The sequence below is a fragment of the Streptomyces sp. NPDC048644 genome, from assembly GCF_043199105.1.
Taxonomy (GTDB): Bacteria; Actinomycetota; Actinomycetes; order Streptomycetales; family Streptomycetaceae; genus Streptomyces.
Genome location: NZ_JBICVO010000017.1, coordinates 56,204 through 112,505, shown reverse-complemented (window position 1 = coordinate 112,505; position 56,302 = coordinate 56,204). Strand labels below are relative to the sequence as shown.

Below are 56,302 nucleotides of genomic sequence, written 5' to 3'. Positions count from 1 at the left end.
GCCGCGTTCGCGTTCGTAGAAGTCCATGCCGAGCCGCTGGAGCTGGGCGAAGGCGCGGACCCGCAGGCCGAACAGGACGCGTTCGCCGGCCCGTCGGGTGATCCGGCCCTGGAGGGTGAAGGCGGCCCAGGCGATGGCCACCGCGAGAGCGGCCAGCAGGGCGGACACGGTCAGTGCGGTGCCGTCGTGGGCGCTCACGCCGTCGTCGAGGCCGCGGCGTACCAGCAGGGGCAGGGCGACCCCGGCTGCGGTGTCGACGGCGAGCAGGGCGAGGCCGAGCAGCAGTGGCAGCCGTACCGGGCGCAGCAGCCGGCGCAGCGAGATGTGCGGGTCGGGGGCGCGCAGCGGGCCGGGGGCGAGGTCCGGGTCGTGGTCGGGGGCGCCGGCCAGGCCCGCGGGGTCCTGGTCCTGTTGTTCGGGCCAGAGTTCGGGGGTGACGCCCTCGTCGGTGTGCTGCCGGGTGCGGGTGCGTTCGTCGACGGAGCCGCCGGTGCCGGCCAGCAGTTCGCGGAAGACGGCGCAGCGGGCGGTGAGTTCGTCCTGGGTTCCGCAGTCGACGAGGCGTCCGGCGTCGAGTACGGCGATGCGGTCGGCGAGGGCGAGGGTGGCGCGGCGGTGGGCGATCAGGACGGTGGTGCGGTCTTCGGCGACGGCGGCCAGGGTGGCCTGGACGGCGGCTTCGGTGGCCGGGTCGACGGCGGATGTGGCGTCGTCGAGCACCAGGACGCGCGGGGCGGACAGCAGGGCGCGGGCGAGGGCGATGCGCTGGCGCTGTCCGCCGGAGAGTGCGAGGCCGCGCTCGCCGGTCTCGGTGGCGTAGCCGTCGCGCAGTTCGCTGATGAAGGCGTGGGCCCCGGCGGCTTCGGCGGCGGCGCGTACCTCGTCGTCGGTGGCGTCGGGGCGGCCGTAGGCGATGTTGTCGCGGATCGAGCAGGAGAAGAGGAACGGGTCCTCGAAGAGGGTGCCGACGGCGGAGCGCAGCGAGGCGAGTTGAAGACCGGTGAGGTCGGTGGCCTCCCCGGGTCTGCCGAGGCGGACGCTGCCTGACTGGGGGTCGTAGAAGCGGCTGAGCAGCAGCGAGACGGTGGATTTGCCGGATCCTGGCGGTCCGACGACGGCGAGGGTCTCGCCGGCCCGCACGGTCAGGGACAGCTCGCGCAGGACGGGGTCGCTGGGGGTGTAGCCGAACGTCACGTCGCGCAGTTCGATCTCCAGCGGCCCGTCCGGCACCGGCAGCGCGTCGGGTGCGTCGGTGACGTCGGGCCTGGCGTCGATGAGTTCGTTGACGCGTTCGGCGGCGGCGCGGGCCTGCTGGGCGGTGACGGTGAAGTTGGCGAGCAGCCTGGCGGGGCCTGCCAGCAGCGTCAGGTAGCCGGCGAAGGCGAGGAAGGTGCCGACGTCGATGCTGCCGCGCAGCGCGAGCCAGCCGCCGAACGCGAGGATGCCGACCTGTCCCGCGGCGGGCAGCGCGGCCATCGTCGCGGTGGCGGTGGCCTGGAGGCGGGAGACGGTGATGCGGTGGGCGAAGAGGCGGCGGGCGGCGGCGGTGAGCCGGTCCGTCTCGCGCTCCTCCTGGCCGAATCCCTTGACGACGCGGACGCCGGTGACGGTCTCTTCGACGTGTTCGGCGAGTGCGGCGGCCTGCGCCTGCGCGCCGCGGGTGGCCGGAACCAGGCGGGTGCGGCTGCGGGCCGCGGTGAACGCGAGGGTGGGGACGACGGTCAGTGCGACCAGGGTCAGCGGCGCGGAAAGCCAGAGCATGGCGCAGGCCGAGACCAGGAAGAGGGCACCGACGCCGATCGGGATGGGGAGCATGCCGAGCAGGACCTGGACCTGTTGCAGGTCGCTGTTGGCGCGGGAGACGACCTGGCCGGTGCGCAGGGCGTCCTGCTGGACACCGTCGTACTGCTGCACCGCGCCGAAGACCTGGGTGCGCAGCCGGTGCTGGACGGCGAGGGCGAGTTTGCCGGCGGCGAACCTGCGGGTGAACTCGGCCCCGAACTGGACGAGGGCGAGGGCGGCGAGCAGGGCGACGAGCGGGCCGATGCGGTCGGTGTGGCCTTGGACGGCGTCGTTCACCGCGAGGCCGGCGAGCAGCGGTCCGAAGGCTTCGAGCCCGGTGCCGAAGACGGAGCTGAGGAGGACGGCGGTCAGGAGCAGGGGGTGGCGGCGGCAGGCGGCGGCGAGCCTGCGTATCCAGCCGGGTGGCGTTGCTGATCCGGTAAGCACGAACTTAGCTTAGGCTAAGCTAAGTAGTGATTGTTCCGGGGCGACCCGATTCCGTCGGACGAGACGGGCGAAATCCCGGCCACCCTCAGGCCGCGAATGACTTTTGACGGCACATCAGAGATGGGGAACTATGCGTGTCCTGTTCGCCGGGCCGCCCTTCTTCGGGCTGCTCTACCCGATGGTTCCGCTGGCCCAGGCGCTCCGCTCGGCCGGCCACGACGTGCTCGTGGCCACCTGCGGAGCCGCGGTGGGACACACCGCACGGGCCGGCCTGCCCGCCGTCGACTGCGCGCCCGGCATCGACCCGGACGCGCTCTACGCGCAGTTGGAGAAGGACCGCCGCGGCAAGAAGCCGCCGTCGCCAGGCGAGCCCGGCAAGCCCGCGCGGGGCCAGGGCTTCTCCTTCTTCAGCGACGAGATGGCCGACCGGATGACGGAGATCGCCGGCCACTGGCGCCCCGACCTGGTCGTGCACACCCCCAACGGCGTCGTCGGGCAGCTCGTCGCCGCGAAGCTCGGCATCCCGTCCGTCCTGCACGCCGTCGGCTTCGGCCACACCTCCGCGCACGTCGGCATGATGAACAACGCCCTCGCCGACGCCTACGACCGGCACGGCCTGAAGGGCCCGAACCCCGTCGCCGCCTGGCTCGACGTCACCCCGCCCGGCATGAGCCGCACCACCGAACCCGACCGCTGGTTCCAGCGCTACGTGCCGTACAACGGCGGCGCCGAACTGCCCGGTTGGCTGTACGCGCCGACCGCACGCCCGCGGATAGCCGTCACGCTCGGCACCGTGCGCCCGGTCGTCGACGGCGTCTCGCCCGTGCAGTGGGTGGTCGACGCGGCCCGCGCCACCGACGCCGAGTTCGTCCTCGCGCTGGGCGGCGCCGACCTCAGCGGCCTCGGCCCGCTGCCCGGCAATATCCGCCCGGTGGACTGGGTGCCGCTCAACGCGCTGCTGGCGGCGAGCGACGCCGTCATCCACCACGGCGGCGCCGGCACCACCCTGACCGCGCTGGACTCCGGACTGCCGCAGATCGTCCTCGGCGAGGGCGCCGACCGCCCGGCCAACGCGGCAGCCGTCCGCGACCGCGGCTGCGGACTGGTACCCGAAGGCACAGGCGACCTCACCCCCGCACTCGTCGAACGGCTGCTGACCGACGACGGGCTGCGCACCGAAGCCCGCGCGGCAGCCGCCGAGATGGCCGCCATGCCCAGCCCCGCCGACCTCGTCCCGCGCCTGGTCGAGCTGGCCCGCCGCCACGGGAACTCCGGATGAGCGGCGCCGCACCCGGCGCGCCCGCGCGGCCGGCGGCCGACAGCACCCGGCCGCTCCCCCGGCCCGCCGAAAGCCCCCGCCTCACCCGCCTCGCCGACCGTCTCGCGGCGGCAGGACCCGACGCACACGACGCCCTGGTGGCCGAGTTCTGGGCGGCGGTCGAGGAGAGCGGTACGCCGCTGGTCGAGCCGCTGGACGGCGACCCGGGCCACCGCGCCGTCACCTTCCTGTGGCGCGGCCACCGCGCCACCCGCCAGGTCCTGCTGCTCGCCAACCGCCTCATGGACCGCGACCACCTCGCAGGATCGCTGCTCGACCGGCTGCCGGACACCGACATCTGGTACCGCACCTACCGGCTGCGCGCCGACCACCGGGGCTCGTACCGGATGGTCGCCGACATCTCGACGGGGCCGCAGCCCGCCCCCCCTGCCGCCGTACAGGACCGGCTGCGCGCGCTCACCTCGCACGCGGTGCCCGACCCGCTCAACCGCCTGTCCCTCAACGGCCGTTGGCAGGAGGCCGGTAGCTCCTTGTTCGAGCTGGACCAGGCGCCCGCGCAGCCGTGGCGCGAGGCACGCCCCGGAGTGCCGCGTGGCACCGTCGAGCGGCACACGCTGCCCAGCGCCGCGCTCGGCGCCGACCGCCCCGTCCAGGTCTACCTGCCGCCCGGCGGCGCCACGGCCGCGCTCGACGTGCTGGTGCTGTGCGACGGCGACATGTGGTTCGGCGGCCTGGACACCCGGCACACCCTGGACGCGCTGATCGCCGACGGCGCCGTCCCGCCGCTCGCCGTGCTCGCACCGGAGTCGGTGGACCGCGCGACCCGGTGGCGTGAGCTGGGCGCCCGCGACCCCTATGTCGCGTTCCTGGCCGACGAGTTGCTGCCCTGGGCCGCGGCACGCTGGCCGCTGACCGCCGACCCCGCCCGTACCGTCGTCGCGGGCCAGAGCCTGGGCGGCATGGCCGCGCTGTACGCCTGCTTCCTGCGTCCTGAACGGTTCGGGAACGCGCTGGCCCAGTCGCCTTCGCTGTGGTGGCGGCCCGGACTGCCGCACCAGGTGCCCAAGCAGTCGGCCGGCGGCACACCGTGGCTGGCGCAGCACTTCGCCGACGCCGAGAAGCGGGACATCCGCGTCCACCTGGACGTGGGCCTGCACGAAGGCGCCATGGTCGACCACAGCCGTGCCCTCCACGACGTCCTGCGCCGCCGCGGCTACCCGGTCACCCGCACCGAGTTCAACGGCGGGCACGACTACGCCTGCTGGCGCGGCGGCCTGGCCGACGGCCTGGTGTCCTTCCTCGGTCACTGACCCACCGGCCTCAAACGTCCCTCCCCCGGGCCGGACCACCCGGCCCCCTCCCCTCTCCCCCTCCCCCTCCCCTCTCACCTCAAGGAGCCTCCCGTGTCCCGCCTTTCCCCCTCCCGCAGACCCGCCCGCCGCGCCGCCGTGGTGCTGCCCGTGACGGCGCTCGCCGGAGCCCTCGTGCTGACCGGCTGCGGCAGCGACGAGGGCTCGTCGAAGAACGCGTCGTCCGCCACCCGCAGCGTGACCGACGCGCTCGGCAAGAAGGTCACCGTGCCGACGGCGCCCAAGAAGGTCGTCACGCTCAGCGAGCCGACGCTCGACGCGTCGCTGGCCCTCGGCGTGGAGCCGATCGGCGCCACCGCGGGCCGCGGCCAGAAGGGCGTGTCGGCCTACCTCGCCAAGAAGGCGGACAAGGCCCAGATCGTCGCCAGCGTCGCCGAGCCCGACCTGGAGAAGCTGGCCTCGCTCCAGCCCGACCTGATCCTGCTCGACGAGACCGTCGGCTCCAAGCGGGTCATCGACAAGCTCCAGGGCATCGCCCCCACCGTGCTCACCGCCAAGCTCAACGAGGACTGGAAGACGGCCTTCACGGCCACCGCCGACGCCCTCAACAAGAAGGCGGACGCCCAGAAGTGGCTGGACCGCTTCGACCAGGACGTGGCCGCGGCCAAGTCCTCCCTCAAGGGCAACGCCGGCGCGGTGACCAGCGTCGTCCGCTGGCAGGACGGCGCCCCCTCGGTCGTCGGCAAGGGCAAGGGCCACGTCGGCTCCACCCTCTCCGCGCTCGGCCTCGAACGGCCCGCGAACCAGCAGGGCGAGAGCGTCGGGCACAGCGAGCCGGTCAGCCTGGAGAAGCTCGCCACGATCGACGGCGACTGGCTGTTCTTCGGCGCCCTCGGCGACAAGGCGTCCGGCGAGCAGGCGTACCAGGAGGCCCGCAAGGTACCCAACTTCGGCAAGCTGAAGGCCGAGAAGGACCACCACGTGGTGGTCGTCGAAGGCGCCGCCTGGAACAGCTCCGGCGGCCCGATCGCCGCACAGAAGGTGCTCGACGACATCAAGTCGGCCATGGCGAAGTAACACCGTCCGGCCGGGCCGCCGCCCTCACCGCGCGGCCCGGCCGGGTGCACGAAGGGGCCCCGCGCGAGATGCGCGGGGCCCCTTGCGTCGAACCGGTCCCGTCAGTCCCCCGCCTGCGCCCCCGCCTCCTGCGTCCCGCGGACGGCCGCGGCCCGCAGGTCCTTCTTGGAGATCTTTCCGATGGCGGTCTGCGGGAACTCCTCGACGAACTCGACCCGGTCGGGCACCTTGTACGCGGCCAGGCCACGGCCGCGGATGAACGCCTTGAGCGCGGCCGGCTTCAACGGCTCGGCGCCGGCGCGCAGGATGACGTAGGCGCGGGTGCGCTCGCCGAGGTAGGGGTCGGCCTCCGCGACGAGGTTGGCGTCGTGCACGGCCGGGTGGGCGAGCAGATGGTTCTCGACCTCCTCGGCCGCGATCTTCTCGCCGCCGCGGTTGATCTGGTCCTTGGCCCGCCCCGCCACCACCAGGTGGCCGGTCGGGGTCAGCCGGACGATGTCGCCGGTGCGGTAGAAGCCGTCGGCGGTGAAGGCGGTGGCGTTGTGCTCGGGCGCCCGCCAGTAGCCGCGGATGGTGTACGGGCCGCGGGTCAGCAGATGGCCGGGCGCGCCGGGCGGCACGTCGTTGTCCTCGTCGTCGACGACCCGGATCTCGTCGTCCGGCGAGATGGGGCGCCCCTGGGTGGTGACGATGGTCTCCTCGGGGTCGTCCAGGCGCGTGTAGTTGACCAGGCCCTCGGCCATCCCGAAGACCTGCTGCAGGGTGCAGCCGAGCGCCGGGCGCACCCGCCGCGCCGCTTCCTCACTGAACTTCGCGCCGCCCACCAGCAGGACGTCGAGGCTGCTGAGGTCGTACGTCGTCGACGGCGCGGCCTCCGTCCACACCAGCGCCAGCGGCGGCACCACGCCGGTGAGGGTGACACCCTCCTGCTCGATGAGCGGGAAGGCGACGTCGGGGCTTGGCTGCGGGCAGAGCACCACGCGGGCGCCCGCGTACAGCGCGCCGAGCGTGCCGGGCGATGACAGCGGGAAGTTGTGCGCGGCGGGCAGCACGCAGAGGTAGACGCTGTGTGCGTCGACGCCGCAGAGCTGGTTGGAGCCGCGCACCGAGTACAGGTAGTCGTCGTGGGTGCGCGGGATCAGCTTGGGGATGCCCGTGCTGCCGCCGGAGAGCTGGAGGAACGCCAGGTCGTGCGGGGCGGGCCCGGGGAGCGGCACCGGGTCGCGGGGCACGTCGGCCAGCGCTTCGAAGGGGCCGGGGTCGCCGCCGGTCACGAACACCGCGCCGAGGCCGGGGACTTCGGCACGGACCTTCGCGGCCAGTTCGCGGTAGTCGTATCCACCGTGCTCGGCGGGGATGACGTAGGCGGCGGCCTCGGTGAAGGCGCAGAAGTAGGTGATCTCGGTCTCGCGGTGCGCGGGCAGCGCGAAGACCGGGAGTGCGCCGATCCGGAAGAGGGCGAAGACGACCTCGAAGAACTCGGCGGTGTTGGGGAGTTGGACCACGACGCGGTCGCCGGGGGCGATGCCGCGCGCGACGAAGCCGGCCGCGAGCCGGTCGGCCCGTTCGTCCAGCTCGGCGTAGGTCCAGCGGGATCCGGCGGCCGGGTCGACGAGCGCTGTGCGGTCCGGGTGGGCGGCGGCGCGCTCGCGCAGCATCTGCCCGAAGGTCTCGCCGCGCCACCAGCCGGCGGCGCGGTACCGCTCGGCGTATGCGGCGGGCCACGACGGGGTGGGGGTGTGGCTCACAGCTCGGCTCCCACCGCGTGCAGGAAGGTGCGGAACTTCGCGGCCGTCTCGTCGATTTCCGCCGCGGGCTCCGAAGCGGCCACGATGCCGGCGCCTGCGTACAGCCGCAGCGCCTTCTCCTCGGCTTCCGCGCAGCGGATCGTCACCACCCACTCGCCGTCGCCGCGGGCGTCGCCCCAGCCCACCATGCCGGTGAAGAAGCCGCGGTCGAACGGCTCGGTCTCACCGATGACCTGACGTGCGGTCTGGGTGGGGGTGCCGCAGACCGCGGGGGTGGGGTGCAGCGCGCAGGCCAGTTCCAGCGCGGAGGCGTCCGGCGCGGCGAGGGTGCCCTGGACGGTGGTCGACAGGTGCCACATGGCGGCGGTGCGGATCAGCGTGGGGCGGGCGGGCACCTGCATCGTCGTGCAGTACGGGGCCAGCGCCTGCTGCACCGCGTCCACCACGACCGCGTGTTCGTGCAGGTCCTTGGCCGACTGGAGCAGCGCGGCGGCGCGGCGTACGTCCTCGGCGAGGTCGGCGCTGCGCGGCGCGGAGCCGGCCAGCGGGTTGGCGACGACGCGGTTGCCGTGCCGGGAGACGAGGAGTTCGGGGCTGGCCCCGATGAGGGTGCGTCCCGGCGCCGTGGGCAGGGCGAAGGTGTGGCCGGACGGGTCGCGGCGGGCCAGCCGCTGGAGCATCGCGGGGATGTCGAGCGGTTCGGGTGCGCTCAGTTCCAGGGTGCGGGCCAGCACGACCTTGCTGAACTCGCCGCGCCACATGCGCTCGACGGCGGAGGCGACGCCGGCGCCGTACGTCTCGGGCGCGGGGCGCGGGCGGATCCGCCAGTCGGTGCCGGACGGCGCGTCGGCGGGGAGCGCGATGAGCGGGTCGGCGGAGAGCGGCGGTCCGCTGCGCATCTCGTCGGCTATCACGAGGGCCGCGGGGGCGGTGTGGTCGAAGGGGGTGGCCCCGATGGCGACCGGTTCGCTGCACCCGGCGGCGCGCGCCGCTTCCAGCGAGTCCGCCACCCGCTGGGGCAACGGTCTCTCGTCATGGGATATTTCGCGGTGCACTCCGCGGGCCAGGAGGGTGCGGGTGGGGGTGGCCAGGAAGCGGTCGCCCGGCGCGTAGGCGTCCAGGAGTCCGGTGGCGGCTCCCACGGCGGGGTGCGCCGGACCGGTCGGCGGGATGTGCGGGGCGACGTGGGGTGCGGTCGGCACGGGGGCTCCTTTTCTGCGAAGTTCCCGCCAGGGGAACCGGCTTGGACGAGTGACGGCAGCGGGACGCAGCGAGCCGCCGGACCGTGCCGCCCCTCGGCTACGGGCATGCCGAGGTGCGCGCACGGGCCGGCGGCCCCGCCGGGCCCGGATCGGACCGAACAAAACCCGCCAGAAGAATTAGGTTAGCCTAACCTAATCGCAAATGGCGGATCAAGGGCAGGTCAATCGCCGTCCTCTCGGGTACCGGTTCATCAACTCCTGGGGAAATGGGGGGTGTTGGTGACACCGCGGCCGGTCCGTGCGCATCGGGCCTGCGGTGTCACCGCAGCGCGTGGCGGCGTCAGGGGCGCGCCCGCCGGGCGGCCACCCCCTCGATGAGGCGGCGCCGCTGGGCCGCGGACCCGGCCAGCTCGGCGCCGGTCAGGGCCAGCGCGGTGGCGCCGTCGAGCACCGCCAGGTCGGCGCCCGGACTCTTCCCGTACGCGGCGAACCCGGGGGTGTGCTGCTTGGCGCCGCCGGTGTCGTAGCCGATCGTGGGGTGGATCGCCGGCAGCAGCCGCGAGACGTTGCCCATGTCCGTCGAGGCCAGCGTCTCCCCCTGCCGCGAGGCCACCGACCGGCCCAGGGTGCCGGCCGCCCTGACGTACGCGTCCGTCAGGTACGGTTCCTGGCACAGCTCGGCGAAGTCCCGGCCGCGCACCCGCAGTTCCAGCTCGGCTCCGGTGGCGAGCGCGCCCGCCTCGAAACAGGCCCGCGCCTTCTGCCGCACCCGGGCCAGCTCCTCCAGCGTCGGGGCCCTGACCTCGTAGCGGGCGCCGGTGCGCGCCGGTATGACGTTCACGGCCTGGCCGCCGTCGGTGACGACGCCGTGCACCACGGCGCCGGGCGGCAGTTGCTGGCGCAGCAGTCCGAGCGCGGTGTGCGCGAGGGTCATCGCGTCCAGGGCGTTGACGCCTTCCCAGGGGGCGACCGCCGCGTGTGCCGGTGTCCCCCGGTAGGTGATGTCCCAGGCGCCGATGGCCAGCGACGAGGCGCCCACGGTGTCGTCCGGCGCAGCGTGCACCATCATCGCCGCGGCGACGTCGTCGAAGACCCCGGCCTCCAGGAGGAGCACCTTGCCGCCGATGTCCTCCTCGGCCGGGGTGCCGATGAGCTTGACGGTCAGGCCCAGTTCGTCCGCGACGGCGGCCAGGCCGATGGCCGCGCCGACCGCCGCTGCGCCGTTGACGTTGTGCCCGCAGGCGTGGCCGATGTCCGGCAGGGCGTCGTACTCGGCGCAGAACGCGACCACCAGGTCGCCCGAACCCCGCGCCGCCACCAGGGCGGTGGGCAGTCCCGCGACGTCCCGGGTGACCGTGAACCCCGCGTCCGCCAGGAGGTCCGCGATCTTCGCGGCCGAGCGGTGTTCGGCGAGCGCCGTCTCGGGCTCGTCGTGCAGGCTGTGGCTCAGCGCCAGCAGCCGGTCGCGCCAGTCGCGGACCGCAGCGGCCACTGCGCGCCGCGCGTCGTCGGTTCCGGTGCCGTGCGGTGCCCCGGTGCTCATTCGGGCCTCCTGTTTTCTGTGGTGTGTGCGGGGTGTGCGGGGTGTGAACTGCGGGTGCGGTGTGTGGTGTCCCCGTCCGGCCCGTCCGTCATGCGAGCTTCGTGCCCGGTGTCTGCGGGACGGCCTGTGGCGCCGGATCGGCCGGGGCCGGGCGCGGGCCGCGGTAGCGCAGCGCCAGGGTGGTGCCCAGGACGGCGACCAGGGCGCAGCAGCTCCAGCTCCACAGGTAGCCGGACAGGGCGATGTGCCCGGTGCCCAGGTCCGCGTGCGCGGCGAAGAACGCGCCGGTCACGGCGGCGCCGATGGCCGCGCCGAGCGACAGCGCCAGCTCGTTGATGCCGACCGCGAGCGCGGTCTGCTGCGCGTCGACGACCTCGGCCGACAGGGTCCTGCCGATCGACTCGAACACCCCCGTCGCCAGGCCCACGACCAGGGCGCACGTCAGATACGACGGGAGGGTGCCGTGGCAGAGCACCATGCCCAGGAAGCCCAGCGCGGCGAGCAGTCCGCCGGCCGCGAGCACCGCGCGGTCGCCCGCCAGCCGGGCCAGCCGCGGCGTGAGCGCGGAGCCGGCGAACCCGGCGATCACCATGCCGAGCGAGACGGTGGCGATGGCCTGCGGCCCCAGCCCCATGCCGTAGCCCACCTCCGCAGGCGAGGCGCCCAGGAAGAGGGCGTTGGCGCCGAGGAAGCCGATCGTGCCGAAGGCGGCGCAGAAGGTGTAGCCGCTGACCACCGCGAGCCGCCGGTTGCTCAGCATCCGCACGCTGACCAGCGGATGCGCGGCGCGGCGCTCGACCGCAACCCAGGCGGCGAGCGCCACCACGGCCACCAGCGCGAGGCCCAGGGTCGGTATCGACGCCCACCCCCAGGCGGCGCCCTGCGCGAGGACCAGCACCAGCGCCACGAGCCCCACGGTGAGCAGCGCCGCCGCCCCGAAGTGGAAGCGTCCGCCGTGCGGTACGTCGCTGTCCGGCAGCAGCAGACCGGCGACGAGGGCGAGCGCGGCGACCGGTACCGCCGTCCACAGTCCCGCGGCCGGATGCCGTTCGCTGAGCACCCCGGCCACCAGGCCGCCCACGCCGATCGCGATCAGCAGCACGCCGACGAGCAGCGAGATCCCGGTGCGGTTCCGCTCCGGCGCACGGGACCTGAGAATGCCCACGAGCAGCGGGAAGAAGCCCACCAGGGCACCTTGCAGCAGCACGCCGACGGCCAGCGTCGCCGCGGAAGGCCAGGCCGCCATCAGCAGCGAGCCGCCCGCCACCATGGCCAGCGCGATCCGGAGCAGCTTGCGGTGCCCGTACAGGTCGCCGAGCCGCGACAGCAGCGGCGTCAGCACCGCGAAGGCGAGCTGGGAGAGCAGGTAGATGTTGTTCTGGCCGACGCTGCTGAGGTGCAGCAGCGGGCCGAGCGCGGGCAGCAGCGGCGTGAGGTAGCCCTGCACGATCCCGCTGCACAGCACCACGACGGCCATCGCGCCGAGCAGGGCGGAGGAACTCATCGCCCGTGGCCTGGGAAACGACTCGGGAGTGGACACAGTCTCACCTCATCCGGTGGCCGGAAACCGACAGTGGTGGTTACTGTGCGGGCCGGGGTACGAGCGGGCGCGGAAATCGACGGATTCGGACGTACGGAGCACACCTGATGCAAGAAACGGTCACCGCGAGCGAGCTGGATCTCGCGCTGGTGAACGCCCTGCAGCTACGGCCCCGAGCCTCCTGGGCCGACCTCGCGCCGCTGCTCGGCGTCACCCCGAGCACCCTGGCGCGGCGCTGGGAGCGGCTGACCGAGGCCGGTCTTGCGTGGGTGTACGCGGCGCCGGGGCGGGAGTTCACCCGCAGCCGCTGCACCGCGTTCGTGCTGATCCGCTGCCGTCCCGAGGCCAGGTCCCGGCTGGCGGCCGAGCTGAGCGGGTGCACGGAGGCCGTCACCATCGAGGTGACAGGACCTGGCAGCGCCGACCTGCTCCTCGACGTGCTGACCCCTGACCTGCCCGCGCTCGGCCGCTTCCTGACCGGGAAGCTCGACCACCTGCCCGGCATCACCTCGGTCAGCTGCCTGTTCGCCACGTCCCTGTACGTCGAGGGGAGCCGCTGGCGGCTGCGCTCCCTCGATCCCGCCCAGCTCACCGCGCTCGGCGCCACCACATCCCCGGCGCCGAACGGGATACGCGCCATCGAACTCGACGCCGTCGACCGCCTGTTGATCGACCAGCTCGTCAGCGACGGCCGCCTCGGCTGGTCCGAACTGGCCGCACGCGCCGCCACCAGCCCGGCCACCGTCCGCCGCCGCCTGCACCGGCTGACCGACGCCGGGGTCCTCACCTTCCGCTGCGACCTGGCCACACCGCTCGCCGGCCGCCCCGTCCCGGTCTCCCTCCTGGGCCGGGCCCCGGCCCGCGACATCGACGCCGTCCACCACGCGTTCGCGGCCTCCCCCGAGTGCCGCCTGGTGGCGGGTGTCACCGGGCCGGCCAACATTTTCGCCACGCTCTGGGTGCACGACATCGGCGACATCCAGCGCCGCGAGACCGCCTTGTGCGCGCGGCTCCCCACCCTCACCGTCACCGACCGCATCGTGGGCCTGCACACCGTCAAGCGCATGGGGCATCTGCTCGACGACGAAGGCCGCCGCATCGGCGTGCGGCCCATCGCGCCCTGGTAGCACGGGGCCTGGCGCGGTCCCCGCTGTGCGGCTCAGCTCCGGTGCGGTCCGTCCGTCAGGCGCAGCGGCAGCGATTTCAGGCCGTTGATGAAGTTCGACACCAGGCGCTGCGGCGGGCCCCCGACGGCCAGGGCGGGCAGCAGGCGGCAGGTCTCCTCGTAGAGCACCCGCAGTTGCAGGCGCGCGAAGTGCGCGCCCAGGCAGACGTGCGGGCCGTCGCCGAAGGAGACGTGGGGGTTGGGGGTGCGGGCCGGATCGAGCCGGTGCGGGTCGGCGAAGACCCGCTCGTCGAAGTTGGCCGAGCCGTGGAAGACGACCACCTTGTCGCCCGCCCTGATGCGGCGGCCGGCCAGTTCGGTGTCGCGGGCGGCGGTCCTGCGGAAGCTGAGCACCGGCGGATGCCAGCGCAGCAGTTCCTCCACCGCCGTCGCCGTCGCCGCCTCCCCGGTACGCAGCGCACGGTAGGCGCCGGGGTGGCGGGCGAGTGCCAGCAGGCCGCCGGGTGCCGCGCTGCGCACCGTGTCGTTGCCCGCGATGGTCAGCAGGAAGAAGAACATCTCCAGTTCGGTGGTGGCCAGTTCGCGGTCGGTCGCGAGGACCGTCATGAGGTCGTCGCCCGGGTGGCGCCGCTTGTGGGCGGCCAGGTCCCGTGCGAAGCCGAACATGTCCCCCAGCATCGCCGGGGAACGCGGATCGGCCGGCGGCCCGTCCTGCCCGGCGGCGGACGGCCCTGCCTCGTCCGGGTCCTGGTAGCCGATGACGCGCCGGGTCCACTCCAGGAGCAGGCCGCGATCGGTGGCCGGGACGCCCAGCAGGTCGGCGAGGTTGAGCAGCGCGTACTCGTCCGTGACGTCGGCGACGAGGTCGCGGACGCCGTCCCCGTCGCGGGCGGCGGCGACGGACGCCGTCAGCAGGGCGCGGGCCCGCTCGCGCACCCCGTCCTCGAACCGTGCGATGCGCCGGGGTGTGAAGGCGCGGCCCGCGAGCCGGCGCAGCCTGACGTGGTCCGGGGGGTCCTGATTGAGCATCATCCGGCGGATGAACGGCAGGTCGGCGGGGTCGGGGTCGCGGATCTGGGTGGCACCCAGGTGGGAGGAGAAGGTGCGGGCGTCCTTGAGGACGCGGACCACGTCGGCGTGCCGGGTGACGGCCCAGAAGCCGGGGCCCGCGGGCCAGCCCAGCACCTCGTGCTCCTCCTGCCTGGCCACCGGATGCCGGTCGCGCAGCCGCCGGTAGGCCGCGTGCGGCAGGCCGCCGGTGTAGATACGGGGGTCGAAGACGTCCGGCACGTCGGGCAGGTCCGGTGTGCCGGGCGCCGCCGGTGCTCCGGCGGCCACCGGGCGCGTCATGCGTCGTCCGGCCCGTCGCCGGTGCGCGCCGCGCGCCCGGCCGGTCCGCCGTCCCCGTCGGCGCGCAGGAAGTCCTCAACCGTGCGGATCAGTTCCAGCGGGGTCTCGTCCATGGCGTAGTGCCCGGCGCCCAGCAGTTCGACCAGGGTGGCCGCGGCGTGGCGGCGCAGCCAGGTCGCGCGCATCACGTCGGCGGAGAGCGCGGGGTCGAGCGCCCCGGCAACCGCAAGCGCCGGTACCGGCGAGCCGTCGATGTCGGCCGCGAAGTCCTCCAGTGCCCAGGAGTCCAGCCAGGTGCGGAACGCCGTCGGGTCGCTGCGCTCCAGGGACCTGCGCACCATGCGGTCCAGCCAGGCGGCGGGGCGCCGCCCGCCGGTGGTGAGGTCGATGATGGCCCGCCGGCTCTCCGGGGCGTGCGCCGCCGAGGCGAACAGGTCCCACTGCTCCGGTGACAGGCCGGCCCCGGATGCGGGCACCGGTGAGATGCCGACGAGCCTGCGGACACGGTGCGGCGCCGCGGCCAGCACCCGCTGGACGACGCTGCCGCCCATTGAGTGCCCGATCAGCGAACACCGCTCCCAGCCCAGCCGGTCGGCGAGCGCCAGGACGTCGGCCGCGCCCTCGGCCGTGGTGTACGCGCCGGGCGCGTCCTTCGCCCCGCCGTAGCCGCGGAGGTCGACCACCGCGTACTGGAACGTGTCCCGGTCGAGGTCGGGGAGCACCGCGTCGAAGGCGGACCGGTCCGCGAACCAGCCGTGTACGGCGATGACCTTGTGCGCCCCGTCGCCGTGCAGGACATGAGGGAGGACGAAGGAAGCCACGCGCGCTCCAGACAGCAGACGGCCGGTCGGGCGGCCACGGGCCGGCCGCCACGCCCCACCCTGACCCGAACTCCCCTGCCCGGCAAGGGCGCGGCGGGCGGACGGACGGGGCGCCGGTGATCCGCAGCACCGGACCGCAACCGAACACCCGTACACGTACGTCCTGCGAAGTATGGATACATCCGCCGCCGGGCCCGTCCGCCCGCCGGCACCGACACACCGCGCACGGCGTGCGGACCGGCGGCGGATTCCCCTTTCCCTGACCTTCCGTCACCGCACCACCGGAGGAATACTCACGGCAACAACAGACGACAGGGAATGCCGGGCAAAGAGCTGGAAAAGGAACGCGGCACTCTGCATCCGTGATCCGGTGCGCCATTTCGGCGGTCCGGCGCCGAAGCATGCCCATTGTGAGGCCGTACAGCAGCACGGAAGGCCGATGTACACACACCTTCACGCGAATCTCTCGATTTGACTCATTCACTCCTTTACAGCGTGTAATTGACGGTATGTCACATCCGATTCCCCGGTATGGAACGCCACCATGCCACGGCACGATGCCCCCCAGCGCCCGCTTTTCGACAATTCAGTTACAACGGACCGCCAAGGCAACCGGGTTCGCGAAGGGCCACGTCTTGGGGCTCGGTAAGCTACGGGACACGAAGCGAGGAAATGCAGCATCAGCCGACTCGACATGAGCACTTGAGCAGGACGGCGATGGGCATGGGAGGACAATTGCGCGGCTCTTTCCGGACGGCAGTGGCGGAACCCGCGAAACGGATTCCCGTCGTGGTCCACGCACCGGATCCGATCTCCCGAGAAGGAACAATCAGCCAGCTGCGGCAGCACCCGGTGATCGATCTCGTCGACGAGGCGGACGCCCAGGGCGGCGGCGTCGCCGTCCTGCTCACCGAGACCCTCGACGAGACGATGTTCTCCTGGCTGCGACGGCTGGTGCGCAGCGACGGGCTGCACGCCGTCCTGGTGGTCAGCCTGATACGCGAGGCGGAACTGCTGGAAATCATCGAATGCGGGGTGGGCGCCATCGTCTGGCGGCGCGAGGCCACCGGACAGCGGCTGCTGCAGGCCGTACTCGCCGCCCACCGCGGCGACGGCGATCTGCCGTCCGACCTGCTCGGGCGGCTGATCAGTCAGGTCGGCGCGCTGCGGCCCGGCACCGTGGGCGCCCCCGGCGGTCGCCCGTCCGGGCTCAACCAGCGGGAGGTCGACGCGCTCCGGCTGGTCGCCGAGGGGATGGACACCGGTGAAATAGCCCGCAAGCTGGCCTACTCCGAACGCACCGTCAAGAACATCATGCAGGGCCTGACGACCCGTCTGAACCTGCGCAACCGCGCGCATGCCGTGGCCTACGCCCTGCGCGAGGGATACATCTCGTGAGGGCCGCCACCGGCCGACAGGAGCAACCGCAATGATCCACGAAGTCGACGAAGTACTCAAAGGTCTGCTGACCGGCGGCGTGCTGGCCGGCACCGACATCGAGGTCGCCTTCGACGCACCGACCCGGGAGTGGGCGGCACGCCGCAACGCACCGGCCCTCAACGCCTTTCTGTACGACATACGGGAGGACGTCAAACGGCGCGAACGCGGCTCCCTTCCCGTCCACGACGACCGGGGCATCGTGATACGCCGCCGCCGGCCGCCCCGCTGGTTCCGCCTGTCGTATCTCGTCACCGCCTGGACCAAACGCCCGCAGGACGAACACCGCCTGCTGTCGGCGGCGCTGGCCACGCTGCTGCCGAACGAACTCCTGCCGCCAGAGAGCCTGCCGGACTCGCTCGCCGCCCTCGGGCTCAGCGTGCCGCTCACCGTCGGCGGGCTGCACACCGACTCCCGGTCGATGTCCGAGGTCTGGTCGGCGCTCGGCGGCGAACTCAAGCCGTCGCTCGACCTGGTCGTCACCGTGCCGTTCCCCGGCTTCCCCGACTACGACGCGGGGCCGCCGGTCACCGAAGGCGCGGTGGTGCGCGCCCGCGAGATCGAGGGGCCGCCTGACGACGAGCGGGCGCACCTGCCGCGCCATCTCACCGGCGCCACCCCGCCCGCGCAGGACACCCGGGAAGCGGAGGAGGCCCGATGACCGGCCCGACGACCGGCAGCGCGCCCACCGCGGAGGGGAACGGCCCCGCCGGCGACCCGGCGGGGCCGCTGCTCGCCCGGCTCGCCCGGCTGCGCGACCGGGTCGGCACCCTGGTCGACGCGCGCAGCGCCGGCGACCCCACCGCCGCCGACCCGCTGCGCGGCCTCTACCTGTCCGACGAGGCCGTACGGCACCACCTGCGGCAGCCCGCCGATTCCCGCCCGCCGGAAGACCCGGCGGGCGAAGGCGACCAGGCGAAGGAACCGCACCACGGCGACCGTCTCGGCCGGCTCGCCCACCGCTTCGGGCTGACCGCGCTGGACACCACGATCCTGCTGATCGCCGTGGCCCCCGACCTCGACCGCGGATTCGAGCCGCTCTACGGCTACCTCAACGACGACGTCAGCCGCCGGCGGGCCACCACCGGTCTCGCCCTCGACCTGTGCGGACTGCTCACTCCCGGCACCGCCGACGCGGGGGCGCGCGGCAGGTTCCACCCGTCGGCGCCGCTGTCAGGCCACGGACTGCTCCTCGTCGAGGAGACCGAACGCCCCTTCCTCAGCCGCTCCTTGCGCGTCCCCGACCGCGTCGCCGCCCATCTGCTCGGCGACGACACCGCGGACGCCGCGCTGGCCGGGTACGTCACCGCGCTGCCCGCGCCCGGTGCGCCCGCGGCCGTCGACGACCCGCTGGCCGGCAAGCTGGCCGCGCGCCTGGACGCCGGGCCGCTCACGGTCTACCTCCGCGAACACCGGGAGGGCGACGGCCTCGCCTGCGCCACCGCTGCCCTGAGCGCCGCCGGACGAGGTGCACTCCACTTCAGCCCCTCCGACACCGCCCCCGCCGCCGCGCACGACCCGCACGGAGCACCGGAGGGAGCCGGCCACCCCGAACCGACGGCCTTGGGCCCGGTGCCCCAACTGCTGCGCGAGGCACGGCTCCGCGACTGCGCGATCGTCGTGTCACCGCTGCCCGAGCGGCCGGGACCGCTGATCCGGGCGCTGGCCGCGCCCGACGTGCAGGTCCTGTTCGGCGGAACCCGCCCGTACGATCCGCAGTGGTGCGACCAGGACCCGCTGGTGCTGGACGCGCCGCGGCTGCGCTCGGGCGCGACGGACGCGTGGGCGGCGGAGCTGGGCATCGGCACGGACCGGGACGCCGGTTTCGACCTGGCCGAGGCCGTCGCGCCCTACCACCTCGGGAGCGACCGGATCCGCCGCGCCGCCCGCGCCGCGCGGGATCTGGCCGCACTCGACGGCGGCCCGCTGACCGCCGATCACCTGCGGCTCGCCGCCCGGCAGCAGTCCGCGTCCGGCCTGGAACGGCACGCGCGGCGGATCCGGCCCGACGTCGGCTGGGACGATCTGGTGCTGCCGGACGGGCCGTTGACGTATCTGCGGGAGCTGGCGCTGCGCGCCCGGCACCGTGACCGGGTGCTCGGCGACTGGCGGCTGAGCGCCGGAGGCGGCCGGGGCCGCGGGGTGCTGGCGCTGTTCGCCGGGGACTCCGGCACCGGCAAGACCCTGTCGGCCGAGGTGGTCGCCGCCGACCTGGGCCTGGACATGTACGTCGTCCAACTGTCCTCGGTCGTGGACAAGTTCGTCGGTGAGACCGAGAAGAACCTGGAGCGGATCTTCACCGAGGCCGACCGTACCGATGCCGTGCTCCTCTTCGACGAGGCCGACGCCGTCTTCGGCAAGCGCTCCGAGGTCAAGGACGCGCACGACCGCTACGCCAACCTGGAGAGCGCCTACCTGCTCCAGCGTCTGGAGGCGTTCGACGGCATCGCGCTGCTCACCACCAACCTGCGGGCCAACATCGACGACGCCTTCACCCGCCGCCTGGACCTGATCGTCGACTTCCCGTTCCCCGACGCCGAACAGCGGCTCGCCCTGTGGCGGCACAGCCTGGTCCACGTGCCCTGCGCTGACGGCATCGATCCGGGGCCCTGCGCCCGCGACTTCGAGCTGGCCGGCGGTTCGATCCGCAGCGCCGTGGTGACCGCTGCCTACGCGGCGGCAGGGCGCGGCGAGCCGGTCAGCGACGCCGACCTGCTGGCCGGCGCCCGCCGCGAGTACCGCAAGGCGGGCCGTCTCGTCCTCGACGACATGGGCTGGTGAACGGCGACAGCGCTCACAGGTGAACGAGTGAGGCCCGGCCAGGTCCTTGACGGACTTGGCCGGGCCTCACTCGTGGGGTGCGGCGCCCCTCAGTTCTGCTTGTCGAGGGACCATCCCTGGTCGTCGGTGTCCGTGCAGTCAAAGAGGGTGAGGGGCTTGTTGTCGGCCAGATCATCGCGGTTGCTCGCGTAGCCGGAGACGTCCAGGCACAGGTTGTTGCTGGTGTAGTTGTGGATCCACCACAGGTTGGTCGTCTCGCGCTTCTCCAGCCACCAGCTCTGGTTGTCGTCGCTCCGCCCGGTGCAGGGGCCCTCCGTGATGTGCGTCTCCTTCGGAGCCGGACCGTTGTCCGGCAGGTCCATGCAGTAGCCGTCCTTGACGTTCTTGATCTGGTAGAGGTCGGCGTTGCCAGGACCCGCGCCCTTGCCCTTGGGCATCAGCTCCAGGTTCCAGATCTGGTTCTCCTGCTCAAGATTTCCGTTGCAGGTCAGCTGGTTGACGGGGCCGCCGATCGTCCCCCTGTCGTAGCCGGGGATGTTGGCGCACTTCCGTGTCGTCCCGTTCCGCAGCAGGACGTTGAAGAGCTTCTCCCGCTCGGCCTTCGCCTTCGCCTTGGCCTTCGCCTCGCCGTCCCCGTTGCCGCCCTGGGTCGGCTTCGATTCGGGGTCCGGGGCCTTCGGCTCGCTCGGCGTGGGCTTGGGATCCGGCGTCGGCACCTTCTGGACGGCCTCCTGCTCCGTTTTCTCCTGCGCCTTGCTCTGCACGGTCGGCTTGTAGGTCAGCCAGATCATGAGGAAGGCGATGGCCAGCGCCAGCACCATGCTGAGGACCACTCCCAGCCAGCGGGGCAGCAACCCGGGCTGGATGTAGGTACCGCGCACCGGAAGCGGCTCGGCACCGGAGCGCTGCACCCCGAGGGTGAAGGGCCTGGACTGCTTCGCGCCGGCCCAGATGATCTGCCGCGGCTTCAGCGTGGCCTTGATGAACGCGGCCCGCCCCGGCTGGATCTGGACGTTCGCCGGGTGGATGTCGTACGAGATCTGATCGCCGTTGTCGCTGCCGTTGATGGAAGCGGTGAGCTTGACGTTGCCGAAGTTGTCGACGGCGAGCTTGGGGCGCCCCCGGAACCGGCCCTTGACCGTCTGCGGCACGAGTTCGGCGCGGACCTCGCTGAACGGCGTGATGGTGACGTTGCCCTCGGGGACGGTGGTGGCCTCCGGGTGTTCCGTCGGGATGATCTGCACCCCGTACGGGTTCGGGCCCGCGGCGGCGTCAGGGGTGCGGGGCGGGGCGAACGTCAGCTCCACCGCGCCGGTCGTGCCCGGGTACAGCCGGATGGTCTGCGGCTCGACCGTCGTCCACGGCGCCAGATCGCCGACCGGCACGCACCGGTACTCGTCGACGACATCGCCGGTATTGCGCAGCCGCAGCCGCACGGTGGTGCTACCGCCCGGGTCCACAGTGGTCGAGGCGGGTTCGAGGGAGGTCCACAGGCTCATATGCCCAGGCTATGGCGGGTGTTGACACGTGTCGCAGGCCACAGGGCACGGTGCGTTGCCCGAAGGTACGCAATGACCTGCCCTCCGGGGCGGCACACGGGCAACCGGGCCGTCGCCACCGGGGTTCCCGGCAGCCCGGCCCGCACCACTGGACTCCTTGAGTGCCCCGGAAGCCCGGGGTGTCTGCCCGTACGGTCCTTCCGTCCCTCACTTCCTTCCCGTAGGAGGGTGGGCGGGTCCGCCCACCGGTGGCCGAGAACAGCCGTCGCGCCCGCTCCGCCACGTCCGGGATGCCGTGTCACGGCCGCCCGGAACCTCATCCGCCCAGCACAAGCTGCCCCTTGGGGCACCGGCTGTGCCCCCGGCCAGGCCCGGAGAGACCTTCCCGCTTCCGCTCCGCCGGACAAAAGTGAACAGCGTCTGAAACTCGCACGGCCGTCCTACCCCGAGGAGAACCAGAACATGCCGTCGTACCTGTCGCCCGGCGTCTACGTCGAGGAGGTCGCCAGCGGCTCACGTCCGATCGAGGGGGTGGGCACCTCGGTGGCGGCCTTCGTCGGGCTCGCGCCCACCGGGCCCCTCAACCAGCCGACTCTGGTGACCAACTGGTCCCAGTACGTCGCAGCCTTCGGCGAGTTCACCGACGGCTACTACCTCGCGCACTCCGTCTACGGCTTCTTCAACAACGGTGGCTCCGCCGCGTACGTGGTACGGGTCGGCGGCGCGCCCGACGGGGAGAACCCGACGGCCGCCGCGCCGGCCGCGGTCGGGGCCTCCGCCGCGCCCGCCGAGCTGACCCCCGGCGACCCGACCGAGCTTGGCACCTTCGCGGTGCGCGCCATCGCCGCCGGTACCGGCGGCCCGCTCAGCGTCGAGGTCGCCGACCCCGAGGGCGAGGGCCCCGCCGAGCGGTTCAAGCTGATCGTCAAGGACGGCGAGAAGGTCGCCGAGTCCTTCGACGTGACGGCCAAGAAGGGCAACCGCAACTACGTCGTCACGCAGGTCAAGGAGCGCTCCCGGCTGATCACGGTCCAGGAGGCGGCGCCCGCGGCGCAGCTCGCCCGGCCGGAGAACCAGACGGTGGCGCTCGGCCGTGCCACCCCGGCCGCCGCGCCCGCCGTGCCCGCCCCGGCGCAGAGCGCCCACCCCGGCCCCGCCCAGTACCTCGGCGACTCCGCCGACCGCACCGGCTTCGGCGGCCTGGAGGCGGTCGACGAGATCGCGATGGTCTCCGTTCCCGACCTGATGGCGGCCTACCAGCGCGGCGCCATCGACCTGGAGTCGGTCAAGGCCGTCCAGCTCGGGCTGATCGCGCACTGCGAGCTGATGGGCGACCGCGTCGCCCTCATCGACCCGCCGCCCGGCCTCAACGCCCGTGACATCCGGGTGTGGCGGCAGGAGGGCGCGGGCTACGACTCCAAGTACGCGGCCGTGTACTACCCATGGGTCAAGGTCTTCGACCCGGCCAGCGGCCAGTCGAAGCTGGTCCCGCCGAGCGGGCACGTGGCGGGCATCTGGGCGCGCAACGACTTCGAGCGCGGCGTGCACAAGGCGCCGGCCAACGAGGTGGTGCGCGGCGCCGTCGATCTGGAGACCCAGATCACCCGCGGCGAGCAGGACCTGCTCAACCCGATCGGCGTCAACTGCATCCGCGCCTTCCCCGGCCGCGGTATCCGCGTCTGGGGTGCCCGCACCCTGTCGTCCGACCCGGCCTGGCGCTACGTCAACATCCGCCGGTACTTCAACTACCTGGAGGAGTCGATCCTGATCGGCACCCAGTGGGTGGTGTTCGAGCCCAACGACGAGGCGCTGTGGGCCCGGATCCGGCGCAACGTGTCGGCCTTCCTCGTCAACGAGTGGCGCAACGGCGCGCTGTTCGGCTCCCGCCCGGAGGACGCCTTCTACGTCAAGTGTGACGCCGAGTCGAACCCGCCGGAGTCGGTGGACCTCGGCCGGGTGATCTGCGAGATCGGCATCGCGCCCGTCAAGCCCGCCGAATTCGTGATCTTCCGTCTGGCCCAGTTCTCCAGCGGAAGCGGCGAGTTGGAGGAGTAGCGGTTCGCGTCGGGGGCAACCCCGGCCCCGCACAGCGGACGCGCCGCAACAACGGCTCGCCCGCCCTCAACATCGCCTGATTTCAAGCCACTTCACCACTTTTCCGTCCGCCACCACGGACGGACCGCGCAGTAAAGGGACGGACAGCGCCTCATGAGCCTTCAGCCCGGTGACGCTCTCACCTCACACAATTTCGGCCTCCAGATCGACGGCGTCATGGTCGAGTACCTGCAGGAGGTCAGCGGCCTGAGCATCGAACAGGACGTCATCGAGTACCAGCAGGTCTCCAGCCAGGGCAAGCCCGTCACGAAGAAGCTGCCCGGCGTCAAGAAGGCGGGCACCTGCACCGTCGTACGCGGTATGACCCAGTCCGCCGCGTTCAACCAGTGGATCACGCAGTCGGTCAACGGCCAGATGGACATGGCCCGCAAGAACGCCACGATCATGGTGATGGACTACATGAACAACCCGGTCAAGCGCTACAACATGCGCAACGCCTGGTGCAGCAAGGTCGACACCAGCACGGTCAAGGCCGGCGAGGCATCCGCGCTGACCGAGAGCGTCACCATCACCTTCGAAGAACTGGTCATCGAGTAATGCGCCGTACGACCACCCGCTCGTCCGTGGCGGCCGACCCGTCCGCCGCCACGGACGAGACCCCCGGGGCCGTGCCGCAGGCCACGGCCCCGGAGCCCGAAGAGCAGCGGCTGCGCACCGAGTTCGCGTTCGAGCTGCCGCGCGGCTATGTCGACGACTCCGGCACCGTGCACCGCAGCGGCTCCATGCGTCTGGCGACCGCCCGGGACGAACTCGTCCCGCTGCGGGACATCAGGGTGCAGGAGAACCCCGCCTACCTGTCGGTGGTGCTGCTCGGCCGGGTCATCACCCGTCTTGGCACGCTGCCCCAGGTGCACGACGGCGTCGTGGAGAACATGTTCGCCTCCGACCTGGCCTTCCTCCAGGACTTCTACCGTCAGGTCAACGCCGAGGGGCACACCAGGGCGGGAGTGACCTGCCCGCACTGCGAGCAGCCGTTCGAGGTGGAGCTGGGCGGGAGCCGCCTGGGGGAATCGTGACGTACGCGGCCGACCGTATTCACGAGGAGATCGCGTACGTCGCCTACCACTTCCACTGGAGTCTGGAGGACATCCTGGACCTCGAACACCGTGACCGGCGGCGCTACGCCGAGGAGATCGCCTCCCTCGTCACGCGCGCATCGACGGAGGGCTGATGGGACTCCTCGACAGGCTGCGCGGACGGCCGCACGCCTCATCCGACGCGGCAGCCGGGAACGGCGGCACACCGGCGGCAGGACCGGCACCGGCGGCCGAGCCGCGCCCCGCCGGCACCACCGGCACCACCGGCACGGACCGCAGGGGTCCGGCCGGCTGGGCCGGGCTGCCGCCGATCCAGCGGACGTCCGGCACCCGGTCGCCTGGGCACGTCGCCGACCCCGGCTTCAGCGCCTCGCTGACCACCTGGCAGAACCCGTCCTTCGCCGGGACGCTGTCGCACGCGGTACTCGACGGCGGCCCCGGCGGCCTGGTCAAGGACCTGCTCACCCCGTCGACGGGGCCGTCGGCCGCGCTCGACATGCCGTCGCTGACCCTGCCGGTGGCCGCTCCGCAGCAACCCGCCGAGCCCGGATCCCCGGTGGGCGACGCGGTCGCCTCCCGTGCGGGCACGCCCGGTCCGGAGACCGCTGCCGCCTCCGCCCTGCCGGTCCGCCGCCCTGTGGGGCCACGGATCGCGCCGGTCCCGTCCGGCGCCGAACGGGCCGCCAGGCCCGCCACGTTGACCACGGCACCGGCCTCGCCCGCGGTACAGCGGCGGGCCCTGCCGACGGTGGCGGCTCGCACGGCCGCGACGAGGCCCCCGAGCCGGACGACCGGTTCGGCGGGCCCGGGGCCCGGCACCCCTGCCGGGCCGACGACATCGGAGGCATCAGGGGCATCGGAGGCACCAGGAATACCTGAGGCATCGGATGCCCCGGCGTCGGGAGGTCCGGCACGGGAGGCGGCGACGCCTGCCGAGGACGCGCCGTCCAGGCCGTCCGCCGCCGCTCCCGCCGCGCCCTCAGGTCCGCCCGCTCCCCCCGCGCCGTCCGCCCCCGTCGGCCTCGACGTGCCCCTCGCGGTGCAACGCGCCGTCCGCGCGTCCGCCGCCCCCTCGACTCCGGGGCCGGGCTATTCCCCCGGCCCGGCCCCGGACCCCGCCCGGCCGCCGCTCGCGCCGTCCGCACAGGACGCGCCGACGACGGCCGCGGCGACGGCTCCGGTCCAGCGGCGTACCAGCGGATCGGCCCGGCCCGCAGCGGCGCGGGCCGGTCTCGGCGCGCCCGCCGACGGCACGCCGTCCTCGCGCCCCGCCACGGCCGCCGTCCCTTCCGCGCCGGCACCCCGGTCCGAGCCCACGGCGACGGCCGGTGACCCGACGCCAGGACAGGCCCGCAGGCGCCCTCTGTTGGGCGCCCCGCTGACCACGCCGCCCCCGGACGCGCGCCCCGTCGCCCCGGCCGCCGGCACGAACCCCGGCAAGGGCGCCGTACCGATGACCCAGCCGGCCGCCGCCGCCCCGGGAACGGCCCGCCCCACCTCGCGCGGCCCCGGCCTGGGCCCCCCCGCCGCACCCGGATCCGCCCCCGTGCAGCGAGCGGCGGCGTCCCCCGGTTCACCGGCCGCCCGGACGCCCGGCAGCGCGCCGCAGCGGCCCGGGTCGACGGCACCCGGCGGACCGGGCGCGCCCCGCGTGCCCGGTGCATCCGGTGTGCCTGCTACGCCTGGTGTACCGGGCGATGCGTCGCGTTCCGCTGCCACCTCCGCCGCACGGGCCGGTACGGGCACGGGCTCCACCAGCGGTACGGGACGGCCGCAGGGCAACGAGCCCGTCGGGCCGGGGGCCACGGCACACCCGCCGTCGCCGCCCCGCAGCGCGCCCACCGCCGTAACGGACGACGCCCCCCGCCCTTCCGGGGCATCGGAGCCGTCGGCACCGCCTACGCCGTCGACGTCGTCCTCCGCACCGCCCCCGGCATCCCCGCCGTCGCCGCCCGCCGCATCGGCCACGGCCGTACCGCCGTCAACTCCTGTCATTTCTCCCGCACTTGCCCCCGCCGCACCCACAGCGCCCACAGCGGGCGCGCCGGTCAGGCCGGTCGCGCCGGGCACGGCATCGGCCGGACAGCGGCCCGTACCGGCTGCGGGACGTCCTGCGGTCCAGCGTGCCCTGGGGGTCGGGAAGCCCCTGCCCTCCGGAGCAAGCGCGCCGCGAACCGGTTCGCCCGCCGCCGGTGCCGGGGTCTCCCGGGCCGCCGGGCCGGTCACGGCGCCGGTGCGGCCAGGACCCGCGGCCGGACGCGACCTGCCGGTGCAGCGTGCCGTATCGCCCGCCGCTGAGACGGGCGGTGTCCGGCCGTCAGGTCCGACGGCGGTCCCGGACGCCGGGCACGGACCGGTACGCCCCGAGCCCGGTCCTGCCGAACCGCAGACACAGAAGCAGACGCCCACGCAGACACAGCCTCAGACGCAGACCCAAGCTCGGTCTGACGCGCAGACGCGGGCGGGCAGCAGCAGGCCGGCGGCCACCCTCCCCCTGTCATCGGCCCGGCCGCTGGCGCCCGTTCTGCCGGCTGCCGCGCCCGGACGCACTCCCGTGCAGCGGCGCCGTACGCCCAGTGCCGTGCCGCTCCGCCGTACCCCGCCGCCGGCCGCCCCTGGCGCCACCGCCGGGCCAGGCTCCGGCGCGGCCACGGGTTCCGCCGCCCCCGCCCGCGTCGGCCGTGCGACGGGGCAGGCCGCGCCTGCGGTGCGTCCTGCCGGGGGCCGTTCGGGTTCGGCGGGCCCGGTGGCACAGCGCGCCGCGGCGACGCCGGTGCCGGTAGCGATGTCCCAGGGGAGCGGGCCCGCGCTGCCGGGTGCCGTGCCGCCGGGTGCGGCCGGGGCCGGTGGGAATGCCGCTGTGCGGCGGCCCGTTGGGGCCGGAGTTCCGGGCGGGGCGGGGCCTTCGGCGCCTTCCGGCGGCCCGGCGGGAGGCGGGGCGTCCGCGCGGCCGGTGGTGCAGCGCCTCACCGCGCCGACCGGTGCCGGCCTCTCCCGCGGCGGTGCGCCCACGGGACCTGTCAGGTCCGGGCCCGTTCCGTCCCGGCCGGCGCCTCCCATGCCCGCGCCGTTCGCACCCGTTCCTTCAACGCCCCTTCCCGCGGCACCCGTTGCCTCAGTGCCCGTTGCCTCCGGGGCCGTTCCCGCCGGGCCATCGGGTTCCACGGCCGGTGGTGCGGGAGCGGTCCGGCCGGTGCGCATCGGTTCGGCCCTCGCACCCGGCGGTCCGCCGTCCGGCGACGTACCCGTGCAACGCGCCGTCTCCGGCGACGGGCCGGCTCCGGTGCCGCGCACTCCCCCTGTCCGCCTCGGCGCATCCGCTGCCCCGGCTCCACCGGCCCTGCCGGTGCAGCGCAGCGGCGCGACGGCACCGCAAGTGCCGCCTGCCGTCCGCCCCGTGACGCCGCCGCCTCCGGCCGCGGCGCCCGCACCGTCCGTCCCTGCCGTCCAGCGGGTGCCGGAATCCGCCCCGGCGACGACGCACCGCACGTCGTCGCACACCTCGCGGGCAGCGGAAGGAACGGGTAGCGACGGGGAGAAGAACAGCGGCGGGAGCGGCAAGGGCAAAAAGCGCAAGAGGAGCGCATCGGACCATGTCAACGCCCATTTTGACGCGCGTAAGCTGACGGACGGCCAACTTGATGAGCTGGTACACAGGTTGATCGGTTCGCTGGTGCCCCGGCTGAAGATCGAACTCCGGATGGACCGGGAGCGCATCGGCAGACTCCGCGACCCGCGCCGCTGACCGCGGCCGAGCGCCCGGCGGCGGATCCCCGGACCTCAGCCAGACCACACACGCCCGCACACGAAAGGCCGTCCCCGATGCCCAGCGATCTCGACCCGGGATCCACCATCTTCTTCACCCTGACCATCGACGGCGAGAGTCTGGGGTTCTTCAACGGCTGCGAAGGGCTGTCGTCCGAGGTGGAGATCGAGCACCACCAGGAGGGCGGCAACAACGGCTTCGTGTGGCAACTCCCCTCCCGCGTCACCTTCTCCAGCATCCGGCTGACCCGCCCGCTCACTCCCGACACGTCGAAGGTCGCGGCCTGGATCTCCTCGGTCGCCACCGGCGTCAAGCGCCCCACCGCGCAGATCGCCGCATTGCGCGCGGACGGTTCGCTGGTCGCCCGCTGGGGGCTGATCGACGTGCTGCCGGTGCGCTGGCAGGGGCCTTCGCTCGACCCGGCGAACCCGGGTGTCGCCACCGAGGTCCTGGAGATCACTCACCACGGATTCACGGATGCGGGGGCCGCGTGATGGCCAAGTCAGGAGGCAAGGGCGGCGGCAGGAGCGGCGGCAAGGGCGGTGCGGGCAAGAGCCTGGTCCGCGCCTCGCTCGCCATCCACGAGCCGCCGATCGGCCAGAGCACCACACCCGGCGCGCTGATGAAGACGTTCAGCTTCGACTTCAACCCGTCGCAGCTCTCGCTGAGCCGCCGCGCGGACTGGAAGACCACCCCGGCACCGGCGGTGCGCGACGGCGCGCTGCCGGAGTTCATGGGCCCCGATCCGCGCGAACTGAGCATGGACGTCTTCCTCGACTCGTCCGACGACCCGGACTCCAACGAGGTGCTGAAGAAGGTCGAGGCGCTGTTCTCCTGCTGCGAGGTGACCTCGGCGAGCCTCGCCGCCAAGCAGCCGTCCACGCCGTGGGTGATCTTCCAGTGGGGAGCCTTCTCCACCGCCCGCTTCACCGCGTACGTCGCGTCCGTGGACGCCACCTACACGCTCTTCGGCACCACAGGTGTGCCGATCCGGGCCACCTGTCAGGTCCAGATGCGGGAGATACCGGACAAGACCAAGGGGCAGAACCCGACGTCCGGCGCGCTCACCGCGCGGCGCGTGCACCGGCTGGTCGCGGGTGACTCGCTGCCGTCGCTGGCCTGGCGGGAGTACGGGGACGCCGGCGCCTGGCGGGTGATCGCCGAGAGCAACGGCATCGACGACCCGTCCCGTGTCTCGCCCGGAACCGAACTCATCCTGCCCGCCGTCGAGGAGGTGACCTCCTGATGCCCAAGATCTCCTATTCCAGCGTCATTCACGTCACGGTGCAGGAAACGCCGTTGTCGCCCCTCCTCATGCCCCTGCTGACCGGTGCCTGGGTCGATCTCGGGGCCGGCGTGCCCGGGGCGTTCCAGCTGACCTTCCGTGACCCGAAGCGCAAGGTTCTCCAGGGGGCGGGCATCAAGCTCGGCACCCGGATCAAGCTGGCGCCCGTCGCCGACGGCAAGGGCGCCCAGGACCCGCTGATCACCGGCGAGGTCACGGGCCTGGAGACGGACTACGACGGCACCGGCACCTTCACCGTCGTCCGCGGCTACGACCTGGGTCACCGCCTGCTCCGGCAGCGGCGGGTGACCGGCTACACGAAGATGACCGCCGCCGCCATCGTCCGCAAGCTGGTGAAGGCGAGCGGCATCGCCATCGGGAAGATCGAACCCACCAAGGGCACCTACAACTTCATCACCCAGGACAACATCACCGACTGGGACTTCCTCAGCCGTCTCGCCGACGAGAACGAGAAGGTGATGTTCCTCGACGAGAAGGGCAACTTCCGTTTCGTCAGCCCCGACCGGGCGGCCGGGGCGCCGCCGAAGAGCACTCCGGGCGACAAGAGCCCGTACGTGCTCCAGGGGGGTGTCGACATCCTGCGCTGCCGGGCCGCCGTCACCTCGGCCGACCAGGTGCCGAAGGCCGAGGCGCGCGGCTGGGACGTCGAGACCAAGAAGCCGCTCTTCGGCACGGCTGACACGTCGAGCAACTCCGGCTTCGGCATCGGCATCACCCCCGGCAAGGCCGCCAAGGCGTTCAGGGCCAGCAACCTGATCGAGACCGGCACGCCCTACGACAGCGATCCGCAGGTCAAGCGGGCGGCGCAGTCGCTGGCCGACGATGTCACCGCGTCCTTCGCCGAGTTGGTGGTCACCGTACGCGGCGCGCCCAAGCTGCGCCCCGACCACCCGGTGACCCTCACCGACGTCGGCGAGCCCTTCGAGGGCAAGTACACCGCGACCGCCGTCCGGCACGTCTTCGAGTCGGGCCGGCACTACGAGACGTGGGTGACCGTCAGCGGCCGGCAGTGGCGGTCCCTGTACGGCCTCGCCTCGGGCGGCACCGCGGCGGCGCCGAAGCTGCCGAGCGTGGCCAATGCGCTGGTCACGAACATCAAGGACCCCTTGAAGCAGGGCCGGGTGAAGTTGCAGTTCCCCTGGCTCGACGACAAGTACGTCAGTGACTGGACCCGCACCGTGCAGCTGGGCGGCGTCGAGGGCGGCAGCATCATCCCGCTGGACGTCAAGGACGAGGTGCTGGTGGCCTTCGACCGCGGCGCGCTCGACCATCCGTACGTCATCGGCGGCCTCTACAACGGCAAGGACGAGCCGGATGTGAACGATGTGCCGCTGCACGACCGGATCAGCGGGAAGGCGAGCCGGCACACCGTCGCCGACCGGGAGAACAACCGCATGGACCTGCTCAGCCAGAAGTCCGGCCGGCGCAAGCGCGGGGTGCGGCTGCGGACCGGCGACAACCGGCTGACCATCGAACTGGACCGCACCAAGACCGAGATCACGGTGGACAGCGCGGGCAGGGTCAGCATCAAGGGCGCCGGGATGGTGGACGTCGAGGCAGGCGCGGACCTGAACCTGAGGTCGGGCGGCGTGATGAACCTGACTGCGGGCGGCGCCATGAACCTGACCGCGGGCGGGGCGATGTCGGTCAAGGGCGGTGCCGAACTGGGCCTCCAGGCCGGTGGCGTCTTCAACCTCAACGCGGCGGGCGCGGGCATGATCGACGTGGGCGGCATGCTGCACATGGCGGCCGGGGCCGAGGCGAACCTCTTGGCGGGCGCGGCGCTCCAGATCCTGGCGCCCGGCAACATCGCCATCGGAGGCGCGGAGGTCGCGCTGGTGGGCTATGTCACCGCAGACGGGGTACCGGTGATCTGATGCCGGAACAATTCGTCGGCTCGGGGTGGGCGTTCCCCCTGCGTATCGGCCCGACCGGAGGCATCGCCCTGGTCACCGGTGAGCGGGAGATCGAGGAGGCCATCCATCTGGTGCTGGCCACCGCCCCGGGCGAGCGGCCGATGCGCCCCGAATTCGGCTGCGCCATCCATGACATGGTCTTCGCGCCGATCAACGAGGCCACCGCGGGCCGTATCCAGCACGAGGTGCACACCAGCCTGGACCGCTGGGAACCGCGGATCGAGGTGCACGAGGTGGAGGTGACCGCCGCCGACGAACCCGGGGTGCTCTTCATCGACGTGCGCTACGCGGTCCGCGGCACCAACAACCCCCGCAACCTCGTCTTCCCCTTCTACGTCATCCCCGCCCACGACGGGCCCCACACCGACTCCGTATCCGGCTCCGAATCCGCGCCCGGCGGCGCGGGCGGACCGGCCACCGAAAGCGACCGCTGATGGCACTGCCCTCCCCCAACCTCGACGACCGGCGCTTCCAGCAGTTCGTCGACGACGCCAAGCGCTACATCCAGCGACGCGCCCCGGAGTGGACCGACCACAACGTGTCCGACCCGGGCGTCACCCTCGTGGAGACGGTCGCCCACATGGCCGACCAGATCGTCTACCGCCTCAACCGCGTCCCCGACAAGAACCACCTGGCCTTCCTCGACCTCGTCGGGATCACCCTCTTCCCGCCGTCCGCCGCGCGCACCGACATGACGTTCTGGCTCTCCGCCGCGCAGGAGGACCTGGTCCTCGTCCCCGTCGGGACGGAGACGGCCACCGTGCGGGCCGACGGGGAGGAGCCCGTCGTGTTCGCCACCGAGCGCGAACTGACCGTGATTCCCTGCGAGTTGAAGCATCTGGCGGTGCAGAACGACGGGCAGCCCGTCGCCGACCGCACGACGGAGCTGGCCGAGGGCGAGGACCTGCTGTGCTTCACGGAGTCCCCCCGGCCGGGCGACTGCATGCTGCTGGGGCTCAGCGCCGCCGTGCCGCACTGCGCGGTGGCACTGCGCCTCGACAGCCAGGTCGACGGTGTCGGCGTGGACCCGCGGCAGCCCCCGCTGGTGTGGGAGGCGTGGACCGCCGACGGATGGGTGGTGTGCGAGGTCGACGAGGACACCACCGGTGGCCTGAACCGGCCGGGTGACGTCGTCCTGCACATACCCGGCGGGCACATACTCTCCCGCTCGGGCCGCAACGAGGCGGGCTGGGTGCGCTGCCGGGTCACCGAACCTGAGACCGGCCAGCCCTTCTTCACCACCTCCCCCACCGTGCGGGCGGCGGAGGCGTTCACGCTGGGCGGTACGGTGCCCGCCGTGCACGCCGAGCGGATCTCGGACGAGACCCTGGGCGAGGCCACCGGACTGCCGGGGCAGCGGCTGCGTCTCGCCCACTCGCCCGTCGTCGGCGACATCCCCCCGCTGCGCCTCCAAGTCGCCGAGTACGACGGCTGGGTGGACTGGGAGGTCGTCCCGCACTTCGCCATGTCCGGGCCCGACGACCGCCACCTCACCCTCGACGCGGCGACCGGCGAGATCGCCTTCGGTCCCGCGGTCCGCGAACCCGACGGCTCGCTGCGCAAGTACGGCGCCGTGCCGCCCAAGGGCGCCGCCATCCGGGCCCGGCACTACCGCACCGGCGGTGGCCGCACCGGCAACGTCGCCCGCGGCGCCATCCGGGCCCTGCGTGACTCCGTGCCCTACGTCGCCGAGGTCACCAACCGCGAGGCCGCGCAGGGCGGGGTGGACGGCGAGACGGTGGCCGAGGCCAGGGCCCGCGCCCCCATCACGCTCCGGGCGCAGGACCGCGCGGTGACCCTGCGCGACTACGAGGAGCTGGCCCGCAGGGCCGCGCCTGAGACCGCCCGCATCACCTGCCTGGCAGGCGACGAGGACGAGCACGGCGCGCACGCGGTGCGGGTCCTGGTCGTCCCGCAGGCGGTGCCCGACCCCGGGGGGCGGCTCCGCTTCGAACAGCTGGTGCCCGCCGACACGTTGCTCGACCGGGTCACCCGCTATCTCGACGAACGGCGCCTGATCGGCACCAGGCTGGCGGTGGGCCCGCCCTACTACCAGGGCATCACCGTCGTCGCGACGCTGCACGCCTTCCGCGGCGTCGACGTGGACCGGGTACGGCGGCAGGCGCACGACGCGCTGTACCGGCACATCGACCCGCTCACCGGCGGGGCCGACGGGAAAGGCTGGCCGTTCGGCCGTCCCGTCCAGGCGGGCGAGATCTTCGCGGTGCTCCAGCGCGTGGCCGGTGTGGAGCTGGTCGACGAGGTGCTGCTGCACCCGGCCGACCCGCTCACCGGCAAGCGCGGCGACCAGACCGACCGGATCGATCTCGACGCGCCGTCCCTGGTCTTCTCCTTCGACCACCGCGTCCGGGTGATCGGGGACGGCTCGTGAGGGGATCCATCGACGGCCTCGGCTCCTCGGCGCCGCTGGGCGAGATGCTGCCCGCCGCCTTCGCGGACGACGTCCTGGCGCAGCATTTCGTCGCCGGGCTCGACGAGGTGCTCGCGCCGATCCTCAGCGCCCTGGACTGCCTGGACTCGTACTTCACGCCCTCGCTCGCCCCGGTCGACTTCACCCGCTGGATCGGCTGGTGGATCGGCGCCGACACGGACGGCATCGAGGACGACGAACCGGGGTCCGAGGCGCGACTGCGGGCCGCGGTCGCCGCCGCCGCCTATCTGCACCGCGTCCGGGGCACCCGCAAGGGGCTGACCGAGGCGGTGCGGCTGGCGTTCGGCGTCGAGCCGGAGATCACCGAGAGCGGCGGCTCCGCCTGGAGCGCCCGGCCACGCGGCCCGGCCCCCGGTGAGCCGCGCCCCCGGCTGCACGTCACCGTCCGGCTCGCCGACCCGTCCCCCGCTGACACCCACCGTCTCGACGACCTGGTGGCAGCCGCCCGACCCGCCCACATGCCCTACACGGTCCAGGTGACCGCAGCGGAAAGGACCTCACCGAAATGACCAGCAGCCGGGCCTCCGGCGCCCGCGGGGGAGAAGAACGCGCCTTGGCCTGCGACCAGTGCGGCACGCGGCACGAGCCGGGAGCGCCGTTCTGCGACACCTGCGGTGCGGTGCTGCGCTGGACCCCCGGTTCGGCAGCCGCCTCCGGCACCCCGGCGGAGAACGCCGGCCCGCCGGCCGGTGGCGCACAGCCCAGTGGCGCGCAGCCCAGTGGCGCGCAGCCGGACGAAGCCGATCCTGACACCGAGGAGCTGCCGCCGGTCCAGCAGGACGGGGCGGCACCCGCCGCGGCCGAACCGGTGTCGCCGGCCGCCCCCGCGTACGGTGCGGGCCGGCCCGCCGACCGGCCGGCGGAACAGAACGGGCAGCCGGCCGGACACGGCGCGGGCGGCGGCCCGGACGCCGGACCGCTCCCCTCCGAAGCAGGCAACGGCGCCAACTCGGCGACGGACCGGGCCAGGGCGCTGCTGATCCCGGTCGCCGACCCTCAGGCGCCACAGGATCCGCCTCCCGCGGTGGCCCCGGTCCTGCCGGGACGGCCCGCGGCTGCCCGGCCCGAGGTCCGTGCGCCGGGCGAGCCGGATCTGGTGGGCGGCATCGCCTGCCCCTGGTGCGGCACCGCCAACCAGCCGACGCGGCACTTCTGCGCACGGTGCGCGATGCCCATGGCCAGCGGCCCGGTGAACCCGGCGCGCAGGCCGTGGTGGCGGCGGCTGCGCGACCACCGCAACCGGGAGGCCCCCTGGGCCGGTGACCGTCCGCGGCTGCGCCGTCAGTTGGGGCGCATCCTGCGCTGGGTGGTGGGCGCCGCGGTGGTGGCGCTGGTGGTGACGGGCCTGTTCCACACCGGGCAGGCCGTCGACGCGATACGCGACCACTTCTCGAAGCGGGCCCCGATCACCCCGGACTCGTACCAGGCCAAGCGCTCCTATCCGGGCCACGGGCCGAACCTGGCGTTCGACCCGTTCAACAACACCTGGTGGGGCCCCGGCGTCACACCGGGGGAAGGGGAGTGGCTGGAGGCCCGCTTCGACGAGCCGGCCCGCCTGCTGGACATCGGGATCACACCGGGCGAGTCGACACACGCGGACACCCTCGGCAAGAGCTCGCTCCCGCACCGGATCGAGGCCCGCATCACCACGGACGACGGGAAGATCACCACCCAGGACATCGTCCTCGACCAGGGCAGCGGCTTCCAGCACCGGCCCTTCAGGTTCCAGAACGTCACCTCGGTGCGTTTCACCGTGCGTTCGGTGTACAGCACCGCGAAGAAGCAGGTGGCCATCGCCGCGATCGAGTTCTTCGGGCCGTCCCACGGCGGTTCGTGACCGGTCGGGGTGTGCGGCGGCCCGCCGCGGCCGTCCGTGCGGCGGTCCGGGGAGGGCCGCCGCACGGCATCCGGTCAGTCCCGGTCCGCTCCGCCGGAATCCACAGCTCCGCGTCCGCCTGCGCGGGTGCCGGTGCCGTGGGCGATGATGACGGCATGGCACGCACCTTCGAAGAACTCGTCGACGAGGCCGACTCGGTGTCCGTGGACGGCTGGGACTTCTCCTGGCTGGACGGCCGGGCCACCGAGGCGCGCCCCTCGTGGGGCTACCAGCGGCTGATGAGCGCACGGCTGGCTGCCGTGTCGGCGGCGCTCGACGTCCAGACCGGTGGCGGCGAGGTGCTGGCGGGGGCGGAGCGATTCCCGCCGGTGATGGCCGCCACCGAATCCTGGCCGCCGAACCTGGCCAGGGCGACCGCGCTGCTGCACCCGCGCGGCGTGGTCGTCGTCGCGGACCCGGACGAGCCGCCGCTGCCGTTCGCCGACGCGGCGTTCGACCTGGTCACCAGCCGCCAGCCGGCGACGGTGTGGTGGGCCGAGATCGCCCGCGTGCTGCGGCCGGGCGGGACGTACTTCGCGCAGCACGTCGGCCCCGAGACCGTCTTCGAACTGATCGAGTTCTTCCTCGGCCCGCTCTCCGACGAGCTGCGCCGCAAGCGTCATCCCGATGTGGAGACCGCGGCGGCGCGGGCCGCCGGTCTTGAGATCGTGGACGTACGCATGGAGCGGCTGCGGATGGAGTTCTTCGACATCGGCGCGGTGGTCTACTTCCTGCGCAAGGTGGTCTGGACGGTCCCCGGCTTCACCGTGGAGCGGTACCGGGACCGGCTGCGCGCGCTGCACGACAAGATCGAGGCCGAGGGCGCGTTCCTCGCCCATTCCAGCCGGACCCTCATCGAGGCCCGCAAGCCCGAGCGGGCCTGAGCGGCGGCCGGCGCGTCCGGCCGTGGCCGGTTTCCTCCCCGTCGTCTTCCCCATCGGTGGCACCGGGCACTACTTCTGCTGCACCGGTCCGAGGAGGCCCCCTGATGACTGCCGCGCACCGCAACCACGGCACCTGTGCACCCGCACGGATGACACGCTTCGACGACATCTACACACAGCCGGACCCACGCCCCTATTTCCGCACCCTGGGGCCGCTCGACTACCGCACGCCTCATTACGCCCAGGGCCTCTTCCGCCGCCTCGTGCACCACATCGGCATCCCCGGTCCGACGGGCCGGGGCGGCGACAGGCAGGGCACGGTCCTGGACATCTGCTGCTCGTACGGCATCAACGCCGCCCTGCTCAACCACCATGTGACCTGGGACGAGTTGCATGCCCGCTACACCTCGCCGCAGGCCGCCCGCTGGACGACCGCCGAGCTGATCGAGGCGGACCTGGCGTACTACGCCGCGCGCCGCCGTACCGACGCGGTGCCCGTCATCGGTCTCGACATCGCCGCGCCTGCCCTCGCCTATGCGCGCGCGGCCGGCCTGCTGGACGCGGCGTTCGCCGAGAACCTGGAAACGGCGCCGCCCACCCCCGCGCTGCGCCGGGCCGCGGGCGACGTCCGGCTGAACACCGTGACCGGCGGCGCCAGCTTTCTGAGCGCCCGTACGTTTCACGCGCTGCTGGACAGCACCGAACGGCCGCCGTGGGTGGCCGCGTTCGTGCTGCGCACCGGCTCCTACGGCGACATCGCCATCGGCCTGGCCGAGCACGGTCTGGTCACCGAGAAGGACACCGCCCGTACCTATCCCCAGCGGCGCTTCACCGACGCGCGCGAACGGCAGTACGCCATCGCCGCGGTCACCGCAGCCGGTGACGATCCGCACGGCGCGGAATCCGGCGGCCACTTCCACACGGCACTGCACCTGTCCCGGCCTGCGGTGGAAGCGGCAGCCGAACCGTTGCACACCGTGCTACGGGCGCCGTAGCCCACGCGCCAACCGCCGCTCCTTCCTCCACGGAGATCCGTCAGAAGCGCCCTAGCCCCGAGCGAGTCCGATGGCCTGCCAAAGACCCCAGCCGCTCAGGATGAACAGCAGGCAGATGCCGAGGTTGATCACCTTGTGCTCCAGGAACACGGCCGCGAACTCGCGGATCGTCGCGCTGGGCCAGAAATACGCGGCGGTGGGCGAGCCCACGACCTGCCCCTTGACGCCGCACCTGCGTGCCGTCAACGCGGCGCGGAACGCGTGGTAGTTGTTGGTCACGATGACGCACCGGTAGCCGGGGTTGTCCTTCTCCATGAGGGCCCGGCTGAACCTGAGGTTCTCCTCGGTCGTGCGGGAGCGGTCCTCCCGCACGATCCGGTCGGCCGGGAAGCCGCGCTCCACCAGGTAGTCGGCCATGGCGTGGGACTCCGGCAGCTCTTCGTCCGGCCCCTGCCCGCCGGAGGTCAGCAGCACCGGCCGGCCGCCGCGTGCGCAGAGCCGTTCGTGGACGGCGCGTCCGCGCTCCAGCCTGCCGGCCAGCAGGGGCGGCACCCGGCGCCCGCCGATCAGGCCGGAGCCCAGTACCACCACGTAGTCGGCGTCGCGCCTGACCCGCAGGCGCCCGTAGAGGAAGGCGTAGCCGACGAAGCACAGGAACAGGAATCCGACGTAGCCGAACAGCGCCATGACGGTGCCGGCGATCACCACCAGGGTCGGGGTGTGCCGGACGATCGCCACGACCAGCAGCACGGCGACGGCGAGGATCAGCAGTCCGGTCAGCAGCGACATCAAGTTGCCGAGGCTGCGGCCTTCCTTGCGGAGCATCTGCACGCCGTTGGCTATCAGGAAGACGCCGAACACGACAATGCCCAGCGTCAGCACCGCCAGAATCGCCAGGATCGCGATGCCGCCGACAACGGGTGACTTGCTGCCGACCTCGGCCACCCACCCGATCAGGCTGAACACGACGGCGAAGCCCAGGAAGACGGCATTGCTGAACCGGCGCCGGTCACGCAGCACGCCGACAAGAAAGAGGGCGAAGCAGAAGATCGCCGGGGCGAAGGGGAGCATCCGCACATCGTATGCAGGGCACGGCATGTACCTGCCGGAGGGTCAGTTCCGGCCGCCTTCCCTCCGGACCGCGCCACCTCGTCCGCCCTGGCCGCGGGTCTGCCGTGCGGGGCACTCGTCGACCGGTGGCCGGTCAGGTGGCGGGCCCGGTGGCGGAGCATCCCCCCGCACAGGTAAGTTAGGTAAACCTAACCTAACCTCTCTATCGTGGAGATCTGGATGCGCACCCTCAACAGCCCGCCCGCGCAGCCCACGCTCGCCGAACGCATCCGCACCATCCTGGCCTCGGCCCAGTCGATGACGCTGATCACCGACGAGTCCCGCACCGAGGTGTCCCGCCTGAACGAGCCCGGCCTCACCCAGCACATCCACCTCCACCCCCTGTCGGACGAACCCGAGTCCGGCCCCGGCCACGCGGCGCGGCGGCGGGTGCCCGCCACCCTCGAATTCACCGACGTGGCCCCCACCGCCGTCCGCGACCGGGTACGCGCCCGCGTCACCGTCATGGGCTGGCTGACCTCACCCCCGCGCCCCGACGCGGCCAACGGCCGGTGCATGCAGTTCGCCCGCGCCGTCCTGGACACCATGACGGCCAAGGCGTCCGTGGGCCTCGCCGACCTGATGGCCGCCACCGCCGACCCGCTGGCCACCTGCGAGGCGAGCATGCTCACGCACCTGGTCGACGACCACCACGACCTCGTCCGGCTGCTGATCCGCCTGGTGGAACCCCGGCTCGTCCAGGGAACCCAGCGCGCCGTCCCGCTCGCCCTCGACCGGTACGGCGTCACCCTCCGCCTCGAATACGCCGGCGGCCATCACGACGTACGCATCCCGTTCCCGACCCAGCTCACCGACGTCGACCAGTTCGGCCTCCAGATCCACGCCCTGGAAGCCGCCGCCCGCCGCCGCTCGCACCGCAGCCGCCTGCTCAGCGACTCCTGACCCGGCGGCATCCGGACCACCGCCGTACGCGTACGACCACCCCGGCCCAACTGCCGTGGAAACGCTTGCCCACGGGGGCGCCGGGGAAGGTCAGGACCCACAACCCCAACGGCCGGCCTCATCCACCGGGCCCACCCTCGAACGATCGGGCAAAAGCGGGCACGCTGCCGGGCACAACGGGCCGTCACACCGTCAAAACGTGCTGGCCACAGGGGTTTTGACGGTCGACGACGGTGGAACGTGCACCGACGGACTCCGGTACCCCAGGGGAGTCGGCCGGTCACCACGCGCGAGCTACCTCACAGGCTCCACCAGCCACCTGCACAACATCTCCACAGGGGTCAACCTCGTTACGTGGCTATGACATAGCTGGCTTGACGGTCGCTGTCATCGCCCAAGTAGGTTCGGTGTGAACCAAGTTTCCACTACACACCGGCGTCCCTACGCCGGCAGGAGGGACGCCCATGGGTGCCCACGCCCGCCCCAACCGAATACACCGAACCGGAGTCCGGATCGCGATGGTCGCGCTCGTCGGAGCCGCCCTGCCGATCACCGCCGGCGGCCTCGCCGAGGCAGCGACCCCCGGTGCCACGCATTCCGCCGACGACAACCAGGACGCGCAGCAGCAGTCCCAGCCCACCCAGGCGGCGCAGCACGCCGTCCAGGACAAGGCCGCCGACGCGCAGGACGCGAAGGACCAGGACGCTCCCAAGATCAACGCCGACCACGCCTTCCTGCTGGACGCCCGCGACGGCAGCCAGGAGCGGGAGATGTGGGCCGGGGCCAAGGCCGACGAGAGCGTGCCGATGGCCAGCACCACCAAGATCATGACCGCCGTGGTGGTGCTCAAGCACCCGGAGTTGCTGGACCGGCAGATCGAGGTGAAGCAGGAGTACCGGGACTACGTCCAGAAGGTCGGCGGCAGCACCGCCGACCTCCAGACCGGCGACAAGCTGACCGTCCGGCAGATGCTGCACGCCATGCTCATCCCGTCCGGCGCGGACGCCGCGCGGGCCCTGGCCGACAACTTCGGCCACGGGGACACCCAGGACGCGCGGATCGCGGACTTCGTGGACCAGATGAACGCCGAGGCGCAGCAACTGGGCATGACCGGCACGCACTTCGACACCTACGACGGCATCTCGCACGGCAACAACCACAGCACCGCCCGTGACCTGGCCAAGCTCGGCCAGCGTGCGATGCTGCAGCCGGTGTTCGCCGATGTCGTGAAGAACAAGCAGTTCAAGACCGAGGCCCCGGCTGCCAACGGCCACACCCGGTACTACACCTGGAACAACACCAACGAGCTGCTGGGCAGCTACGACGGTGCCCTGGGTGTCAAGACCGGCAGCGGCCCGGAGGACGGCTACTGCCTCGTCTTCGCCGCCAAGCGGGACAACCGCACCCTGGTCGGCGCGATCCTCAGGGATGACAAGGGCCGCTTCGACGACGCCACCAAGATGCTCGACTGGGGCTTCGCCCACTGAGCAGGCATCACCGTCGGCGGGCGCGACCGTGAGGTCCGCGCCCGCCGTGCCTTGGCTGGCCGGGGTAGCCGGATCACGTCGCCGTGACCCGGCTGCCCCCCCCTTCTTGGCTTCTCGGCTTATGAGCGGGCGCCGTTTTGCCGTCCGGGCGCCCGAGGTTTCGGCGGCCCGGAGAGCTCGACGGCCCGGAGCCTCACCCTGCCGACGACCGTCCGATCGAACGCTGCGCGCCGGCCGTCGCGAGCACCGCGTCGGCCAGTTCCCCGACGGACCGGTGGCCGCCCACATCGATACGGTCCAGGCCCAGCCTGTCGACGGCATCCACCATGAGCGCCTGATAGCGCACGGTGCGGGCCAGGAACTGATCCATCAAGTGCCGTTCCGCACCGGTCGCTTCCGCGTAGCGGCCTGCATCACGCACCCGGTCCCGGAGAAGAGCCACGTCGGCGGTCAGCCACACGGCCGCGGTGTGCGGGGCCTTCAACTCCGCGACGTTGACCGGCCACAGAGCCGAACCCTCCAGCACCAGGCCGGCCTCGGCACCCGGCCCGGCCTCGGCACCCGGCCCGGCCGCGTGATCCGCGATCAACTCCTCGATGCGGGGCCACAGCCGTGCGTAGTGGTCCAGAACAGAGGTCATCAGCTCATCCAGCGTGAGCGATCCGTAGTGCTCGGCGACGTGCGCCGGAACCTCCCGCTCCGGCGTCCGCCAGGGCCGCCCCGGGTGCCGCGCCAGCCTGTCGGTCGACAGATACGCGAACCCGAGCCGCTCCGCCACCACCCGGGCGACGGTCGACTTCCCGGCATTCGACGTCCCCCCGACCAGCACCACCCGCACGCCTCGCATGCCCGCGACCCTACCCATCCCTCGTCGTTCATCACCGGTAGAAGTCGCCTGAATTGGGGGCGAGTTGCCATGTCGTGGCTAAACCCGAGGCGCACTCCCCCTCGGATCACACCAAGCGCCGTCGGAGCTTGAGGGTGCTGTCCGTGCGGGTACCGGACTCCCCGGCAGGGCTGGTCGCGGGGCGCTGGTAGACCCCGCTGACCTGCACCTCCCACTGCCCGGCCGGGAGATCGAGCGTGGTCAGGATCTCCTCAGGGGTGGGGAAGTGCAGATCCGGGGCGAGGTCGTGATCCCAGAAAGGGGGGCCCGCGTGGCTGACGATGAGGAGCAGCCCGCCGGGTGCGACGGCGCGGGATGACGTGCGCAGTATCCGCTCTCTGGCCTCGGCGAGCGGCGGGTACAGGAAATGGGCGGAGACCAGGTCGAACTCCCCATCGGGGAACGACGCGTCCAGGTCATGGTGCTGCCAGTCGATGCGGTCGCCCACGCCCGCCGCCTTGGCCTGCCGGGCGGCGCGCTGGAGAGCGGTCGGCGATACATCGCTGGCGGTGACACGCCAGCCCTGCGAAGCGAGCCAGACGGCGTCCGCCCCTTCGCCGCACCCCAGATCCAACGCCGTGCCGGGGCGCAGCCCTTCGGTCTCACGAACCAGTGCGGAATTCGGGTTGCCGCTGAAGATCTTGTCGGCGGCGCGGTAGCGGGCGTCCCAGAACTCCTCGGTCGAGGCCGATCCGGCGTCGGGGGCGGCGTCAGGGGTAGCGTCAGGGCTGATATCAGGGGTAGCGCCAGGTGCGCCGTCAAGTGCCGTGCCGTATGGGTCATTTGGGCCGTGTGCGGAAGCGGCCGGGGTACTGGTCATCGTTGCGGGCCTTTCGTGGTGGCGTGGAATGAGAGAGGCGGCGGGGGTGGGTGTCACAGTCCGTGCCGGCGGTCGGCGAGGACGCGCTCACACACCTCGCGTTCCGCTTCCGGGGAGAAGGGTTCGCCGGCGCGACGGGCTGCGACGGCGGCCCTGGTGTCCTCGGCGATCAGGTCGGCGTTGATGGCACCGGCAGCGCGGGCCCCTGCTGCGGCGGAGCCGATGACCTGCTCGGTCGGGGCGGTCGCATTGCCTGCCACCCACACTCCCGGTACAGCGGTCTGCCCCATGGCGTCACCAGGTATGTGACTGCCGATCACCGTCCCGGCCCGCTCCAGGTCGGCCGGCTCCAGGCCGAGGGCCGCCAGGAATCCGGCGCGGGCGACGAATCGCGGGGCCACACACAGCACTTGGCAGGGGACGACCGTGCCGCTCGCGAGCCGTATCCCGGTCAGCCGCCCGTCAGCCTGTTCCACGGCGCTCACGTCGCCGTCCACCACCGCGATGCCACAGGCGGCGAGCTGCTCGTACTCCTCGTCGCTCGGCTCGGGGGCGGTGTGCAGGAACAGCGTGACCCGCTCGCTCCACTGCCGCCACAACAGTGCCTGGTGCACCGCCAACGGCCCGGTTCCCAGAACCCCGATCGCCTGGTCGCGTACCTCCCAGCCATGGCAGTACGGACAGTGCAGGACGTCCGAGCCCCACAGCTCGGCCAGACCCGGCACCTCGGGCAGCTCGTCCACCAGCCCCGTCGTCACCAGCAGCCGCTTGCCGTGCACGGTGCCGCCGTCGGCGAGCCGCACGGTGAAGCCCGTGTCGTCCCGCGCCACGGATACGACGGTGCCCTCCCGGAACCGGCCACCGTACGCGCGCACCTCGTCCCGCCCGTCGGCCAGCAACGCGCCGGGCGCATCGCCCTCCCTGCCGAGGTAGGCATGGACTCCCGTGGACGCAGCGTTGCGCGGCTGCCCACTGTCGATGACGACCACCGAACGCCTCGCCCGTCCCAGCATCAGCGCGCCGCTCAGACCGGCGGCACCACCCCCGATCACCACGACCTCGTACCGCTGATCACCCTCGGCCGACGAGCCGTTCGTCTGCCGCCCATTCACCTGCCGCACCGTTCGCTCCTTCATATGCATGACCTCCGTTCCGATGCAGACCCTGCGCGCACCCCACCCGGTCCGGCAATCTTCTTTGCCGTCGCAGCAAAACGGTCCGGGAGGCCAGGAGCGGGAGGGTGCCGCGAACGGGGCGGCGGCGGAGGCGGTGACACTGCCGAGCGGATGGGGGCGGCGCTCATCGCGGCTGTGTCTGTGTGGTGGGTGGCGGGTGGTCGACGCGGAGGGTGCGGATGATCTCCCAGGTGCTGCCGTCGCGGTGGGCTCCGCGCAGGCCGTCGAAAGTGCCGATGCCTCCGCGGGAGATCAGGTCGTCGTGAGCGAGGCCGGACGTCGCCACCGTGCGGGCCGGATCCCAGGTGGTGGACACGGTCAGGCGGCGGCCCATCTGCACCCAGCCCGTGAGGGTTCCGGTGACGAGCCAGACGTCGGGAGCGGCGCTCGTGAAGCGCCGGGCCTGCCGCAGCCAGGACGCGGCGTCCTCGGGCCAGTCGACCGCGTCGATCACCTCACCCCCGCGTTCCTGCCACCTGCCGGCCAGCAGTTGCACGGCCCGCCGTGCGGGGGCGTCCCGCGACGAGCCGGTCACCAGGGTGACCGGGCGGGGGCTCATCGCCTCCAACAGGCGGATGACCGCGTCGGATTCCGGTTCGGTCAGCGGCAGCGAAGGTGGTGTGGCCACCGGCCGGGTGGTCTTCGGTGACCAGCCGTCCGGCGGCACCTGCCCCTCCTTCATTCCTTGTCACTCCCCCTCATTTCTTGTCGCTTCCTCCGTCGGGCACGGTGCGCGATCCGCCCGTGTACGGCCGACGGGTCGGCTCCCAGCAGCGTGTAGGGCCTGGCGCACGGCCGACGGGCTTGTATTCCGCGCTCCCCCACGGCACTTGGCCTCGTCCACGGCACCGCGGCTTCGTCTCCGATGGGTGGTCAGGCATCGTGGAAGACCAGGCCCAGGGTGTGACGCCGGCCCGAGCGGATCGCGGAGACGCCGTGCCGTACCGGGGAGGCCGACCAGCCCCGCTGGGAGCGGACCGGGCGGTCGCGGGTGGTGAACACCAGCCCGTGGCCCTGCGGTATCAGTGTGGCCGTGCCCCTCGACTGCGCCCGCGGGCGCTGCTCGACCAGCAGGAACTCCCCGCCCGTATGGTCCTCACCCGGCGCGTTCAGGTTGATCACGACCTGGAGGGGGAAGACCTTCTCGCCGAAGACGTCCCGATGCAGGGCGTTCCAGTCGCCCGTCTCGTAGCGCAGCAGGATCGGCGACGGTCTGTCCTGGCCCGCCCGGTGGCATATCTCCAGCCACTCCTTCAGGTCATCGGGCCACTCCGCCTCCCGGCCGAGCTTGCCGTACCAGTCGCGGGCGATCGGCGTCAGCCGCGGATAAAGCTCCTCGCGCAGCCGCTGGACCGGCTCGGGGAACGGGGTGTCGAAGTAGCGGTACTCGCCCGCTCCGAACCGGTGACGCTGCATGTTCACCGTGGTCCTGAAGCGTTCCGGTTCCTCGTAGAGCGCGGCGAGTTGGGCGCACTGGGTGGGGGTGAGCAGTTGGGGCAGCAGCGCGCAGCCGTAGTCGTTCACCTCCGCGGTGACCGCCTCCCAGTCGGCCGCGGCCACCTTCTTCGCGAAGCCGTCCCGCCGCGCCACGGTCGTTGTGCGGCTGCTCGCGTGCTGTGTGGCGGTGCTGGTCATGCCGTTCGCTCCAATGTCAGCAGGGTGTGTTTGACCCCTTCTCCCCCGACGTAGCCGCCCGCGGTGCCGTCCGAGCGCACCACGCGGTGGCAGGGCACCACGACAGGCAGGGGGTTCGTCGCGCACGCCGTGCCCACCGCGCGTACCGCTTTCGGGCTGCCGGACGCGGTGGCGACCTCGGCGTAGCTCTCGGTGTGGCCGTAGGCGATGTCCGGCAGGTGTACGAGGACGTCGCGGCGGAAGCCCTTGGACAGCCGCCAGTCCAGCTCCAGCTCGAACCGGGTGCGTTGCCCCGCGAAGTACTCATCGAGCTGGCGGGCCGCTCTCTCCAGGCGGGTCGGGGCCTGGAGTATGCGCGGGCTGACTTTGTCGGCCAACTGCTGGAGCACCGCTTCGTGGTCCTGTACTTCGTAGGCGACCCGCATCAGCCCCTGGTCGGTGGCGGCCAGCAGCAGCGCGCCGACCGGTGTGTCGATGGTGCGGTAGGCGACGTCCAGAACTCCCTCCTGCTGGGCCTGTGCCTCCAGGCGCTCGTGCAGCCGGGCGAGCGTCGGCTCGTCCTGCCAGGGCAGCCCGGCGAAAGGGTTCCCGGTCTCCTCGTCGGATGCGGTCATCGGGCCGCTCCCTTCTTTGCCGTGTCGTCTCTCGGATAGGTGGTACGCAGAGTCTTGATGCCGTCGGCCGCCGCCCTGCGCGCGGCGTCGGTACTCCCGCCGGTCAGTGCGGCGATCTCCCGGTACGGCAGCCCTGCCAGGTAGTGGTAGGCCACCGCCTGGCGCTGCCGCTGCGGCAGCGCCTTGAGCGCCGCCCACAGGTCTCCGTCCCAGGCTTCGGGCCGGTCGCTGCTCCCAGGACGCTCCGGGATCTCGTCCACCGCCACCGGGCGGCGGGCGTTGGCCCTGGCGATGTCGATCGCCTTGCGGTGCGCGATCGTCACCAGCCATGCCTCGACGTGGGCCTCCGGATCGAGGCCGGGGTACGCCGTCATCGCCGACAGAAACGTCTCCGACCAGGCGTCCTCCGCGTCCTGCGGGCCCAGTACCGCGCGGCACACGCGCAGCACCATGGGCCCGTGGTCATGCACGATCTGCTCGAAAGGTTGCAAGGTCACACTCCGTAAACGACGCGCAGGCCCGGAACGTGAGACCGGACTTCAAAAAAGCCGGCCCGCGGCCGCCGCCGACGGCGCCTCCAGGTCCAGCAGGAACCGCTTGCGGTCCAGACCGCCCGCATAGCCGGTCAGGCTCCCGTCCGCGCCCACCACGCGGTGGCACGGCACGATCACGCACAGCGGGTTGCGGCCGTTGGCCGCCCCCACCGCCTGTGCCAGCGACACGTCGCCCAACTCCCGTGCGAGGTCACCGTACGACCGCGTCCGGCCGTACGGGATCTGCGTCAGCAGTTTCCACACCCGTTGGTCGAAGGCGTCCCCGGCAGGTTCCTGTGGCAGGTCGAAGGTCTTCCGCTCGCCGGCGAAGTACTCGCCGAGCTGATGGCGTATCAAGGCGAAGCTCTCGTCGTCGCGTTCACCGAATTCCTCCGCCTCGGGGCGTCGTCGATGCGTCGCGAAATACAGGCCCACCAGCGCCCCGTCATCGGCGACCGCCGTCAGGTCCCCCAGCGGCGAACCGATCACCGCATGCGTGCGCGTCATCGTCTCTTCACGTCCCTTCGGTCCACAGCGGACCGGCCCTGCGGCCCGCTGCCTCTTCCTCTCCACTGCCTCTTCACCTGGTAGACGTCCCGGCCGCCCGGAACGTGAGATCCGGATCGTGAGATGTGCGGCGCAGGCGTGGCGCGGGCACGATTTCGCAGGTCAGGGCCCTTGGGATGGCTGGTGTGCGGCGAGCACGGATTGTTCGGGATGCAAAGTGGAGGCGGGGCCCTTTCACTGGGTGTAGTGAGTCAGGAAGGGGACGCCTCATGGCATGCGCTCGTACCGGCACCACCGTTCCGGCCACTGTCACCGTGCTCGCCGTTCCGGTGAGGCACGGCCCGAGCCTTCCGGTGCCGGGCGACATCAGCGCCGCCCACGGCAAGGTCCGTGTCACCGGCGACGTGCCCACCGTGCCCGGCCCGTAGCGGAGTTGCGGGGCGGGCCCCGGGGCCGGGCGGTGCGGGGGCGCCGGGCACCGGGGCGGAGCCGTGGCCAGCGGGTGCCGGCCGGCGGGCGCTCCGTCGTGCGCGATGAAGGGGACAGGTAAGGGAGATGGCCGTTGTTCCGGGTGGGACGTCGCCGAACGGGGCCGGCCGGCGCCTGCACTTCGTCTTCGAGTCCACCTGCGACCGCGCCCCGTCGGCCGTGGCGCTGGAGTGCGCGGGGCAGGCCCTGACCTACCGCGAACTCGAAGCGCGCGCCAACCAGTTGGCCCACCACCTGAAGGGGCTCGGCATCGGCCGGGAGGCACGCGTGGTGGTACTGGTGCCGCGGTCGGTGGACATGTACGTGTCCCTGCTCGGGGTGGGGAAGGCAGGCGCGACGTTCGTGCCCGTCGATCCGGCGGCGCCCCGGGACAGAGTCGCCTACATCGCGCGGGACGCGGGCGCCGACCTGGTGCTGACCACGTCGGAACTGGCCCCGGCCGTCGGCGGTCTCGGGTGCCGGGTGATCGAGTGGGAGTCCAGCAGGCACGCGTTGGCTGCGGCGCCCACGACCCGGCCGCCGGTGGGCCCGGACGGCGCGGGTCATCCGTACGGCCAGGACGGCCATGACCCCGCGGCCTACGTCATGTACACCTCGGGTTCGAGCGGCCGGCCCAAGGGGGTGGAGATCGCCCAGTCGAGCATCTGCAGCTTCCTCGACGTCGTCCCCGAGGTCTACGACGTGCAGCCCCACGACCGGGTCTACCAGGGGATGACGATCTCCTTCGACTTCTCCATCGAGGAGATCTGGCCGACCTGGTCGGTCGGCGCGACGGTCGTCGCCGGCCCCGACGGCTCCGCCCGGCTCGGTGCCGAACTCGGCGAGTTCCTCGAAAGCCGGGCGGTCACGATGCTGTACTGCGTGCCGACGCTGCTGGAGACGATCCCCCAGGAACTCCCGCGCGTCCGCAGCCTCGTGGTCGGCGGTGAAACCTGCCCCGCCCAGCTCGTCGAGCGGTGGAGCCGCCCCGGGCGCCGCATGCTCAACACCTACGGGCCGACCGAGACCACCGTCACCGCCACCTGGACGACGGTGGTGCCGGGGCGGCCCGTGACCATCGGCAGACCGCTGCCGACCTACTCCGTGGTGCTTCTGGACGAGCGGCGCCGGCCCGTACCGGACGGCGCGGTCGGGGAGATCTGTATCGGGGGCGCCGGTGTGGCGCGCAGGTATGTCGGGCGGCCTGAGCTGACGGCGGACCGGTTCATCGAGCACCCCCTGGCCCCGGACGGCGGCCGGCTGTACCGGACGGGAGACCTGGGGCGGATGACCGCCGGTGGGGACATCGAGTTCCTGGGGCGTGCCGATGCCGAGGTGAAGATCCGGGGCTACCGGGTCGATCTGGGCGAGATCGAGAGCGTGTTGCTGGAGGACCCCTGTGTGGCCGAGGCGGTCACCGCCCCGGTGGCCACCGCGGAGCGCGAGGGACGTACCAGGGAGCTGGCCGCCTACGTGGTCCGTGCGCAGGGCTGCGCGGACGGGGAGGAAGCCCTTGTCGCGCGGCTGCACGAACGGCTGCGGGACCGGCTGCCCGGGTACATGATGCCGTCCTACGTCGATCTGCTCCCCGGCCTCCCCGAGATGTCCAGCGGCAAGGTGGACCGCAAGAGGCTTCCCGCGCCCACCGGGCGGCGGATGGTGGGCGGCGGCCCGGTGGTGGCCGTCGCGGATGAGCTGGAGCGGCGGGTACGGGACACCTGGGCGGAGGTGTTGGGCGTCCAGCCCGACGGGCTGTCGGCCGAGGCGGACTTCTTCACGGACCTCGGCGGCCATTCGCTGCTGGCGGCCCGCGTGGTGACGATGCTGCGCGACCTGGGCGTCGGCGCGACTGCCGCGCTGCGCGACCTGTACGCGCATCCGACGGTGCGCGGGCTGGCGGCGCAGTTGGGCCGCGCGGAGCGGTCCGGGCGGCCGACCGCACCGCACCGCCCCGAGCACATCCGCCACGGCAGGGGCACCCTCGCGGCGGCAGGGACGGCGCAGGCAGTGATCATCTACCTGCTGGCGCTCGTGTTCACGCTTCCGGTGGTCCAGGTGTTCAGCGCGCACGACGGGCGCATCACGGGCGGGCTCTGGGCGCAGTTGACGGTGGCCGCGCTGATCGGCTACGTCGGTGTGCGGTGGATCCTGCCGGCCGTGCTCGTCCGCCCGCTGTCGGCGGGGATCCGTCCAGGACGCTACCGGCTGTGGGGCCGGACCTACTTACGGCTGTGGGCGGCGAACATGCTGCTGGGCCTCGCTCCGCTCCAAGTGCTGAGCGGTTCGCCCCTGATGGGCCCGTATCTCCGGTTGCTCGGGGCGCGCGTCGGGCCGCGTACGACGATCGCCACGGGTGCGGTGTCGCTGCCCGCTCTGGTGCGCATCGGCGGTGGCGCGTCGGTGGGGTACGGCGTCTCACTGATCCCGTGGCGGGTGGCGGACGGCTGGCTGACGGTCGCGCCGATCGACATCGGTCCGGACGCCTATGTGGGGGCCAACGCGGTGCTCGAACCGGGGGCGCGGATGGGAGCCGGCGCGGGGCTCGGCGAGCAGTCCGTCGTCGGGCAGGGCGAGGCCGTCCCGGACGGCGTGCGCTGGACCGGATCGCCGCCTTCCGCGACGGACGCGCTCGCCCCCGGCGTGGAGGCGATGCTGCGCCGCCCCGCGGACACCGGCGGGTGGCGGCAGCTCGCCGCCGCGCTGGGCGGCCTGGTCCTGCTGGAGACCGCCTCGCTCACCATGGCGGTTCCTGGTGTCGCGCTGTTCTGGTGGGCGGTGCTGACCTGGGGCGTCCTCGGGGGGCTCATCGGGGCCGTGCTGTTCGGGCCGGTGTTCGTCGTCACGGTCTGCGCGGTGGTCGCCGTCGGCAAGCACCTGGTGCTGCCGCGGGTACCGGTCGGTGTGCACCCGGTGTTCTCCTCGCTCGGCCTGCGCAAGTGGCTGTCGGACAAGCTGCTGGAGTTCAGCCTCGGCTACACCAACTCGCTCTACGCGACGCTCTATACGGTGCCGTGGCTGCGGCTGCTCGGCGCGCGGATCGGGCGGGGCGCCGAGGTCTCCACCGCCGCGCACATCGACCCCGACCTGCTCACCCTCCGCGACGGCAGCTTCGTCGCGGACATGGCGCACGTCGGCGCGGCCACCTTCGCGGGCGGCCAGGTCGCGTTCGGCACGACCGAGGTGGGAGAGCGTGCCTTCGTCGGCAACGCCGCCGTCGTACCGGCCGGGACGCGGACCGGGCGGGGTTCGCTGATCGGTGTGGGCACGGTGCCGCCGCGGAGCGGAGTGCCCGACGGCACCACCTGGCTGGGCTCGCCCGCCATCGATCTGCCGGTGCGCCAGAGCAGTGGCTCGTTCCCCGAACGGCTGACGTTCCGCCCGAGCCGCAAGGCCGTGCTCCAGCGTCTGGCCATCGAGTTCTTCCGCGTCACCATGCCCGCGTCGCTGCTGAGCGGCAGCCTCTACCTGTATCTGCTGGGGCTCGCCGGGGTCACCCGTGCCCTGAACCTGCCGTGGACGGCACTCGTCTCACCGTTCCTCGCGGTCGCCGCAGGCTTCGCGGTCGTCGCGTACTGCGCCGCGGTCAAGCAGGTGGTCATCGGGACCTACCGGCCCCGGGTCGAGCCGTTGTGGAGCCTGTTCGTGCGTCGCACCGAGTTCATCACCGGCCTGTTCGAGGCGGCAGCGGTGCCGGCCGGTGTGGGGCTCCTGATCGGGACGCCCTTCCTCCCCACGGTGCTGCGCGGATTCGGCACCCACATCGGCAGGGGCGCCTGGATCGGCACGACGTTCCTCACCGAGTTCGACCTGGTGAAGATCGGCGACGATGCCGCCGTCGGGCCCGGAGTCTCGTTGCAGACGCACCTGTTCGAGGACCGCGTGATGAAGATGGCGTCGGTCACCATCCGGGACGGCGCCAGCGTCGGCACCCGCGCGATCGTGCTGTACGACGGCGTGGTCGGCGAGGACGTCAGCCTCGGCGCGCTCTCGCTGCTCATGAAGGGCGAGCACCTCGCCCCGGGCACCAGTTGGCGGGGCATCCCGGCCGAAGGTGTCACCGAGCGGCCCGCCGCCCACGTTCCTGACAGGCCGGGGAGAAGCCCATGACCTACCACGGCATCCTCACCTCGTTGCGCCGGACGCTCACCGGCCGGAGCGCCCCCGCGCCCCCCATAGGGGACCGCCCGCTGGCGCTCGTCTACCGCGGTCCCGCCTCGCTGCCGGCCGGCTGCGCGGAAGCCGTGGCCGAACTGCTGGCCGCCGGCCCCTGGGACCTGGACGTCCGCTACACGGGCCCGCGCGAGGCCCTGCCCCTGACGGCGGAGGTGCTGGCCCGCGCCCAGGTTTACGCCCAGCCGGGCGGCGGCACCCTGGCGCACGGCTACCGGCACCTGAGGCGGCAGCGCGCGGCCATCCGTGACTATGTCCAGGGCGGTGGCCGCTATCTGGGCTTCTGTCTCGGCGGGTATCTGGCGGGCGCAACACCGGGGTTCGGGCTGCTGCCGGGCGACACCGACCAGTACATCTCCTCGCCCGGCGCCACTGTGAGAAGCGACGACGACACCTTGGTCGAGGTGGAGTGGCGGGGGCGGACGCGGAGCGTGTTCTTCCAGGACGGCCCGCTCTTCGAGCTCGACGACGGCGCCGAAGCGACCGTTCTGGCCACCTATCCGAACGGCACGGTCGCCGCGCTCGCCGCACCGTTCGGGAAGGGCCGCGTCGCGGTCGTCGGCCCGCACCCCGAAGCCACCGACGACTGGTTCACCGACGCCCGTCTCCCGGTGCGTCACGCCCGTGACCTGGCCCTCGATCTCGTGGGCGAGGCGATGAGGGGAACCACGTCCGCGACCTGACGGCTCCCCGGGCTCGTCGTCAACCACGGGACCTCGCTGCCCGGAAGGCGTGCATCCGGCAACGCATCCGCCCTCCCTCTGCGGCGTGCTCCCCCCGCTCCGCCTTCCCCCGCTCCACGCCGCGACGCGCAGCAGGCCACGGGCCCGTTTGAGTACGCATTGAGAACGCCTTGACCACGGCTCTCAACAATCCACTGCGTACAACTCCGAGGCGGCTCACAAGGCCGTCCCGCGAGAGTGGTGACACCGAATCCGAGAGGGAGAGTAGGTAGCCCACGTGGTCACCTGGAACAGTACGCGCTACACCAGCCAAGAGGTCTTCGACCTCGAACAACGCCGGATATTCGGGCGGCAATGGATGTGTGTGGCCCACTCCTCAGAAGTTCCCGAAGCCGGCTCCTTCATCCGGGTGGATCTCGGCGGCGAGAACCTGCTGGTCGTCCGGAACAGGGACGGCCGGATACGCGCCCTGGTGAATCTCTGCCGGCATCGCGGAGCCCAGCTCTGCCTCGATGACCAGGGCAGTTTCCGCAGATCCATCCGCTGCATTTATCACGGGTGGACCTACGACCTCGACGGTCAGCTCGTCGGGGTGCCCTGGGCCGACAAAATGCCGCCCGGCACCAAGGACCGGCACCTGCACACCGCGTCCGCCACCGAATGGCTCGGTTACATATGGATCAATCTGGATCCCGCTGCCGCACCGCTCGACGACCAGGTGGATCCGCTGATACGGGCCCGGTTCGGAAACGACTTCAATCCCATTCCGCACTACGGCACCGAAGACCTCCGGATCGCGCACTCCATCTCCTACGACGTGCAGGCGAACTGGAAGATCCTCTGGGAGAATTTCGACGAGTGCTACCACTGCCCCACCATGCATACCGAACTGTGCGCCGCGGTCCCGCAGTTCCGCGGCGGATACGGCACGGTGACAGGACCGCAGGGACTCGGGGCGCAACTCGCCGAGGGAGCAACGGGTTTCTCGTCATCGGGTCAGGCCATCGCCCCCAACCTCCCCGGGGTGCCGGCCGATGACGGGCACACCTTCTACGGAATCCTGTTGTGGCCGAACGCTTCGCTGGTATTCGTACCCGACCACGTCTTCTGGATGCGGCTCGAACCGCTGGGGCCAAGCCGCACCCGGGTGGTGGGTGACTGGCTCTTCCACCCCGACGCCGTCCGGGAGCCCGGATTCGACCCCGCCGACGCGGTCAAGGTGATCGACGCCACGAACCGTGAGGACTTCGAAGCCTGCGAACGCGTACAACGGGGCGCGCATTCCCCCCACTTCGACGACGCGCAGATCCATTCCCCCTACGAGTACCGGATAGCTGAATTCCGGCGCTGGGTGGACAGTGCGCTGAGCGATGCGGGGGCCTCGTACACGCCTGCGCAGCAGACGGAACAGAACGGAAATTCCGCGACGGATTCACGCACCCGGAACCAAGGAGAATCACGTGATGGATCAGCGACTTGAGAGCCACTACGCCAAGCTCGCCGAGATCTACAACGCACTGTGGGAGAACCGGCCCGAATATCCCGACTGGATGGCGGAGGAGATCCGTGCCCGCCTCGACGTCAAGGAAGGGAACCGGATCGCGGACATCGGGGTGGGCACCGGACTGTTCCTGCGGCACCTGCTGCCCTACGCCACACCGAGCACCCCCGTGCTCGGCATCGACCCTTCGGCGCCCCTGCTGGACCTGTTCCCCGACGATCCGCGCCTCCACCCGGTGCAGGCGACGGCGGAGGACGTGGCCGCCCGCCGTGTGGAGCTTCCGTACGCGTCCTTCGACTCCATCGTGATCAAGGAAGCCGTCCATCACTTCAGCGACCTGGACAACACGCTGGCCGGCCTGTCCCGCCTGCTGGCGCCCGGCGGCCGGTTCCTCATCATCGCCCTGCCCCCGAAGATCGGGTACCCGCTCTTCCAGGCGGCGCTCGACCGCTTCGCCGTGGAGCAGCCGGAGCCGGAGCGGATAGCCGCCGCGATGCGCGGCGCCGGCCTCGAAACGACCATCGACTACGACGAATTCCAGGCGACGATCGAAAGGGAAACCTGGCTCCGCCTGGTCGCCGACCGCTGGATGTCGGTGCTCTCGAACTTCTCCGACGACGAGCTGGCCCGCGGCCTGGAAGAAATCCGGGAAACCTCCACGGCGCCCCACCTGGACTTCCCCGACCGGTTCACCTTCATCCTGGGCCACCGCCCGGCCTAAGGCGTATCCGGAAATGGTTCAACGGGCCGTCCGGCGAACCATTTCCGGGCACCGCTCCACAGACGCGAACCCCCCGCTCCTGGCCCTTGCCCATCCGCCAGGCCCCTCCCTGTTCACCGGAATACCGCTGAGAAGAGTGTGAATCAATGTCGGCAAAGTTGAGCCTACGGCAGCCCGACCGCGCGTCACTCATGGACGTGAGCCTGGAGACCCCGCGGCTCACGGACGGGCGCGAGATGTGGCGCATCGCCCGCGACGCGAAGTCCCTCGACCTCAACTCGCCCTATTTCTACGTCATGTGGTGCCGGGACTTCGCGACGACGTCGGTGGTCGCACGGTCGGCGGACGGCGTCTGCGGATACATCACCGGATTCGCCAGGCCCGAGTATCCGGACACGCTGTTCGTCTGGCAGACCGCGGTGGACGCGGCACAACGCGGGCAAGGGCTCGCCCGCCGCATGCTGCATCACCTGGCCGGCAGCCGATACCGCTTCGTCGAGGCCACGGTCACGCCTGACAACATCGAATCCGACCGGTTCCTTTCCTCTTTCGCCCGCGACCGGCAAGCGGAATTGCACCGTTCCCCGCTCCTGGGCCCGGAGCTGTTCCCCGGCGGTCACGAGCCCGAGACGCTCTACCGCATCGGCCCGCTCGGCGCGTAATCCGGTCCCGTACCGGAGAGCCACCGCTCCGGAAATACCGCACACCGCACACGAATTGAGGAGTCACATGATCGTCCGATCGCTTGACGGGATCACGGGAACCGACAGGGATGTCGAGGGCGAGACCTGGCGAAGTCGCCGCATTGTGCTGGCCCGCGAGGGAGTGGCGAAGAATGTCATGAACACGTCACGATCAAGCATGCCGTGACCGGCCGGGATTCCGTCCTGCGGGAGGGGTGCGGCGCCCGGGGCTCACCCGGCGGGGGCGGGCTTCTTGATGGCCATCGCCATCAGCGCCGCGACCCCGCACAGCGCACCGGAGGCCAGCCAGGCGGTGTCGTACGAGCCGAGCGCGTCCCTGACCATGCCGCTGAGGAACGCCATGAGCCCGGCGCCCACTTGGTGGAAGGTCAGGGTCCAGCCGAAGACGATCGCACTGTTGCGCTCGCCGTAGATCTCCCGGATGGCGCAGAGCGCGATGGTCGGCGGGACGGTGGCCACGTCGAGCAGGCCGAAGAAGATCACGAAGACGATCAGCGGCCAGCCGGCCTGCGGGCCGAGCAGGGTGGGCAGGCAGGCCAGCGAGATCCCGCGCATGCCGTAGTAGACGCAGAGCAGCAGCCGGGGGTCGATGCGGTCCGTGAGCCAGCCGGAGAAGATCGTGCCCGCCACGTTGAAGATGCCGATCAGCGAGAGCAGCGAGGCGGCCATCGTGGGCGGCATGCCGTGATCGTGCGCCGCGGGGACGAAGTTGGTCCACATGATGCCGTTGGTCGAGGCGCCGCAGATGGCGAAGGTCCCGGCGAGCAGCCAGAACGGGCCGGTCCTGGCCGCGTGGCACAGCACCTGCACCGCGTGCCTGGCGGCACCCGGCACCGGGACCGGCTTGGGCGTGAACTCCTCGGCGCCGTACGGCTTCAGGCCCGCGTCCGCGGGGTGGTCGCGCAACAGCAGCCACACCAGCGGCGCGAGGACCAGTGCCACCAGTGCCACGGTCACCGTGACGGGGCGCCACTGGTAGCGGTCGATGGCCGAGGAGAGCACCGGCAGGAAGACGAACTGCCCGAAGACGCTCGCCGCCGTCAGGATGCCGGTCACCAGGCCACGCCTGCGGGTGAACCAGCGCCCCACGACGATC

50 protein-coding genes (2 of these 50 cut by a window edge) are annotated in these 56,302 nt (G+C 72.3%); 30 read left to right on the top strand and 20 right to left on the bottom strand.

Annotated elements, in window-relative coordinates; translation table 11 throughout:
- On the bottom strand, positions 1-2,229 hold the 5' portion of the coding sequence (locus ACGFNI_RS29960; RefSeq protein ID WP_393687914.1) for an ABC transporter ATP-binding protein. It extends 1,434 nt beyond the left edge of the window; only the first 2,229 of its 3,663 coding nucleotides appear in the window; the start codon lies at positions 2,227-2,229; its stop codon lies off the left edge, out of view.
- 130 nt (positions 2,230-2,359) lie between these two features.
- On the opposite strand from ACGFNI_RS29960, the gene ACGFNI_RS29955 reads away from it, so the two are divergent.
- The 3 genes from ACGFNI_RS29955 (at position 2,360) to ACGFNI_RS29945 (ending at position 5,895) form a co-directional block, all read left to right on the top strand.
- Positions 2,360-3,508 carry a nucleotide disphospho-sugar-binding domain-containing protein gene (locus tag ACGFNI_RS29955; protein WP_393687912.1) on the top strand — a complete coding sequence of 383 codons (1,149 nt, stop codon included), beginning with the start codon at positions 2,360-2,362 and terminating at the stop codon, positions 3,506-3,508.
- Positions 3,505-4,818 (top strand): enterochelin esterase, encoded by a 1,314-nt coding sequence (gene fes, locus ACGFNI_RS29950; RefSeq protein WP_393687910.1) that lies wholly within the window; start codon positions 3,505-3,507, stop codon positions 4,816-4,818. Before ACGFNI_RS29955 ends, fes begins: the two co-directional genes overlap by 4 nt.
- Positions 4,819-4,911: 93 nt before the next feature.
- Positions 4,912-5,895 carry an ABC transporter substrate-binding protein gene (locus ACGFNI_RS29945; protein ID WP_393687908.1) on the top strand — a complete coding sequence of 328 codons (984 nt, stop codon included), beginning with the start codon at positions 4,912-4,914 and terminating at the stop codon, positions 5,893-5,895.
- Positions 5,896-5,996: 101 nt separating this feature from the next.
- Here ACGFNI_RS29945 and ACGFNI_RS29940 read toward each other — a convergent pair whose 3' ends face one another.
- The 4 genes from ACGFNI_RS29940 to ACGFNI_RS29925 form a co-directional block, all read right to left on the bottom strand.
- Positions 5,997-7,643: a (2,3-dihydroxybenzoyl)adenylate synthase gene (locus ACGFNI_RS29940; protein WP_393687906.1), complete on the bottom strand. Its 1,647-nt coding sequence runs from the start codon at positions 7,641-7,643 to the stop codon at positions 5,997-5,999.
- Entirely contained in the window at positions 7,640-8,845 is a 1,206-nt protein-coding gene (dhbC, locus tag ACGFNI_RS29935; protein ID WP_393687904.1) for an isochorismate synthase DhbC, read from the bottom strand. The genes ACGFNI_RS29940 and dhbC overlap by 4 nt, the downstream gene beginning before the upstream one ends.
- Positions 8,846-9,185: 340 nt before the next feature.
- Positions 9,186-10,388 (bottom strand): amidohydrolase, encoded by a 1,203-nt coding sequence (locus ACGFNI_RS29930; protein ID WP_393687902.1) that lies wholly within the window; start codon positions 10,386-10,388, stop codon positions 9,186-9,188.
- An 88-nt stretch (positions 10,389-10,476) separates the two neighbouring features.
- Positions 10,477-11,892, bottom strand: coding sequence for an MFS transporter (locus tag ACGFNI_RS29925; RefSeq protein ID WP_393687900.1), 1,416 nt, complete (start codon positions 11,890-11,892; stop codon positions 10,477-10,479).
- Positions 11,893-12,035: 143 nt separating this feature from the next.
- On the opposite strand from ACGFNI_RS29925, the gene ACGFNI_RS29920 reads away from it, so the two are divergent.
- Positions 12,036-13,055 carry an Lrp/AsnC family transcriptional regulator gene (locus tag ACGFNI_RS29920; protein ID WP_393687898.1) on the top strand — a complete coding sequence of 340 codons (1,020 nt, stop codon included), beginning with the start codon at positions 12,036-12,038 and terminating at the stop codon, positions 13,053-13,055.
- 32 nt (positions 13,056-13,087) lie between these two features.
- Here the strand turns inward: ACGFNI_RS29920 and ACGFNI_RS29915 are convergent, their stop codons facing one another.
- Both ACGFNI_RS29915 and ACGFNI_RS29910 read right to left on the bottom strand, forming a co-directional pair.
- Positions 13,088-14,404 carry a cytochrome P450 gene (locus tag ACGFNI_RS29915; RefSeq protein WP_393687896.1) on the bottom strand — a complete coding sequence of 439 codons (1,317 nt, stop codon included), beginning with the start codon at positions 14,402-14,404 and terminating at the stop codon, positions 13,088-13,090.
- On the bottom strand, positions 14,401-15,225 hold the full coding sequence (locus ACGFNI_RS29910; protein WP_393687894.1) for an alpha/beta fold hydrolase: 825 nt from the start codon (positions 15,223-15,225) through the stop codon (positions 14,401-14,403). Before ACGFNI_RS29910 ends, ACGFNI_RS29915 begins: the two co-directional genes overlap by 4 nt.
- A 723-nt stretch (positions 15,226-15,948) precedes the next feature.
- Between ACGFNI_RS29910 and ACGFNI_RS29905 the strand changes: the two genes are divergently transcribed.
- Genes ACGFNI_RS29905 through ACGFNI_RS29895 form a run of 3 tightly spaced genes read left to right on the top strand, consistent with a single transcriptional unit; the run spans position 15,949 to position 19,443 of the window.
- The gene (locus ACGFNI_RS29905) at positions 15,949-16,623 is read left to right on the top strand and encodes a response regulator transcription factor (protein ID WP_393687892.1); all 675 of its coding nucleotides are present in this window, start codon (positions 15,949-15,951) and stop codon (positions 16,621-16,623) included.
- 31 nt (positions 16,624-16,654) lie between these two features.
- Positions 16,655-17,323, top strand: a complete 669-nt coding sequence (locus ACGFNI_RS29900) for a DUF4255 domain-containing protein (RefSeq protein ID WP_393687890.1) — start codon at positions 16,655-16,657, stop codon at positions 17,321-17,323.
- On the top strand, positions 17,320-19,443 hold the full coding sequence (locus ACGFNI_RS29895) for an ATP-binding protein (protein WP_393687888.1): 2,124 nt from the start codon (positions 17,320-17,322) through the stop codon (positions 19,441-19,443). The genes ACGFNI_RS29900 and ACGFNI_RS29895 overlap by 4 nt, the downstream gene beginning before the upstream one ends.
- A gap of 89 nt (positions 19,444-19,532) precedes the next feature.
- On the opposite strand, the gene ACGFNI_RS29890 is transcribed toward ACGFNI_RS29895, so the two are convergent.
- Positions 19,533-20,942 (bottom strand): RICIN domain-containing protein, encoded by a 1,410-nt coding sequence (locus ACGFNI_RS29890; RefSeq protein WP_393687886.1) that lies wholly within the window; start codon positions 20,940-20,942, stop codon positions 19,533-19,535.
- Positions 20,943-21,404: 462 nt separating this feature from the next.
- Here ACGFNI_RS29890 and ACGFNI_RS29885 point away from each other — a divergent pair, with 462 nt between their 5' ends.
- The 4 genes from ACGFNI_RS29885 (at position 21,405) to ACGFNI_RS29870 (ending at position 24,228) form a co-directional block, all read left to right on the top strand.
- Positions 21,405-22,997, top strand: coding sequence for a phage tail sheath subtilisin-like domain-containing protein (locus tag ACGFNI_RS29885; RefSeq protein ID WP_393687885.1), 1,593 nt, complete (start codon positions 21,405-21,407; stop codon positions 22,995-22,997).
- A 153-nt stretch (positions 22,998-23,150) separates the two neighbouring features.
- Complete coding sequence (locus ACGFNI_RS29880; protein ID WP_393687883.1) at positions 23,151-23,594, top strand: phage tail protein; 444 nt, start codon at positions 23,151-23,153, stop codon at positions 23,592-23,594.
- Positions 23,594-24,073: a hypothetical protein gene (locus ACGFNI_RS29875; protein WP_393687881.1), complete on the top strand. Its 480-nt coding sequence runs from the start codon at positions 23,594-23,596 to the stop codon at positions 24,071-24,073. Before ACGFNI_RS29880 ends, ACGFNI_RS29875 begins: the two co-directional genes overlap by 1 nt.
- Positions 24,070-24,228, top strand: coding sequence for a DUF6760 family protein (locus tag ACGFNI_RS29870; RefSeq protein WP_227047639.1), 159 nt, complete (start codon positions 24,070-24,072; stop codon positions 24,226-24,228). Before ACGFNI_RS29875 ends, ACGFNI_RS29870 begins: the two co-directional genes overlap by 4 nt.
- On the opposite strand, the gene ACGFNI_RS29865 is transcribed toward ACGFNI_RS29870, so the two are convergent.
- Together ACGFNI_RS29865 and ACGFNI_RS29860 are read right to left on the bottom strand one after the other, a co-directional pair.
- A complete protein-coding gene (locus ACGFNI_RS29865; RefSeq protein ID WP_393687879.1) occupies positions 24,203-24,856 on the bottom strand; it encodes a hypothetical protein in 654 nt (217 codons plus the stop codon). The genes ACGFNI_RS29870 and ACGFNI_RS29865 overlap by 26 nt on opposite strands.
- 327 nt (positions 24,857-25,183) lie before the next feature.
- Positions 25,184-25,369 (bottom strand): hypothetical protein, encoded by a 186-nt coding sequence (locus ACGFNI_RS29860; RefSeq protein ID WP_393687877.1) that lies wholly within the window; start codon positions 25,367-25,369, stop codon positions 25,184-25,186.
- 2,179 nt (positions 25,370-27,548) lie between these two features.
- On the opposite strand from ACGFNI_RS29860, the gene ACGFNI_RS29855 reads away from it, so the two are divergent.
- The 10 genes from ACGFNI_RS29855 to ACGFNI_RS29810 all read left to right on the top strand — a co-directional run bounded on the left by ACGFNI_RS29855 (position 27,549) and on the right by ACGFNI_RS29810 (position 37,289).
- Positions 27,549-27,839 carry a hypothetical protein gene (locus tag ACGFNI_RS29855; protein WP_393687876.1) on the top strand — a complete coding sequence of 97 codons (291 nt, stop codon included), beginning with the start codon at positions 27,549-27,551 and terminating at the stop codon, positions 27,837-27,839.
- 77 nt (positions 27,840-27,916) lie between these two features.
- Positions 27,917-28,354 carry a phage tail protein gene (locus ACGFNI_RS29850; protein ID WP_393687874.1) on the top strand — a complete coding sequence of 146 codons (438 nt, stop codon included), beginning with the start codon at positions 27,917-27,919 and terminating at the stop codon, positions 28,352-28,354.
- Entirely contained in the window at positions 28,354-29,106 is a 753-nt protein-coding gene (locus ACGFNI_RS29845; protein ID WP_393687872.1) for a peptidase M23, read from the top strand. Before ACGFNI_RS29850 ends, ACGFNI_RS29845 begins: the two co-directional genes overlap by 1 nt.
- Entirely contained in the window at positions 29,106-31,043 is a 1,938-nt protein-coding gene (locus ACGFNI_RS29840; RefSeq protein ID WP_393687871.1) for a VgrG-related protein, read from the top strand. The genes ACGFNI_RS29845 and ACGFNI_RS29840 overlap by 1 nt, the downstream gene beginning before the upstream one ends.
- Positions 31,043-31,516, top strand: coding sequence for a GPW/gp25 family protein (locus ACGFNI_RS29835; RefSeq protein ID WP_393687869.1), 474 nt, complete (start codon positions 31,043-31,045; stop codon positions 31,514-31,516). Before ACGFNI_RS29840 ends, ACGFNI_RS29835 begins: the two co-directional genes overlap by 1 nt.
- The gene (locus ACGFNI_RS29830; protein ID WP_393687867.1) at positions 31,516-33,474 is read left to right on the top strand and encodes a putative baseplate assembly protein; all 1,959 of its coding nucleotides are present in this window, start codon (positions 31,516-31,518) and stop codon (positions 33,472-33,474) included. Before ACGFNI_RS29835 ends, ACGFNI_RS29830 begins: the two co-directional genes overlap by 1 nt.
- Positions 33,471-34,043, top strand: a complete 573-nt coding sequence (locus tag ACGFNI_RS29825) for a phage tail protein (protein WP_393687865.1) — start codon at positions 33,471-33,473, stop codon at positions 34,041-34,043. Before ACGFNI_RS29830 ends, ACGFNI_RS29825 begins: the two co-directional genes overlap by 4 nt.
- The gene (locus ACGFNI_RS29820; protein WP_393687864.1) at positions 34,040-35,371 is read left to right on the top strand and encodes an NADase-type glycan-binding domain-containing protein; all 1,332 of its coding nucleotides are present in this window, start codon (positions 34,040-34,042) and stop codon (positions 35,369-35,371) included. Before ACGFNI_RS29825 ends, ACGFNI_RS29820 begins: the two co-directional genes overlap by 4 nt.
- Before the next feature lie 155 nt (positions 35,372-35,526).
- Entirely contained in the window at positions 35,527-36,294 is a 768-nt protein-coding gene (locus ACGFNI_RS29815) for a class I SAM-dependent methyltransferase (RefSeq protein ID WP_393687862.1), read from the top strand.
- Between the two features lie 104 nt (positions 36,295-36,398).
- Complete coding sequence (locus tag ACGFNI_RS29810) at positions 36,399-37,289, top strand: hypothetical protein (RefSeq protein WP_393687860.1); 891 nt, start codon at positions 36,399-36,401, stop codon at positions 37,287-37,289.
- A 51-nt stretch (positions 37,290-37,340) separates the two neighbouring features.
- Here the strand turns inward: ACGFNI_RS29810 and ACGFNI_RS29805 are convergent, their stop codons facing one another.
- On the bottom strand, positions 37,341-38,360 hold the full coding sequence (locus ACGFNI_RS29805) for a YdcF family protein (protein WP_393687858.1): 1,020 nt from the start codon (positions 38,358-38,360) through the stop codon (positions 37,341-37,343).
- Between the two features lie 219 nt (positions 38,361-38,579).
- On the opposite strand from ACGFNI_RS29805, the gene ACGFNI_RS29800 reads away from it, so the two are divergent.
- Both ACGFNI_RS29800 and ACGFNI_RS29795 read left to right on the top strand, forming a co-directional pair.
- Entirely contained in the window at positions 38,580-39,302 is a 723-nt protein-coding gene (locus tag ACGFNI_RS29800; protein WP_393688031.1) for a DUF2470 domain-containing protein, read from the top strand.
- Between the two features lie 464 nt (positions 39,303-39,766).
- Positions 39,767-40,789, top strand: coding sequence for a D-alanyl-D-alanine carboxypeptidase family protein (locus ACGFNI_RS29795; RefSeq protein ID WP_393687856.1), 1,023 nt, complete (start codon positions 39,767-39,769; stop codon positions 40,787-40,789).
- Between the two features lie 193 nt (positions 40,790-40,982).
- Here ACGFNI_RS29795 and ACGFNI_RS29790 read toward each other — a convergent pair whose 3' ends face one another.
- The 8 genes from ACGFNI_RS29790 to ACGFNI_RS29755 all read right to left on the bottom strand — a co-directional run bounded on the left by ACGFNI_RS29790 (position 40,983) and on the right by ACGFNI_RS29755 (position 46,959).
- On the bottom strand, positions 40,983-41,636 hold the full coding sequence (locus ACGFNI_RS29790) for a hypothetical protein (protein ID WP_393687854.1): 654 nt from the start codon (positions 41,634-41,636) through the stop codon (positions 40,983-40,985).
- Between the two features lie 106 nt (positions 41,637-41,742).
- Positions 41,743-42,495: a class I SAM-dependent methyltransferase gene (locus tag ACGFNI_RS29785; protein ID WP_393687852.1), complete on the bottom strand. Its 753-nt coding sequence runs from the start codon at positions 42,493-42,495 to the stop codon at positions 41,743-41,745.
- Positions 42,496-42,548: 53 nt separating this feature from the next.
- Complete coding sequence (locus ACGFNI_RS29780; protein WP_393687850.1) at positions 42,549-43,631, bottom strand: NAD(P)/FAD-dependent oxidoreductase; 1,083 nt, start codon at positions 43,629-43,631, stop codon at positions 42,549-42,551.
- A 163-nt stretch (positions 43,632-43,794) separates the two neighbouring features.
- Entirely contained in the window at positions 43,795-44,352 is a 558-nt protein-coding gene (locus tag ACGFNI_RS29775) for a hypothetical protein (RefSeq protein WP_393687848.1), read from the bottom strand.
- 191 nt (positions 44,353-44,543) lie between these two features.
- A complete protein-coding gene (locus ACGFNI_RS29770) occupies positions 44,544-45,305 on the bottom strand; it encodes a 2OG-Fe(II) oxygenase (protein WP_393687846.1) in 762 nt (253 codons plus the stop codon).
- Positions 45,302-45,919, bottom strand: a complete 618-nt coding sequence (locus ACGFNI_RS29765; protein WP_393687844.1) for a methylated-DNA--[protein]-cysteine S-methyltransferase — start codon at positions 45,917-45,919, stop codon at positions 45,302-45,304. The genes ACGFNI_RS29770 and ACGFNI_RS29765 overlap by 4 nt, the downstream gene beginning before the upstream one ends.
- Positions 45,916-46,416 carry an RNA polymerase sigma factor gene (locus tag ACGFNI_RS29760; RefSeq protein ID WP_393687842.1) on the bottom strand — a complete coding sequence of 167 codons (501 nt, stop codon included), beginning with the start codon at positions 46,414-46,416 and terminating at the stop codon, positions 45,916-45,918. Before ACGFNI_RS29760 ends, ACGFNI_RS29765 begins: the two co-directional genes overlap by 4 nt.
- Before the next feature lie 42 nt (positions 46,417-46,458).
- A complete protein-coding gene (locus ACGFNI_RS29755; RefSeq protein ID WP_393687840.1) occupies positions 46,459-46,959 on the bottom strand; it encodes a methylated-DNA--[protein]-cysteine S-methyltransferase in 501 nt (166 codons plus the stop codon).
- A gap of 269 nt (positions 46,960-47,228) precedes the next feature.
- On the opposite strand from ACGFNI_RS29755, the gene ACGFNI_RS29750 reads away from it, so the two are divergent.
- From ACGFNI_RS29750 to ACGFNI_RS29720, 7 genes are all read left to right on the top strand, one after another.
- Positions 47,229-47,387 carry a hypothetical protein gene (locus ACGFNI_RS29750; protein ID WP_393687838.1) on the top strand — a complete coding sequence of 53 codons (159 nt, stop codon included), beginning with the start codon at positions 47,229-47,231 and terminating at the stop codon, positions 47,385-47,387.
- A gap of 127 nt (positions 47,388-47,514) precedes the next feature.
- A complete protein-coding gene (locus ACGFNI_RS29745; RefSeq protein ID WP_393687836.1) occupies positions 47,515-51,534 on the top strand; it encodes a Pls/PosA family non-ribosomal peptide synthetase in 4,020 nt (1,339 codons plus the stop codon).
- Positions 51,531-52,280, top strand: a complete 750-nt coding sequence (locus tag ACGFNI_RS29740) for a BPL-N domain-containing protein (RefSeq protein ID WP_393687834.1) — start codon at positions 51,531-51,533, stop codon at positions 52,278-52,280. Before ACGFNI_RS29745 ends, ACGFNI_RS29740 begins: the two co-directional genes overlap by 4 nt.
- 277 nt (positions 52,281-52,557) lie before the next feature.
- Positions 52,558-53,760: an aromatic ring-hydroxylating dioxygenase subunit alpha gene (locus ACGFNI_RS29735; protein WP_393687833.1), complete on the top strand. Its 1,203-nt coding sequence runs from the start codon at positions 52,558-52,560 to the stop codon at positions 53,758-53,760.
- Entirely contained in the window at positions 53,744-54,502 is a 759-nt protein-coding gene (locus ACGFNI_RS29730) for a class I SAM-dependent methyltransferase (protein ID WP_393687831.1), read from the top strand. The genes ACGFNI_RS29735 and ACGFNI_RS29730 overlap by 17 nt, the downstream gene beginning before the upstream one ends.
- A 191-nt stretch (positions 54,503-54,693) precedes the next feature.
- Complete coding sequence (ectA, locus tag ACGFNI_RS29725) at positions 54,694-55,164, top strand: diaminobutyrate acetyltransferase (RefSeq protein WP_393688029.1); 471 nt, start codon at positions 54,694-54,696, stop codon at positions 55,162-55,164.
- A gap of 67 nt (positions 55,165-55,231) precedes the next feature.
- Positions 55,232-55,372 (top strand): ectoine synthase, encoded by a 141-nt coding sequence (locus ACGFNI_RS29720; RefSeq protein WP_393687830.1) that lies wholly within the window; start codon positions 55,232-55,234, stop codon positions 55,370-55,372.
- Positions 55,373-55,416: 44 nt separating this feature from the next.
- Here the strand turns inward: ACGFNI_RS29720 and ACGFNI_RS29715 are convergent, their stop codons facing one another.
- A protein-coding gene (locus ACGFNI_RS29715; RefSeq protein ID WP_393687828.1) for an MFS transporter crosses the window boundary here: on the bottom strand, positions 55,417-56,302 show its 3' portion. The gene runs 401 nt beyond the window's last position; only the last 886 of its 1,287 coding nucleotides appear in the window; its start codon lies beyond the right edge, outside the window — the gene reads right to left on this strand; the stop codon is at positions 55,417-55,419.

Bases quoted from the DNA above. Each gene is read 5' to 3' on its own strand.
- fes (WP_393687910.1), top strand. From the start codon at position 3,505: ATGAGCGGCGCCGCACCCGGCGCGCCCGCGCGGCCGGCGGCCGACAGC.
- ACGFNI_RS29755 (WP_393687840.1), bottom strand. From the start codon at position 46,959: ATGACGCGCACGCATGCGGTGATCGGTTCGCCGCTGGGGGACCTGACG.
- ACGFNI_RS29770 (WP_393687846.1), bottom strand. From the start codon at position 45,305: ATGACCAGCACCGCCACACAGCACGCGAGCAGCCGCACAACGACCGTG.
- ACGFNI_RS29745 (WP_393687836.1), top strand. From the start codon at position 47,515: ATGGCCGTTGTTCCGGGTGGGACGTCGCCGAACGGGGCCGGCCGGCGC.
- ACGFNI_RS29765 (WP_393687844.1), bottom strand. From the start codon at position 45,919: ATGACCGCATCCGACGAGGAGACCGGGAACCCTTTCGCCGGGCTGCCC.
- ACGFNI_RS29920 (WP_393687898.1), top strand. From the start codon at position 12,036: ATGCAAGAAACGGTCACCGCGAGCGAGCTGGATCTCGCGCTGGTGAAC.
- ACGFNI_RS29720 (WP_393687830.1), top strand. From the start codon at position 55,232: ATGATCGTCCGATCGCTTGACGGGATCACGGGAACCGACAGGGATGTC.
- ACGFNI_RS29740 (WP_393687834.1), top strand. From the start codon at position 51,531: ATGACCTACCACGGCATCCTCACCTCGTTGCGCCGGACGCTCACCGGC.
- ACGFNI_RS29800 (WP_393688031.1), top strand. From the start codon at position 38,580: ATGCGCACCCTCAACAGCCCGCCCGCGCAGCCCACGCTCGCCGAACGC.
- ACGFNI_RS29915 (WP_393687896.1), bottom strand. From the start codon at position 14,404: ATGACGCGCCCGGTGGCCGCCGGAGCACCGGCGGCGCCCGGCACACCG.
- ACGFNI_RS29750 (WP_393687838.1), top strand. From the start codon at position 47,229: ATGGCATGCGCTCGTACCGGCACCACCGTTCCGGCCACTGTCACCGTG.
- ACGFNI_RS29815 (WP_393687862.1), top strand. From the start codon at position 35,527: ATGGCACGCACCTTCGAAGAACTCGTCGACGAGGCCGACTCGGTGTCC.
- ACGFNI_RS29845 (WP_393687872.1), top strand. From the start codon at position 28,354: ATGGCCAAGTCAGGAGGCAAGGGCGGCGGCAGGAGCGGCGGCAAGGGC.
- ACGFNI_RS29780 (WP_393687850.1), bottom strand. From the start codon at position 43,631: ATGAAGGAGCGAACGGTGCGGCAGGTGAATGGGCGGCAGACGAACGGC.
- ACGFNI_RS29905 (WP_393687892.1), top strand. From the start codon at position 15,949: ATGGGAGGACAATTGCGCGGCTCTTTCCGGACGGCAGTGGCGGAACCC.
- ectA (WP_393688029.1), top strand. From the start codon at position 54,694: ATGGACGTGAGCCTGGAGACCCCGCGGCTCACGGACGGGCGCGAGATG.
- ACGFNI_RS29785 (WP_393687852.1), bottom strand. From the start codon at position 42,495: ATGACCAGTACCCCGGCCGCTTCCGCACACGGCCCAAATGACCCATAC.
- ACGFNI_RS29925 (WP_393687900.1), bottom strand. From the start codon at position 11,892: ATGAGTTCCTCCGCCCTGCTCGGCGCGATGGCCGTCGTGGTGCTGTGC.
- ACGFNI_RS29805 (WP_393687858.1), bottom strand. From the start codon at position 38,360: ATGCTCCCCTTCGCCCCGGCGATCTTCTGCTTCGCCCTCTTTCTTGTC.
- ACGFNI_RS29890 (WP_393687886.1), bottom strand. From the start codon at position 20,942: ATGAGCCTGTGGACCTCCCTCGAACCCGCCTCGACCACTGTGGACCCG.
- ACGFNI_RS29795 (WP_393687856.1), top strand. From the start codon at position 39,767: ATGGGTGCCCACGCCCGCCCCAACCGAATACACCGAACCGGAGTCCGG.
- ACGFNI_RS29835 (WP_393687869.1), top strand. From the start codon at position 31,043: ATGCCGGAACAATTCGTCGGCTCGGGGTGGGCGTTCCCCCTGCGTATC.
- ACGFNI_RS29840 (WP_393687871.1), top strand. From the start codon at position 29,106: ATGCCCAAGATCTCCTATTCCAGCGTCATTCACGTCACGGTGCAGGAA.
- ACGFNI_RS29885 (WP_393687885.1), top strand. From the start codon at position 21,405: ATGCCGTCGTACCTGTCGCCCGGCGTCTACGTCGAGGAGGTCGCCAGC.
- ACGFNI_RS29875 (WP_393687881.1), top strand. From the start codon at position 23,594: ATGCGCCGTACGACCACCCGCTCGTCCGTGGCGGCCGACCCGTCCGCC.
- ACGFNI_RS29930 (WP_393687902.1), bottom strand. From the start codon at position 10,388: ATGAGCACCGGGGCACCGCACGGCACCGGAACCGACGACGCGCGGCGC.
- ACGFNI_RS29810 (WP_393687860.1), top strand. From the start codon at position 36,399: ATGACTGCCGCGCACCGCAACCACGGCACCTGTGCACCCGCACGGATG.
- ACGFNI_RS29830 (WP_393687867.1), top strand. From the start codon at position 31,516: ATGGCACTGCCCTCCCCCAACCTCGACGACCGGCGCTTCCAGCAGTTC.
- ACGFNI_RS29895 (WP_393687888.1), top strand. From the start codon at position 17,320: ATGACCGGCCCGACGACCGGCAGCGCGCCCACCGCGGAGGGGAACGGC.
- ACGFNI_RS29850 (WP_393687874.1), top strand. From the start codon at position 27,917: ATGCCCAGCGATCTCGACCCGGGATCCACCATCTTCTTCACCCTGACC.
- ACGFNI_RS29900 (WP_393687890.1), top strand. From the start codon at position 16,655: ATGATCCACGAAGTCGACGAAGTACTCAAAGGTCTGCTGACCGGCGGC.
- ACGFNI_RS29955 (WP_393687912.1), top strand. From the start codon at position 2,360: ATGCGTGTCCTGTTCGCCGGGCCGCCCTTCTTCGGGCTGCTCTACCCG.
- ACGFNI_RS29790 (WP_393687854.1), bottom strand. From the start codon at position 41,636: ATGCGAGGCGTGCGGGTGGTGCTGGTCGGGGGGACGTCGAATGCCGGG.
- ACGFNI_RS29880 (WP_393687883.1), top strand. From the start codon at position 23,151: ATGAGCCTTCAGCCCGGTGACGCTCTCACCTCACACAATTTCGGCCTC.
- ACGFNI_RS29730 (WP_393687831.1), top strand. From the start codon at position 53,744: ATGGATCAGCGACTTGAGAGCCACTACGCCAAGCTCGCCGAGATCTAC.
- ACGFNI_RS29820 (WP_393687864.1), top strand. From the start codon at position 34,040: ATGACCAGCAGCCGGGCCTCCGGCGCCCGCGGGGGAGAAGAACGCGCC.
- ACGFNI_RS29775 (WP_393687848.1), bottom strand. From the start codon at position 44,352: ATGAAGGAGGGGCAGGTGCCGCCGGACGGCTGGTCACCGAAGACCACC.